Origin of the sequence: Campylobacter novaezeelandiae, assembly GCF_004323845.1 — a bacterium.
Classification (GTDB): Bacteria; Campylobacterota; Campylobacteria; order Campylobacterales; family Campylobacteraceae; genus Campylobacter_D; species Campylobacter_D novaezeelandiae.
This window is the reverse complement of the sequence record NZ_QPGR01000008.1, coordinates 1-57671: the sequence shown is the minus strand read 5'-3', so window position 1 is coordinate 57671 and position 57671 is coordinate 1. Positions and strand designations below refer to the sequence as shown.

The following is a 57671-nucleotide window of genomic DNA, read 5'->3' as shown; positions in this document are numbered from 1 at the left end:
AAAAATTATGAATATGGAAAATATTTTAGCCGAAGTTAAAAGAGGGTGTGCTGAGATTATTGATGAAGAAAAATTAGAAATTTTAATTAAAAACTATTATGAAAAGGGTGAAAATTTTTTCATTAAAGCAGGTTTTGATCCAACTGCTCCAGATTTGCATTTAGGTCATAGCGTAGTTTTAAATAAAATGGCCTTTTTACAAAAACACGGGGCTATAGTTCAATTTTTAATTGGTGATTTTACTGGACAAATTGGAGATCCAAGCGGTAAAAATGCAACAAGAAAAAAACTAGATAAAGAGCAAGTTTTAAAAAATGCTAAAACTTATGAAGAGCAAGTTTTTAAGATTTTAGATAAGGATAAAACTCAGATTAAATTTAATTCTACTTGGTTAAATGAATTAGGAGCAAGCGGATTGGTTGAACTTACTTCAACTTTCAGTGTAGCTAGAATGCTAGAAAGAGATGATTTTACCAAACGTTTTAAGGAACAAAGTCCTATTAGTATTTGTGAATTTTTATATCCTTTGCTTCAAGGCTATGATAGTGTTGTACTTAAAAATGATATAGAAATGGGTGGAACAGATCAAAAATTTAATCTTTTAATGGGAAGAACTCTACAAAGAATTTACAATACAAATAAAGAACAAGTTGTTATAATGATGCCTCTTTTAGAAGGTCTAGATGGCATTAATAAAATGAGCAAAAGTTTAAATAACTATATAGGAGTTACAGAAAAAGCTAATGATATGTATGCTAAAATTTTAAGCATTAGCGATGAACTTATGTTTAGATATTATGAGCTTTTAAGTCAGAAAAGTTTAATTGAGCTTGAATCAATAAAAGAAGATATTAAAAATAATAAACTTCATCCTAAAATAGCTAAAGAAAATTTAGCTTTAGAAATAGTAGAACGTTTTCACTCTAAAGAACAAGCAAATAATGCAAAAATAGAATTTGATAAAATTCATAGCTTTAATGCTTTGCCAAGTGAAATTGAAGAGTTTGAATTTAAAGGAGAAAGTATTTGGCTTGCTAAGGCTTTGGTATTTTGTGGTTTAGAGAATTCAACCTCTTCAGCAAGAAGGAGCATATTGGCTAATTCAGTAAGTATTAATGGAAATAAAACCAAAGAAGAGCAAATGCAACTTTACAAAGGCGAGTACGTTATACAAATTGGTAAGAGAAAATTTGCAAAATTAAAGGTAGTTCAATGAGTTTTAAACCTTTGAAAATAGGAAAACATACTATAAAATATCCCATTTTTCAAGGTGGAATGGGACTTGGTATAAGTTGGGATAAATTGGCTTCAGCTGTATCTTTAAATGGGGGACTTGGAATTATTTCATCTGTTGGAACGGGATATTATGGAAATTTACAATATGTAAGCAAAGAATTTAATTCAAGACCTTATGGAAGTGAAAATTTTTATTCACGTAAAGGATTGCAGGCTTTAATTGATAATGCTAGAAAAATTTGTAAAGATGCACCTTTAGGGTGCAATATACTTTGTGCTAGTAATGATTATTCTAGGATTGTGCGTGATGCTTGTGAAGTTGGGTTTAATGTTATTGTTTCAGGAGCAGGTCTTCCTACAAATTTGCCAGAATTTACTATAGATTTTCCAGATGTAGCACTTGTTCCTATTGTTTCATCTGCTAAAGCTCTAAAAATTATCTGCAAAAGATGGCTTGGGCGTTATAATCGTTTGCCTGATGCTGTTATCTTAGAGGGACCAAAAAGTGGAGGACATCAAGGTTTTACTTATGAACAATGTTTAAATCCTGCATATAAGCTTGAAAATCTAATTGCTCCTGTATTAGAGGAAGTAAAAAATTGGGGTTCTTTTCCTGTCATAGTTGCTGGTGGAATTTGGGATAAAAATGATATTGAGAAAATGCTTTCTCTTGGTGCAAGTGGAGTTCAAATGGGAACAAGATTTATTGGAACTTTTGAATGTGATGCAAGTGATGAATTTAAAAATGTTTTGCTTGAGTGTAAAGAAGATGATATTAAACTTATAAAATCACCTGTAGGTTATCCAGCAAGGGGTATACAAACTAATTTGCTTAATTTGGTTGAAAAAAGAATGGGTCCAAAAATTAATTGTGTTAGCAATTGTGTTTCTCCTTGCGAAAGAGGAAAAGAAGCTACAAAGGTAGGATATTGTATAGCTGATAGACTTTTTGATGCTTATTATGGAAGAAAAGAAACAGGATTGTTTTTTACTGGTGCTAATGGTTATCGTTTAGAAAAATTAATAAGCGTTAAAGAGCTTATAGATAAACTTGTTAATGGAGAATAATGACTAAAATTTTAGTATTATTTTTTATTTTTGTTAATTTTTGTTTTGGTGCTTTTGAAAATGAATTATCAAATTTTGATAAAAATTTTATTAATTCTAATAATCAAGAACAAATTAAATTTCATCATCAACTCAAAAGTCTTTATATACAAAGCGTAATAAAAGATGATGAAAAATCTAAAATAGAAGTTTTAAAACGTTTGATTATTAGCTCAAATGCTTTAAGCTTAGATGATAAATCCTATGCTAGCGAATTAGAAGAAAGTGGAGTTAAACAAAGTGTTATTAATGCTTTAAGAGAAATTGTTATAAAACTTAAAGATGAAAAATCTAAAGCATCATCAAAAACAAATTTAAACAATGATGCTCAAATTACTCAAACATCAAATTCTCTAAATAAAGAAAATCAAATTAAACAAGTTCAGGTAAAAGAACAAAATAAAAAGCAAGATAAAACAATAGACAAGAATATAACAAAAAATACTAGCAAAAACACTCAAGAAATTAATTCTAAAAGCAATATCAAAACAGATAAAATTTATATTTTATCTTCAAAAAAAAATGAACAGGATGTAGAATTAATTCTTAATTCAAATTTAAAAAAGGAAGATATTAAGAACTTTGTTTTAGATGAAAAGAATAATTTTCGTTACATTATTGATTTTGAGGCTATTTTAGAAGGTGGAAGAAAAAAGTATGATTTTAATAACTATAATGTCGTAATTTCTCAGTATAATCCTAAAACGACGCGTATTGTTGTTTATGCTAAAGAAAAACTTCCTATTAGTTTTAAATTAGACGGAAGTAAATTAAGCATTTTAATTTCGCAAAAAGAAAAAGAAATCAAAAAAAATTCAGTTCAAGAAAAAATTAAACAAGAAGTTTCTATAGAAAAAAAAATAAATAAGCAAGAAATAAAATCTCAGGCCTTAGAAAAAAAACAAAATCAAAAACCAATTGATAAAAAAAATCAAAAAGAAGAAACACTTTATGTTTTAGATGTAGATAAAGTTTTAAATGGGGTAGTTTTAAATTTAAGTGGAGATATTGATGAAAAAGAGATAAATTCTTTTGTCTCAAAGGAACAAAATGTTTTTAGACAAATTATAAGTTTTAAAGGAGTTTTAGAAGGATCACGTAAAAGTTTTAGTTTTAAGCAAAATACTATCACAGTAGCACAGTATAATCCTAAAACTATCCGTATAGTTTTGAGTGGACCAAAAGAATTTCAATTTACTCAAGATTTAAGTGATAAAACTTTGATGATAGCTTTTCAAACTGCAAAAAATACTACAAAAACTAATTCAAATAAGAGTGCTTTGAATTCAAATTTTAGATCTAAAAAACTGATAGTGATTGATGCAGGACATGGAGGAAAAGATAGTGGTGCTTTAAGTGATAAAAAGGGCACTTTAAAAGAGAAGAATATAGTATTAAGCACAGCTTTGAAACTTGGTAATGAACTTAAGAAAAAAGGCTATAAAGTTCTTTATACTAGAAGTACAGATAAATTTATCAATTTAAGAGATAGGACTAAATTTGCCAATGATAAAAAAGCTGATTTATTTATATCAATTCACGCAAATGCAGCCCCTAATGCAAAAAAAGCTAAAAGTGCAGAAGGGGTTGAAACTTTCTTTTTGAGTCCAGCAAGAAGCGAAAGAAGCAAAAAAGCCGCTGAAAAAGAAAATCAGGGAGATTTTGAAGAAATTAATTATTTCTCAAAACAAAGTATTTTAAATTTTTTAAATCGTGAAAAAATTATTGCTTCAAATAAATTTGCTATAGATGTTCAAAAAAATATTCTTTCTCAAGTAAGAAAAAAATACAAAGTTGTTGATGGAGGGGTAAGAGAAGCTCCTTTTTGGGTTTTAGTTGGAGCACAAATGCCAGCGATTTTGATTGAGATAGGCTATATTACCCATCCAAGCGAAGGTAAAAGAATAGCAAATAAGAGTTTTCAGGATACTTTAGCCAAGGGTATAGTGGATGGAGTGGAGAGTTATTTTTATAACAATCGCTAAAGAAAATGAAAAAAGCTAAAATTATTTTTAAAGATAATACTCCTTTTTCTTTAGATTTTGATGATTTTTATTTTAATTCTAAAGATGGCTTAAATGAGAGTAAATATATTTACAGTGAATCTTTTGAATTTACACAAAATGATAGTTTTGTGATTGCTGAATTAGGTTTTGGTATAGGTTTAAATTTTTTTCTTACTTTGAAAAGATTCTTAAAGGCCACAAAAAGACCTAAAAAACTTTTTTATATAAGCATAGAAGGTTTTTATATAGAAAAAGATTTTTTAAGGGAAATTTATAAAAAATTAGGATTTTATGATGAATTTAAAGAATATTTGGAAGAATTTTTAAAGTTTTATCCAAAATGTAAAGAGGGATATTATCGTTTTTATTTTAAGGATTGTTTTTTAGATCTTGTTTTTGGCAATGCTAATATTTTAAGCGATCTTGAATTTAAGGCAGATGTTTGGTACTTAGATGGTTTTTCACCTAGTAAAAATAAAGAAATGTTTGATGAAAAACTTGTCTTTAATATGTCAAGATTATCCAATTTTAAAGCCCAAGTTTGCACTTTTTCTGCTTCGAGTTTTTTAAGAAAAAATCTTGAAAATTTTGGTTTTGAAACAAAGAAAATTTCAGGCTTTAGAAAAAGAGAAATGCTTAGAGCTTTTTTTAAAGGTTATTTAATCAAAGATAAAGAAGCTTATTTCTTAAAAGTTGATCAAAAAGTAAAAAATAAAAAAGTTGCAATTGTAGGTGCAGGTATTTGTGCTGCATTGCTTGCATATGAACTTAGTTTAAGAGGGTTTGATATAAGTATTTTTGAGAAAAAATCTTCTTTAGGATTGGGTGCAAGTGGCAATGAAAGCGGGATTTTAAGTTCTTTAATTTTAAAGCCTAATGTTTCTTTGGGAGAATTCTCTCAAGAATCTTTTATTGAAGCAAGTCGTTTTTATAGGCAAATTCTTAATCTGTCTTTTAATGGAGTAGTTGAATTTGCTCATAATGATTTGATGAAACAAAGATTTATAAGTCAAAAAGATAATCCTTTATTTGCTATAAAAGATAATCAAGCTTTTTTAGAAGATGGTGGCGTTATAGATCCTAAAAAAATTGTAAAAGAACTTTTTATAAAAAGCAATGCTAAGATTTATTTTAATCATGAATTTTTAAATTATGAATTTGATAATGAACTTTTTTCACTTAGTTTTAAAGATGCTGAAAAAAAAGATGGCTTTGGGATTTTAATCTATGCATTAGGATCAGATACCAAAGATTTTATAAATTATGATGGGATGAATTTAAGCAAGGTTAGAGGTCAAGTTACTCATCTAAAACCTATTTTAGATATCAAATATCCTTTGTCTTCAAAGGGTTATATTTGCCCTATAAAAAATGATATACAAGTAATTGGAGCAAGTTATGATCGTTTAGATGAAAGTTTATCTTCTAAAAATGTAGATGATAAAGAAAATATAGAAAAAGTGAGCGAATTTCTAAAAGATGCTAAAAAGGCTGTAGTTGTAGGTTCAAAAGTTGGTTTTAGATCTTATTCAAGTGATAGATTTTGCATAGTAGGTCCAGCTTATGATGAGCAGTTTTATAAAGCAAATTATAAAAATTTATTATGGACTAAAAATAAAGAACAAAAAACTGGAAAAAATATTCCCAATCTTTATTTGAATTTCGCACACGGTTCAAGAGCTTTTAGTACGAGTATTTTAGCTGCTAGATATATTTGTTTTCTGATAAATGAAGAGCCTTTAGGATTTTTTAAAAGATTTATTTCTGACATACATCCTGCGAGATTTTTGATTAGAAAATTAAAAAAGGGTTTATAAATAAAATTAGTATTTTAATTTAAAAAATATTATAAATAATAAATCAAAATTTAATTTAAATTTAAATTTCTTTATTTTATTATATATTTATAATTAAATAAATTTACTATGCAAGGAATAAGGATGATTGATTATAAAGAAATTGATTTCCGTTTAAAAATGCTTGAAAAACTTCCTTCTTTAAAATCCAATAATTCTATTGTAAAAGCTTTGGAAAACTCAGGTTTTACTAGAAGAGATTTTATGAAATGGGCAGCAGCTATGACAGCTTTTTTGGCTCTTCCAGCAAGTTTTACTCCTATGGTAGCTCGTGCTGCTGAGTTAGCTGATAGACTTCCTGTTATATGGCTTCATATGGCAGAATGCACAGGTTGTTCAGAGAGTTTATTGAGAACAGATACACCAACTATTGATAGTTTAATTTTTGATTATATTTCTTTAGAATATCATGAAACCGTTATGGCAGCAGCAGGTTGGCAAGCTGAAGAGAATTTAGAAAATGCTATCATTAAGCATAAAAATAAATATATTTTAATGGTAGAAGGAGGGATTCCTTCCGGAGATACAGAATATTTTTTAACTATAGGTCCAAAAGGTAAAAGTGGATTTGAAATAGCAAAAGAGGCAAGTGAAAATGCTCTTGCTATTTTTGCTATAGGAACATGTTCATCTTTTGGGGGAATTCAGGCAGCAAGACCAAATCCAAGTAATGCTAAAGCCTTATCTAAAGTAACAAATAAAACTGTTATTAATATTCCAGGTTGTCCTCCTAGCGAGAAAAATATTGTAGGTAATGTTTTACATTATTTACTTTTTGGCGAACTCCCATCTTTAGATGTCTATAATAGACCAAAATGGGCTTATGGTTTAAGAATTCATGATCTTTGTGAAAGAAGGGGACATTTTGATGCAGGAGAATTTGTCCATTCTTTTGGAGATGAAGGTGCAAAAAATGGATATTGCCTTTATAGAGTAGGTTGTAAAGGTCCTTATACTTTTAATAATTGTTCAAGAGAAAGATTTAATCAGCACACTTCTTGGCCTATTCAAGCAGGGCATGGTTGTATAGGTTGCTCAGAGCCTGATTTTTGGGATACTATGGGTCCTTTTGAAGAGCCTATGGCAAGTCGAAAATTTGATACAGTTTTTGGTTTAGGTGCTGATAGTATTTCTGATAAAATTGGCATAGGAGTTCTTACTCTTACTGGTGTTGCGATTGCAGCACATGCTATAATATCTTCTACACAAAAAGACAAGGAATAATAATGAATCAAAAAATTATCGTAGATCCGATTACAAGAATTGAAGGCCATTTAAGGGTTGAAGTCGTTGTTGATGAAAATAATATAGTTAAAGAAGCTTATGCAGGTTCTACTTTATGGCGTGGTATAGAAGTTATTGTTAAGGGGCGTGATCCAAGAGATGCTGGCTTTATGACTCAAAGAATTTGTGGAGTTTGTACTTTTTCTCATTATAAAGCAGGTATTGTTGCTGTTGAAAATGCTTTGGGAATTACTCCCCCACTTAATGCTTTACTTACTAGAACTTTAATGAATGCTGCTTTATTTTTACATGATCATATAGTGCATTTTTATCAACTTCATGGGCTTGATTGGGCAGATGTTGTAAGTGCTTTAAGTGCCGATGTAAAAAAGGCTAGTGATATTGCATTTAATTATACATCTAATCCTTATGCAACAGGTGCAGATAAACTTTTAGAGGTGCAACAAAGACTTAAAACTTTTGTAGATAAAGGAAATTTAGGACCTTTTGCTAATGCTTATTATGGTCATCCAACCTATCGTTTAAGCCCTGAGGAAAATCTTATAGTTCTTTCTCATTATCTTGAATGCTTAAGAATTCAAAGGATAATTGCTCAGTGTATGGCAATTTTTGGTGCAAAAAATCCACATCCTCAAAGTTTAACTGTAGGAGGGGTAACTTGTGTTATGGATTTATTATCTCCTTCTAGAATGGGTGAATATATGAGCAAATTCCAAGAGGTTGCGGATTTTGTTAATCGTGCTTATTATCCTGATCTTGTTATGGCAGCTAAAGCTTATGCAAACGAAGCAAGCGTTTTAAATGATATAGGTGTTTCCAATCTTTATACTTTTAAGGAATTTCAACTTGGAAGAGATGAATGGCTTTTTGAAAGCGGTATTATTAAAAATGGTGATTTGAGTAAAGTTTACGAAGTTGATGAAGATAAAATTACAGAAGAGGCAACGCATTCTTGGTATGCAGATAATGAAGCTTTACATCCTTATGATGGTAAAACAAATCCAAATTATACAGGACTTATAGATGGAGAAAGTATAGATCATCATGGAAATAAAGTAACCTCTAAAGTATTTGATACTAAAGGTAAATATAGTTGGATTAAAGCGCCAAGATATGATGGGGAGCCAATGCAAGTAGGACCTTTAGCAAACATTGTGGTTAATTATGCTAAGGGTAATAAAAATGTTGTCCCTGTTGTAGATGAGTTTTTAAAAGAAACAGGACTTCCTTTAAATGCTATATTTAGTACGCTTGGAAGAACAGCGGCACGCTGTATAGAAGCAAAAATTGTGGCAAACAATACTTTAAGAGCTTTTGATAATTTGGTAGAAAATTTAAAGGTAGATCAAAGTACTTGTGCTCCATATGTAATTGATAATTCTAAAGAGTATAAAGGCCGTTATATGGGTCATGTGCCTCGTGGAACATTAAGTCATTGGTGTCGTATTAAAAATGGTGTAATTGAAAATTGGCAAGCAGTAGTACCATCAACTTGGAATGCAAGTCCAAAAGATGCTAAAGGAGTAGGTGGAAGCTATGAGCAATGTTTAATAGGTTTAAAAATTGCTGATGTAAAACAACCTCTTGAAATTATTAGAAAAATTCACTCTTACGATCCTTGTATTGCTTGCGCTGTTCATGTTATGGATACAAAAGGTAATAATTTAAGTGAATATAAAGTGAATGTCAATTTATAAGGAGGCTTTCATGCAAAACAAGGAAGAAAGATTGCAAAGAAAAGCTGAATACGAATTTAGCATAGGTTTGCGTTTAACGCACTGGGTAAGAGCTATTGCGATAGTAATACTTATTGGCACGGGATATTATCTTTCTTATGTATTTCAAACTCCAATTAGCAATGGTGAGCCTGTTAATTTTATGCAGGCAAAATACCGTTTAGTTCATCAAGCAGTGGGTTTTGTTTTGATTGCTTGTATTATTTTTAAGATATATTTATTTTTTTGTGACAAGGTAAGCGCAAAAGAACGTAGAAGTGTGTGGGATATTTTTAATGTCAAATTATGGATAGAACAAATAAAATTTTATATTTTTTTAGGAAAACACCCTCATTTAAAAGGAGTTTATAATCCTTTACAGTTTGTGACCTATTTTTTCTTTTATCTTGTGATGTTAGGTATTATTTTAACTGGACTTATTCTTTATACCCATACTTATCATGAGGGTTTAGGGGGATTGCTATATAATATTTTAAGACCTCTTGAAGCTGCAATGGGTGGTTTAGCTGATGTAAGAACTTATCATAGAATTTTGATGTGGGTGATTATAATATTTGTACCAGTTCATATTTACATGGCGATTTTTAATGCAATTAAAGGCAAAGATGGTGCTATAGATGCTATCATTAGTGGATATAAGTTTGTAAAAGAAGAGAAACATTGAAATTCTTAATTCTTGGGATAGGCAATATTATGTTTGCAGATGAAGGTTTAGGCGTTCATCTTTGTAAATTGCTTGAAAAAAATTATAAATTTTCTCATCCAAATGGATATATTTTAGATTTTGTTGATGGAGGAACTTTGGCTTTGCAATTAAGTTATATTATCGCCAAATATGATAAGGTAATTATACTTGATTGCATTTCAGCTGATGATTCAAATATCGGAGAAGTATTTTTTTTCCCTTATTGTGCTATGCCCAATAAAATTAAGTGGAGTGGAAGTGCTCATGAAGTTGAAATGCTTCAAACTCTACAGTATATGGAAATTTTAGGAGATCTTCCAGAAACTAGAATTTTGGCTTGTATTCCAAAAAGAATTGAGCAGATGAGTTTTGCAATTTCTGATGAAATTATTAAGAGCACTCAAATTATGGAAAAAATTTTATTAAATTTTTTAAAAGAAGAGGGATTTTCTTATATTAAAATAGCAGATTATTCTTTACAAGAATTAGCCAATATATCTTATAAAAATTAATCTTGATTTTTAATCAAGATAATGAGCTATTTGTTCTTTTTTAAGTATACGGATAAGATTACTTGATCCTTCTACTCCAGTTGGAAAACCTGCGGTTAGTATGTAGCATTTATTTTTATCTATAAAACCTTTTTGAACGCTTGAGCGTATAGAATCTTTAAGCAAAGCATTAAGATTTTCACTTTTGTTAACCAAAATAGCAGGGTTAACCCCCCAAACAATACTTAAAAAATTTAAAGTTTTTTCAGAATGAGCTATGGCAATAATTGGCATATTTGGTCTATATCTTGCTATCTTAATAGCTGATTTTCCGCTACTTGTTAATGCAAATATAGCATCTACTTTTAAATCTTTTGCTAAATGAGTGCTTGATTGCATAATTTTATCTGTGTCATCAATATAATCAAAAGTATTAAATTTATTATAAGGGTAAGTTTTTTCTATTTCTATAATAGTTTTACTCATTATATCAACAGCATTTACAGGATCTATTCCAATAGCGCTTTCTTCGCTTAACATTACTGCATCAGTTCCATCTAAAACTGCATTAGCAACATCTGAAATTTCAGCTCTTGTAGCTGTTTTGCTTTTAGCAAGAGAAAAAAGCATTTGCGTTGCAGTGATAACTGGTTTACTAGCATTGTTAGCTTTTTGAATAATTCTTTTTTGTATATTTGGAACTTTATAATAAGGAACTTCTATTCCAAGATCGCCTCTAGCTACCATAATACCATCGCTTGAATCTATAATTTCATCTATATTTTCTACAGCATCAAATTTTTCTATTTTTGCAAAAATAGCTATTTTTGAATTATTATCTTTTAATATTTTTTTTACCTCTTTGATGTCATGAGCATTTTGAACGAAGGATATAGCTAAGAAATCCACTTCGTTTTTTATACCCCAAAATAAATCTTCCTTATCTTTGCGAGTGATAACATCAATATTAATTTTTGTATTTGGAAAATTAATCCCTTTATTAGAATTTAAAAAACCATCATTTTCAACTATTGTTTGTATGTAGTCTTTTTCAATGCGAGATACTTTAACACGAATGCTACCATCATAAAGATAAATATAATCATCGATTTTTAGCATATCAAGAATTTCTGGATGATTTATGCTAATTTTATAATGCTTATCACTGATTTTTTCTCCAAGAATTTCTTCTTTATAAAAATCAAGTCTATCATCTTTTTTGAGTTCAAAAGCTTCTTTTAATTCTTTGGTTCTAATTTTAGGTCCGCTAATATCTTGAAGAATTCCTACTCTTATATTAAGCTCTTGGCTAACTTTTCTAATTGTCATTAAATTTTTTTTATGATATTCATGACTTCCATGAGAAAAATTAAGTCTAAAAACATTAACACCATTGATTATCATTTGACGTAATATATTTTCATCTTCGCTTGCTGGACCTATTGTTGCAACGATTTTTGTTTTTTTTGTCATAGATTTTCCTTTTAATTTAATAATTCTGAATTTAATTGATCTTCATTAATACTTGTTCCTAAATACTCGCATATTATTTTTGTATCTTTTTGAGCATTATATAAGCAACTTGTTGCACCTGGGCTTGGGGTCATATTAAAAATTATACCTGGTATATCATTGATACTTGATTCTCCTAGCATAAGTTCTTCTTTGGTTTTATCAACAACTTGTGGTCGAATTCCTCCAAAACCTTTAGCATAGTAAATATCATCTACTCTAAGAGAAGGAATAATCTTTCTTATATCTTTAACAAATATTTTTTTATTAATAAAAGGAATCTCAAAAAGATAGTTATAAAATATATAATTGCGAATTGTTGGATCCTTTAGCATTTTTATACATACTTTTAAAACAGTTTTATCAAATTTTAATGCTTCAAAAAATTCAGGTACAGATTTTAAGCCTTTATAACGTTCTAATTTTGGTATAACAAGAGCAGTTGGACCAAAACGTGTATTCATATCCGCCATCAAATCAGGATCTCCATGAAGTGCTGCAAAAGGAAGTTTGGGGTTTTGAACAGTATAGACTTTTCCATTTAAAAGTCTTTTTTTTGTAAGATAAAAACTTCCAGCAACTGGCCAACAAGACTTGTCAAGACCTAAATTCATTTTATGTGCTAGATACAAAGAATGTGCTCCAGCGTTTACAACTACAAATTTAGCTCTATATTCTTTAAAGTCAGAACTTTTTACAACAAAAATATCATCTTTTTTTTCTATATGAACAATTTCTTGATTGTAAATTACAGAAGTATTTTTGTTTTGTTTTTGAGCTTGCTCAATAAGGCTATAGCTCATTTTTTCGAAATCAACTGTAGTAAAAATTTCATTTTTTTCAACTCCAATGGCTAAAATATTTTCTTTTCTTGTATTTATTCCATCTGAGTCTAGGGCGACTTTTGGTTCAATATTTTTTATTTTATCTTTATCAAATAACTTGATATAAGGGTAAAGTTCTTTAAATTCTTCATAGCGATTTTTTATAAAATCACACTCAATATCTCCTACACCTAAAACCATTTTTTGATGAGAAAACATAAATTTATTTTGAGCGTTTTGTAAAAGCCCATATTTTATAATCATATCAGCACTAACTTTTACTTTTTTTGCTTTTTCAAGAGTATAATTTGTTTCGATATCGCCACAATGTATAGTTTGAGAGTTGCTTGTGCTTTTGCTATTTAAGCTAGCTGGCGCATTATATTTTTCTATTAAAGCAATATTTTTAATGTTTGTATATTTTGAAAGTTGATGAAATAATGCTGCACCAGAGATTCCAGCTCCAATAATTAATACGTCAAATTCCTGCTTCACTTTTTTCCTTATTGTTTGGATAAGTTTTAATAAAAGTTTAGTTTAATTTATTTTATAAATAAATTAAATAAAATAATAACATTGCTATAAGAGTATTTTTGTAACATTAATTAGTAATAAGTTGAGGATTTTCTTGAAGAACTTTTTTCATTCCTCTAAAAATTAAAAGTTTATCATAAATCGAAAGTTCAAAAAAATTAGCAAGAAATTTTCCATCTCCACCGGTAAAATAGATTTTTTTATTTTTGGCAACATCTTTAATAAGAAGATAAATTCCTTTAAAAACGCCATAACTTAAAGCATCCATAGTTTTTTGCGGAAAAGCATCAAAGCTTACTTGGGTATTTAACTCGCATTTTAATCTTGGAGAAATAAATGAAAAAATTTTACGAAAATTACTAATCCCTGGTAGTATAAAACCACCTAGATGGATGGAATTTGAAACGATATCAACACTTATTGCACTTCCTGCATCAACTACTACCCCATCGCTTATTGTATAACAAGCAGAGATTCTATCAATTCCTAAACCTTGATATATAGTATCAAAAGAAAAATAGGGCTCAAGATCTATAAAATAAGGCAATGATTTGAGATGATCTTTTATTTGCTCGTTAACATTAATATAAAAAACTTTATGTTCTGTTTTAAAATCTAAAAATTGCTTAATATTAAGAGAAAAGTATTTATTATTATCTAAAAAATTTGCATTAGAGTTGCCAATATCACATAAAATCATAAGTTCTATATTCCTTTATAAAATCTAGTTGCAAATTCTAGAAATTTTTAAGTTAAAAAACTATTTAAATTTTAAAATTTTATCATTATAATAAAATGCCCTATTGTCTATAAATGACATTTTATCAACAGCATTATTTAATTCATAAATTTCCATTTTATCTAAGTTTAAGTCACTTTTTATTAAATATCCAGTTTTTTCGAATATATATAAATAATCATTGTAAATATTTGCTTTTGTAAATATTGCAAATTCAAGTTTTTTTTCTGTTATTTTTTTTAGATTTAAATCTGTCTTAATAATATTTCCGTCTTTATCAAATATAAAAATATTATTATGATTTACAGCTATATCTTTAATATCTGCATATAAATAAAAAGTTTGATTTTGGGTTACAACTATAACTTTTTTTGCACTTGCGGCAATGAGTTTATCATCTGCAACATTTAAATAAATGATATTATTAAAAAAATCTTCAGCAGAAATGACTACATCTTTTAAAATTCTATAATCATTTTTTGAAATAACAATAATTCTTCCATCTAAAGTCGGATATACTATGATATTGTCTAAAAAAATAGGAGCAGCAATTCTATTATCTTGGGCTATAGATGGACTCAGTGTTTGAGAGAATTTAATTCCTAGCGTTCTATTTAAAAGAACAATGGTATTATTAGCTAATACTAAAGCCATATCGTCCCCATTTGATGCTATGCTTACAACACTTGCATCAAATTTGTAAGAATAAACTTCTTGGTTTTGGAGATTGTAAATTTTTAAATTTCCATCATTATCAGCAACGAAGAACTCGTTATCTTCCATATTGAGCAACATATAATTTTTTTCAAGTTTAAAATTTTTAATAACACCCTGATTTTTAAAGATCGCTTGATTATTTTTAAGCTTGGCTGCAAAGATATTCCAATCAATAATGGTTGAGTTTAAGCTTTCGCTTTTATCAAGATCTTTATTGATATGATCTGGCTTAAAATATTGTCTTTTTGTACTACAAGCGCTAAATAAAAAAATACATAAAAATATTAAGATTAAATGTTTCATTTTTAGTTGTTACCTTGATAATGTTTTAAGTTGTCTGCAATTTGTTTAAATTCAGAGTTATTTTTAATTTGATTTAATAAAACTTTAGCTTCTTCAATTTTATTTTGTTCTAAAAAGCTATAAGCTTCTAAAATCTTAGAATAGTCTTTTAAAAATAAAGATTTTTGATGAAGTTCAAGATCTATAATATTTTTTATTAAAAAATTTATTTTGGAAGTTTGGCTTATTTGTTTTAATTGATCAATGATTTTTGAGTCTGTGTTATTTTTATTTAATTGACTGATTAAAAATAAAGCATAAAGATTTATATTTTTTTCTTTTAAATTAGAGGCGATTTTATCATCATTTGGATTTTGTATTAAAGTTAAATATATCTGATTATTCTCTTTAATATTTTTCTCTTCGATTTTTTTATTGATAATAGAAACAATGAACCAAGCTAATAAACATATAATAACTATTAAAATATAAAATTTATATTTTTTAAAAAATCTTTCACTATGAATAAATGTTTTAAAAAAATTTTCCTGAATACTAGAATTTTCTGTTTTGAGATTGTTTTGAAATTTCAACTGTTTATCCTTAATTAATTTATTAAAACAATTTTTTAGCATTCTATCATTAGTTAGATTAAATATTCTTAAACTATTTAAGAATATTTGTGATATAATTCAAAAATTTAACTGCTTTTTTTAAAGGATTAAATTATGCAAATTGATGAAAATTTATTGGAAAAGCTTGAAAGATTGAGTGCATTGAAAATTGCAGATGAAAAAAGAAAAGAACTTCTTTCTGAGCTAAGTGAAATTGTTAATTTTGTTGAAAAATTAAATGAGATAGACCTAGATTCTTTAGAAACCTCTGTTAGTCCTATTAAAAACAATATTATTTTTAGAAATGATGAGGTTAAAAATAGCAATATAATTAATGAAGTTTTTAAGCATTCTCCAAGTTGTCAAGATCATTTTTTTATTGTGCCAAAAATTATTGATTAAATATTTATTTTTTTATTATAGAATTTTTATTAAAAAATAATTTTTTAGATTTTTTAGAATAGGATTTTTATGAATTTTTATTGGTTTGATATATTTATTTTAGGATTTACTTTACTTTTAGGTCTTAAGGGTATATTAAATGGCTTGTTTAAAGAAGTCTTTGGACTTGTTGGAATAGTTGGAGGTATTTTTATAGCTTCTAAATATTCTGCTGAAGCCACTAAGCTAATTCAAAATACTTTTTATAAAATAGAAAATGAATCTTTAGCTTCATTTGCCGGTTTTATGGTTATTCTTGTTTTATTTTGGGTTTTTTGTTTAATTTTGGGAAGTTTTCTTTCAAAACTTATTAAATGGAGTGGTTTGGGTTTTGTTGATCGTATAGGGGGATTCTTATTTGGCGCAGCAAAGATATTTTTAATTTTTTCTATTTTTGTCTTTTGTATTTCTAAAATAAGTTTTTTAAATGATAAATTAAATAATTTTGCTCAAAATAGCTATACTTTAGATTTATTAAAAAATGTAGGTTCTTATATTATGAATCAACCTTTAACGGAAGCATCTATTGATAAAATGAATAAAAATTTAGAGGAATTTGATTCAAATAATGCTTTAAAGGAAAAATTTAATGCTAGTTGAAAATATAGAATATGATGTTTTATTAGAGAGTTTTAAAAAAATTTTACGCCAAGGTGGTTTAAAATACACAAAACAAAGAGAAATTCTTTTAAAAACTTTATATAATAGTGATACACATTATACTCCAGAAAGCCTATATATGGAAATTAAACAAATTGAGCCAAATTTAAATATAGGAATAGCTACTGTATATAGAACTTTAAATTTGCTTGAAGATGCTCAAATGGTAACTTCTATATCATTTGGATCTGCTGGAAAGAAATATGAATTAGCGAATAAGCCACACCATGATCATATGATATGTAAAAATTGTGGAAAAATTATAGAGTTTGAAAATTCTATAATAGAAGAGCAGCAATCTATAATTGCACAACAATACAATTTTAAACTTACTGGCCACTTAATGCAACTTTATGGAATTTGTAGCGAATGTAATTTAAAGCCAAAAACAAGGATATAAATGTTTGATAATATTTTAGAACAACAAAGAATTGAAAAAGCAAATGAATTTAGAAAGATAAATATTAATCCTTATCCTCATTTTTTAAAAAAAGAAATGAGTATTAAAGAATTTAAAAATCATTTTTTTTATGTAGTAGATAGTGAAAGTAAAAGAGATGAAAATTCTTTTTCTACTATAGCTGGGCGTTTAAAGCTTTTGAGAATTGCTGGAAAGTCAGTTTTTGCAAATATTGAAGATGATGAATCTAATTTGCAAATTTATTTTAGTAAAGATAGTATTGGTGAAGATTATTTTAATTTTTTAAAAAAGAATCTTGAAGTAGGGGATATTGTTTTAGTAAAAGGTTTTCCTTTTGTGACTAAAACGGGTGAATTTAGTATACATGTTCAAGAGTTAACATTAGCTTCAAAAGCTATAGTTCCTTTACCAGAAAAGTATCACGGTTTAACAGATATTGAGCAAAGATACCGTAAACGTTACGTTGATATGATAATGAATCATGAAGTAAGAAGAGATTTTTATTTAAGATCTAAAATTGTAAGTTTAATTCGTGTTTTCTTTGAAAAAAAAGGTTTTTTGGAAGTAGAGACTCCTATGATGCATCCTATTGCCGGAGGAGCTAATGCTAAACCGTTTAAAACTTTTCATAATGCTTTAGGTGTTGAGAGATTTTTAAGAATAGCTCCAGAATTATATCTTAAAAGATTGATAGTAGGAGGATTTGAAGCTGTTTTTGAAATTAATCGTTGTTTTAGAAATGAAGGAATGGATTTAACACATAATCCAGAATTTACTACTATAGAATTTTATTGGGCTTATCATAATTATAAAGATTTAATGGATTTAACAGAAGAGTTATTTGCTATGCTTTTAAAAGAGTTAAATTTAGAGCTTAAAATAGAATTTGATGGTCATATGATCGATTTTTCAAAGCCTTTTGAAAGAATTTCTTATAAAGAAGCTTTAAAAAAATATGGTAATTTACAAGAAGACCTTATAGAAAATAAAGAAAAAATTTTATCAAAATTAAAACAAGACGGTTTTGAAGCAAATGAAAAATTAGATTTGGGTCATTTGCAAGCAGAACTTTTTGATCATTATGTGGAAGATAAGCTAATTAATCCTACTTTTGTTACAGAATTTCCAATTTCTATAAGTCCTTTATCAAGAAGAAGTGATAGTAATAAAGACATAGCTGAGAGATTTGAACTTTTTATTTGCGGTAGAGAACTAGCTAATGGTTTTAATGAGCTTAATGATCCAATTGATCAATATGAAAGGTTTTTAAAACAAGTTGAAGCAAAAAATAACGGCAATGAAGAAGCTTGTGAGATGGATGAAGATTTTATAAATGCTTTAGGATATGGTATGCCTCCAACTGCAGGAGAGGGCATAGGAATCGATAGATTGGTAATGCTTTTAACCAATAAAAAATCAATTCGCGACGTTATTTTGTTTCCAGCAATGCGTCCAATTAATCCCAATACAAAGGATAAGACATGAGTTTAGAATGTTTTGATAAAGAAATTTATGAGTTGACTAATAAAGAATTAGCAAGACAATGCGAAGGGCTTGAAATGATAGCCAGTGAAAATTTTACCTTGCCAGAAGTTATGGAAGTTATGGGCAGTATTTTGACCAATAAATATGCCGAAGGCTATCCTCAAAAAAGATACTATAGTGGTTGTGAAATTGTTGATCAGATTGAAACTCTAGCAATAGAACGTTGTAAAAAACTTTTTAATTGTAATTTTGCAAATGTTCAACCTCATTCTGGTTCTCAAGCTAATCAAGGTGTATACGCAGCTCTTTTAAATCCAGGAGATAAGATTTTAGGTATGGATTTAAGTCATGGAGGTCATTTAACACATGGAGCAAAAGTAAGTTCATCAGGTCAATTTTATGAAAGTTTTTTTTATGGGGTTGAGCTTGATGGAAGAATAGATTATGAAAAAGTAAGACATATTGCAAACATTGTTAAACCAAAGCTTATTGTTTGCGGTGCTAGTGCATATCCAAGAATAATTGACTTTAAAAAATTTAGAGAAATTGCAGATGAAGTAGGTGCATATTTGTTTGCTGATATAGCACATATTGCAGGTTTGGTTGTAGCTAATGAACATCCAAATCCTTTTCCTTATGCTCATGTAGTAAGTTCAACAACACATAAAACCTTAAGAGGACCAAGGGGCGGCATTATTATGTGCAATGATGAAGAAATTGCTAAAAAAATAAATTCGGCAATTTTTCCTGGAATTCAAGGAGGTCCTTTAATGAATATTATAGCCGCAAAAGCTGTGGGATTTAAATTTAATTTAAGCGATGAATGGAAAATTTATGCCAAAAATATTATAAAAAATACTCAAGTTTTAGCTAAAGTTTTAATAGAAAGAGGATATAAGCTTGTTAGCGATGGAACAGATAATCATCTAGTATTAATTAGTTTTTTAGATCGTGAATTTAGTGGTAAAGATGCAGATTTGGCCTTGGCAAATGCTGGAATTACAGCAAATAAAAATACGGTTCCAGGAGAAAAACGTAGTCCATTTATTACAAGCGGTCTAAGACTAGGCACTCCAGCTTTAACAGCAAGAGGTTTTAAAGAAGAAGATATCCAAATAGTTGCTAATTGTATAGCTGATATTTTAGATGATATAAATAATATAGATTTACAATTAAACATAAAAGCAAAACTTAAAGAACTTGCAAGCAAATTTACAATTTATACAAAGGCTATGTTTTGATTTCAATGATGGATTTATCGCTTATTAAAATTATAAGTAGTCATTATTATATTAAAAGAGATAAGATTGTTAATAAATATGAACATCGTGGCAGATATTTTTTTGATAAATTTGAAAAAGTTAATGCCCCTTTAACTAGTAATCTTATTAGAGAGCATTGTGAGAAAAAAATTACTATTGCACATGATCTTATATCAAAAACTAATAAAGTTGAAAATATAGTATTTGATTATAATGGATTTAATGCTGAGAGATTTTGGCATAGAGCGCAGCTTATTTTACGTGAACAAGGTTTTATTAATTTTACAGCATATAAAACTAAAACCCCAGGACATTTGCACTTATATATCCATAAAGGACATACTGATTTGATAGAGGGGTATTCTTTAGCATCTAGGCTTTCTGCACTATTTGCAACTAAAATGCCAATTGAGTGGAGAGTTTTTCCAACTATTGATTTGCCTAGAGATTTTAATATTTTAATTATGCCTTATGAAGTCTATAAAAAAGAACGTGGGACTTCTTGGTCAAAACATATGTAAGAAAGGAAAAAAATGGAAAACAATAAAAAAAATGAATTTGATGATATTATTTTAGACAAAAGCAATAAAAGTGAGAAAATTAAGAAAATTTTATTAAGAGTTATTGCTTTAGTTATTTTATTTTTAGTAATTATGATAGCAATGAAACTTATCAACGGAAATGATAACAGCGAAAAAAATATATTGCCTTCAGAGCCGATAAGCATTAATACCGATGAAAATATGGATAATCAAAATTCTTTTGAAAACATACCTATTACTCAAGAAGATTCAGCTGAAGATCAGTTTGAAATTTTAAAAAAACAAATTCAAGGTGAAGACGCAATAAATGAAAATAATACAAGCGATCAGTTAATATCAAGCATTCCACAAGAGCCTGTGCAATCACAAACAATACAGCCACAACCACAAGAACAGGAAAAAACTGTTGTTAACTCTCAACCAAAAGATAATGACATAGAAAAAAATAAACCTAGTTCTAAAAACAATACAGCGAACAATACTGTTACTAAAGCTAAAGAAGAATCAAAACCTAAAACTCAAGATCCAAAAGAGCTTTTTCAAAAAGTTGATCCAAAAGTAGAATCTTCAAGTGATTTAACTCCTGGAATATATGTTCAGATTTTTTCAGTTTCTAATGTTGATAAAAAATCAAAAGAGCTTATGGCGGTAAAACAAAAAGGTTATAATTATAAACTTTATAAAACTACAATTAACGGTAAAGAAATTACAAAAGTTCTTATTGGTCCTTTTAGTAAAGATACTATTGCTAATGAACTTGCAAAAATTCGTAAAGATATAGGAAAAGATGCTTTCTCTTTCACTTTAAAATGAAACTTTTTGGCGTTATAGGTAATCCTATTATGCATTCTAAATCCCCTAGAATGCATAATAATGCAATTAAAAATTTTGGATTTGATGCGCTTTATACGCGCTATAATTTAGAAGATAAAAATAAACTTAAAGAAGTATTGATTGATTTAAAATTTAGTGGCACAAATATTACTTTGCCTTTTAAAGAAGAAGCCTTTGCTATAGCAGATGTTAAGGATAATAGTATTTTAGATATCAAGGTTGCTAATACTTTAATTATAAAAAAATCTAAAATTTATGCTTATAATACAGATATTTTAGGATTTTTAAAGGCTATTGAAGATTTTAAAAATTTAAATAAAGTATTAATTTTAGGGGCAGGTGGAACTGCAAAAGCTATTGCTTATGCTTTAAGATATAACAATATAAAAGAAATTCATATTGCAAATCGAAATTTAACAAGATTTGATTCATTTAAAGATTTTACCACTATGCTTTATGAGGATATCAGTGATTTTAACTATGATATGGTGATTAATACTACCTCTGCTGGTCTTTGTGATGATAGTTTAGCTTGCGATAAAAAAATATTGGAAAAAGTTTTTGGTCATTGTAAGTATGCTTTTGAAGTAATTTACAATAAAGAAACTTCTTTTATAAAGCTTAGCAAAAAATATAATTTAATATATAAAAACGGTTTAGAAATGCTTTTATGGCAAGGAGTTTTTGCTTTTGAGCTTTTTTTTGAAATCAAAAATCAACAAAATAGTATTAAAAATTTTATGCTAGAAGCTTTAAATTTAGAGTAATAATTTATTCAAAAATTATTACTCCATCATCATTTTTCTGAGGATATTTTTCTTCATCATTATCGGTATTTGGATCGATTTTATCAGCATTTTGCTCTTCAAAATCTTGTGTATTAAATTCATTAAATTCTTGTGTATCTTTTATAGAAGGTTTTCCAAGATCTAGTGCCTTTGGAAGATTAGAGTATAAGGTATTTAGAAAATGTTTATAAAAAGCTAAAAAGCTTTTATCAATTTCAAAAGCTGGACGTTCTAAACCTTTATTAAGTTGTGTTGGAACACTACTAATTGATGTTTTAAACATGCCTATTCCATCATCACTTTTAATAGGATAGGTTAGGTTGATTAAAGAGTCAAGTTTAGTGTTGCTTGACATATCTGTTTTATTTTTAGGATCATAAACATTAATAAATTCAGAATTAGCTTTAAATGCTATTCCTAGTTTAGAATCAATAAAATCTCCCCCAAGAAGTTCATTAGCTTGTTGTATTTCTTTTTCTTCGATATAGATATTTACAGTTGTTTTAAGTTTATAATCTGGTTGCTTATCATCTATTTCATAGCCGGCTAAAAGCGCTATAGTTTTTATTTGTTCTTCTAAATTTTCTTTTAAAAGATCAATTTCTTTTTCGATTCTAAGTTTTAGAACAGAATTTTCAAAATAGTCAGAATAGTTATTATTTTGTTCAATATTAATTGGTTCTAGGCTAATTTTAACATTTGACTGTATAGGTTCAATTTTTGTAGGCACTTGAGGCTTGAAATTTGGCAAAGAAACATTAACAAAATTAGAACTCGTGCTAGAACAGGCACTTAAAAGTATAGCAAAAATAGTTATAAGTATATATTTTTTCATAGCAACTCACCTTTAATCTTATTTAGCTGAAATTATAGCAAGATTAAATTTTTTTTGGTATATTCTTTTAAAATTATAATTTTTATTTGGATTTATAAATTATGGAAAAATGGCAAAATATTTATTCAAATTTTGATGTGGTGGCTTTTGAATTATTTGGCTTAAAAGTTCATTGGTATGGAATAATGTATATTTTATCTTTATTGATAGCTTTGTTTTTGGCAAAACTTTTTGTTAAAAAATTTAAAATTGATATAAGCTCAAAAATGTTAGATAATTATTTTATATGGGTTGAAATAGGAGTTATCTTAGGAGCTCGTTTAGGATATATTTTAATTTATGATTCTAATACTTTATGGTATTTAACTCATCCTTGGCAGATTTTTAATCCTTATTATAACGGAGAATTCGTAGGAATTCGAGGTATGAGCTATCATGGTGCAATCATTGGCTTTTTAGTGGCTACATTTTTATTTTGTAAAAAATATAAACAAAATATGTGGATTTATTTAGATCTTGTTGCTTTAAGTGTTCCGCTAGCTTATATATTTGGTAGAATTGGAAATTTTTTAAATCAAGAGCTTTTTGGACGCGTAACAGATGTTCCTTGGGGAATTTATGTTAATGGAGTATTACGTCATCCTTCCCAACTTTATGAAGCATTTTTTGAAGGTTTTGTTGTTTTTTTAATTGTTTATTATATGAATTTAAGAAAAATTTTTAATGGAGAATTGATTATTGTTTATGCTAGTGCTTATTCTTTGGCAAGATTTTTTTGTGAATTTTATAGAGAACCGGATTTTGGCTTGGGTTATATTGTTTTTGGTTTAAGTATGGGTCAAATTTTAAGCTTATTAATGTGTATGTTATCTTTGTTATTTTATATTTATCTTAGAAAATGTAAAATAAATATTTAATTTTTATTAAAGATTTGTTACAATATAATTTGATATTTTTTTAATTCTTTAAAACTACCAAGGAGTAAAAATGGGTTGGCTTATCGAAGGATATCTAGGTAGAAGTATTGAGGGTAAAAAAAGTAAAATTCCTGCAAAATTGGATTTTATCCAAAGTGCTTCTGGGCTTTTTTTAGGATTATTTATGTGGATGCATATGCTTTTTGTATCTACGATTTTAGTGAGTGAAGATTTTTTTAACTCTGTTGTTCATTTTTTGGAATTAAAATTTGTTTATGATAATCCAATAATGAGTTATATCACTTCTTTTCTTGCGGCTTGTGTTTTAATTGTTTTTATTATTCATGCTGGTTTGGCAATGAGAAAATTTCCAATCAATTTTCGTCAATATCAGCTTTTAAAAACTCATATTAAAACCATAAAACATCAAGATACAACTTTATGGTGGACTCAAGCATTTACTGGTTTTGTAATGTTTTTTTTGGGTTCTGCACATCTTATTTTTGTAATCACAAATGCAGATAAAATTAGTGGAGAATTATCAGGAGATAGGGTTATTAGTCATTTTATGTGGCTTTTTTATATAGTGTTGTTAATTTGTGTTGAACTTCATGGTAGCATAGGTCTTTACAGACTTTGTGTTAAATGGGGATGGTTTGAAGGAAAAAATGCTAAAGAAAGTCGTAAAAAGCTTAAAACTGCTAAATGGGTTATAAGTATTTTCTTTTTAGTTTTAGGATTTTTAAGTCTTGCAGCTTTCGCAAAAATCGGTTATAAAAATTATCAAGAACAACAAATACAAAGTGTAATGATAAAAAATTATGATGGAGTAAAATATGAATATACAATATAGTGATGCTTTAATCGTTGGTGGAGGTTTAGCTGGACTTAGAGCAGCAATTGAAGTAGCTAAAAGTGGACAAAGTGTTACGCTTTTAAGTATCTGTCCTGTAAAAAGATCGCACTCTGCAGCAGTTCAAGGTGGAATGCAAGCAAGTTTAGCAAATGGTGCTAAGGGTGAAGGAGATAATGAAGATTTGCATTTTGCAGATACTGTTAAAGGGAGCGATTGGGGTTGCGATCAAGAAGTAGCAAGAATGTTTGCTCAAACTGCTCCAAAAGCAGTTAGAGAACTTGCTGCGTGGGGTGTTCCTTGGACCAGAATTAAAAAAGGACCAAGATCTGTAGTTATTAATGCACAAAAAACAACTATAGAAGAAAAAAGTGAAGCTCACGGACTTATTAATGCAAGAGATTTTGGTGGAACAAAAAAGTGGAGAACTTGTTATATTGCTGATGCTACTGGCCATTGTATGCTTTATGGTGTAGCAAATGAGGCTATTAAATATCAAGTAAAAATTATAGATAGAATGGAAGCTGTGCGTATTATACATGATGGTAAAAAATGTTTAGGCGTTATAGCAAGAGATCTTACAAATGGTCAACTTATTGCTTATGTAGCAAGAGGAACTATGATAGCAACAGGTGGTTATGGAAGAATTTATAAACAAACTACTAATGCTGTTATTTGCGAAGGAACTGGAGCTGCTATTGCTCTTGAAACAGGACTTTGCAGACTTTCAAATATGGAAGCAGTGCAATTTCACCCAACTCCTATTGTTCCAAGTGGAATTTTGCTTACTGAGGGTTGTCGTGGAGATGGTGGCATTTTACGCGATGTTGATGGATATCGTTTTATGCCAGATTATGAACCAGAGAAAAAAGAACTTGCAAGTCGTGATGTTGTAAGCCGTCGTATGATGGAGCATATACGCAAAGGAAAAGGGGTTAAAAGCCCATATGGAGATCATTTATGGCTTGATATTTCTATCCTTGGTCGTGCTCATATTGAAAAGAATTTAAGAGATGTTCAAGATATTTGTAAAACTTTCAATGGTATAGATCCAGCTGATGAGGGACCAAAAGGATGGGCTCCTGTATTGCCTATGCAACATTACTCAATGGGTGGAATTAGAACCAAGCCAACAGGTGAAAGTCAGTGGCTTGAAGGACTTTTTGCTTGTGGAGAAGCAGCTTGCTGGGATATGCACGGTTTTAATCGTTTAGGTGGAAATTCATGTGCTGAAACTGTTGTTGCAGGTATGATAGTGGGTGATTATTTTGCTGATTATTGTAAAAATAATGGTGAAGTTATTGATACAAATATCGTTAAAGATTTTCTAAGCAAAGAATATCAATATTTAAAATCCTTGGTTGACAAAGAGGGTAAATTTGATGTTTTTGAAATTAAGAATAAAATGAAAGATATTATGTGGGAAAAAGTTGCTATTTTTAGAACAGGAGAAGGTTTAAAAGAAGCTGTAGATGAACTTGAAAAATTATATCAAGAATCTTTAGATCTTAAACTACATAATAAAGAATTAGACTGTGCAAATCCAGAATTAGAAGAAGCTTATAGAGTTCCTAGAATGCTTAAAATCGCTTTATGTGTTGCTTATGGAGCACTTTTAAGAACAGAAAGTAGAGGGGCACATTTTAGAGAAGATTATCCAAAAAGAGATGATTTAAATTGGATGAAAAGAACAAATACTTATTGGGTTGAAGGTGAAACTTTGCCACGCGTAGAGTATGAAGATCTTGACATTATGAAAATGGAAATACCTCCAGCATTTAGAGGTTACGGGGCAAAAGGAAATATTATAGAAAATCCTTTAAGTCAAAAACGTCAAGAAGAGGTTGATGCAATCCGTTCTAAAATGGAAGCTGAAGGCAAAGGACGCTATGAAATTCAAGAAGCTTTAATGCCTTATGAATTACAAGAAAAATATAAAAAACCAAACCAAAGAATAGGAGTTGATTATGAGTAGAAAATTAACAATTAAAGCTTTTAAGTATAATCCTTTGAGTAAGATTTCAAAACCTCATTTTGTTACTTATGAACTCGAAGAGACTCCTTTTATGACGGTTTTTGTTTGTCTTACTTTAATCCGTGAAAAAATGGATGCGGATTTAAGTTTTGATTTTGTTTGTCGTGCTGGAATTTGTGGATCTTGTGCGATGATGATCAATGGAGTTCCAAAGCTTGCGTGTAGAACTCTTACTAAAGATTATCCTGATGGAGTTATAGAGCTTATGCCACTTCCAGCTTTTAGGCATATTAAAGATTTAAGTGTTAATACTGGCGAATGGTTTGAAGATATGTGTAAAAAAGTTGAGAGTTGGGTACATCATGATAAAGAAGTTGACATTTCAAAACTTGAAGAAAGAATAGAACCTGAAGTAGCTGATGAAACTTTTGAATTAGATCGTTGTATAGAGTGTGGAATTTGTGTTGCTTCTTGTGCAACGAAATTAATGAGACCAGATTTTATAGCAGCAACTGGGCTTTTAAGAACAGCAAGATATTTACAAGATCCTCATGATGATAGAACTATAGAGGACTTTTATGAACTTGTAGGCGATGATGATGGAGTCTTTGGTTGTATGTCATTGCTTGCTTGTGAGGATAATTGTCCAAAAGAATTACCTCTTCAGAGTAAAATTGCTTATATGAGAAGACAATTAGTTGCTCAAAAAAATAAATAATCCCAAAAAAGGGATTATTTATAATATTGTTTGTTAAATTGTGTTATAAATTAGATTTTATAATGCTTTTTAAGGAAAATAATGAAAAAGATCTTTTTAATTTTAATTTTCTTCAATATTCTTTTCTCTAATGATCTTGATAATGCTTTGAAATTTTATGACAATAAGAACTATAAAAAAGCTTATGAAATTTTCAATGAGCTTTGTGAAAAATCAAATTCAAGAGCTTGTTTTTCTTTGGCTTACATGTATGAGAATGCCCAAGGAGTTTTAAAAGATTTGCAAAAAGCTTATAAATTTTATGATAAGTCTTGTTCATTAGGTTTAAAACAGGCTTGTTCTAATTTAGCTCTTTTGATGCAAGATCAAGGTTTTTTTAATGAAGCTATTTTAGTCTTTAACAAGGCATGTAAATTAAATGATACTCAAAGTTGTAATACTGTAGGTCTTTTTTATGAAAAAGAAAAAGATGGAAAATTAGCTTTAAGTTTTTATAAAAAATCTTGTGCTTTAAAAGATCCTAGAGCATGTTATAAAATAGGTTTTTTATATGAAAAAGGTGAGCTTATCAAGCAAAATTTAAATCAAGCTTTGTATTTTTATAAACAGTCTTGTTCCTTTGGCTTTGGAGAGGCTTGCTATCTTTTGGGACGTTATAATCAATTTGAAAAAAATGATATAAAAACAGCAAAAAGGTATTTTGGAATAGCTTGTGATCAAAAACATTTACAAGCTTGTGAAGCCTATAAAGATTTAAACAATAAAGATATAAAGATTTATTAAATTTAATAATTTAAATATTAAGATTTTGTAAATTAAAATATATTTTTAATTTTCTTATATTAATAAGTCTTTTCGTTATAAAAAATTCATAAATATTTTATGGTTAAATATAAACTAAATTAAAAATATTATATTGCGATTTGTTATTTTAAGTGCAGTTTTATAATATTTTAATTTTTTATTTTCACAAAAAATATAAATTATATTTTAATATAAAGTGTTAAAATAGAAACTTTAAAATCATAATCAAGATAAAAACAAATTCATTTGGTAAAAGAAGTTGATAATTGCAAAAGTCAATACACCTATCCATCGTAGATAAAAATACATATAAATAAATTAATAATCAAAAAGATTTGATAATATTAAAATAATTTTAGATTTGTAAGTATAAAATAGCCTATCAAAGATAGGCTAAAAGTTTTTAGAATTTGTAAAGAGCTTGAAGTCTTACAGTATTGTGATCTGCGCTACCAGCATTTTTTCTATCAACGTTTAGGTATGAGTAGAATGCTGAGAAGTCAAGTTTTGGAGAGTATTTGTAGTTTACTCTTGCAACTGCTTCCATTTTATCTCCACCAAATCCAACAAGATCAGTTTTAGTTCCACCATAGATGAAGTCTCCACCTACACGCACAGTTTCGTTAAAAGTATAACCTGCTGTTACATAACCAAAAGTGTTTTGACCATAGTCTCCACTTAGTCTAGAGCCATCAGTATAGAAAATTTCTTCACCAGCAAGTAAAGAGCCTAAATTTCCTTGATCTTCAAGAACAGTTATAGTAACACCATCTTTTTTACCGTAGTATAAACCACCAAGTGTAGCGTCCCAACCGCCAAATTCAACAGTTCCTCTTAAGGCAAAGAAATTATTATTTTTTCCATCCCAACTTACTGGTTTGCTGTTAACAGGGTTATTATTTGTTCCTTTTACGCTATTATCTACAGAATTTCCGAGATAAGCACCTTCTAGAGTCCATTTTACTCCATCAAATACAGTTGTGCTATAAGCTACATCAAGAGCATATAAGAATGCAGTATCAGACATATAAGCTAACCATAATTGAGAGTTGATATCTCCACCAAAAACATTATAGCTTGCAAGTGCAGCACCACCATAAATATTTTTTTCCCAATTTAAAAGTTGTAGAGTATCAGTTTCTTGTTCTGTTCTTGCGTTTGTACTATCTACAGCAAAAGCAGCTAAAGTGATACCATCGATGCTGTTATTTACTACTTTGATACCTGTTCCAACTAAACCATCGATACCATTGTCAGTCCAGATAGTATTTAGTTGTTGTTTACCTGCGATCACGCTTGTAGCAAAGTCATCATTTGTGTAAGTTAAGTATAATTGACGAACGCTAAGTCCTTTACTTGTATTACTTACATTAGGGTTGTATTGAGGTGAGTTTGGATCTGGTTGATAAGCACCATAACCACCATCGTTAGCACTATAGTCAAGTTGCATAAAAGCTTTGAAATTATCAGCTATAGCACCGCTAAAGTTGATTTGCGCTCTGTATTTATGTTGTTGTTTACTACCGTTAAGTTGATCATTTTTGATTGGTTCAAATTTTTTATCAAATGTTCCAGTGTCATATCTGTATCTTAAAACTCCAGATACATCGATATCTTTAAGTACTTCTTCTAAAGGAGCAGCATTTGCTACTGAAAAAGCGCCTGCAGCCATAGCTGCTACTAAACTAAGTTTAACTAGTTTCATAAAATTTCTCCTTATTTAAATATCTACGCCGGCAATTGTATCATAAAAAAGTATTATATTTTCTTAATGTATACTTAAATAGTAATTAAATTTATGATAAATGCTTGATAACAAATTAAAACGCTCAAAAATTTTGAGCGTTTTTCAAAGGAGTTAAGATTATGAAGTTTTTATGTTAGTTTAATGCTAAGAAGTATAAAATTCAAAAGTTAATGATGTGTAATAATTAACTATTTTTTAAAATGTCGATATTGGATTAATCATATTAAAAGGAGTTAATATGCAAATAAACGCGTATTCTAATGTAGCTATGCAGATTAATAACAACAAACTTAGTTCTCAAACAAGAGAGACAAACACTCAAAGTGCAAATTCTAGTAAAAATATAGATAAAAAAGTTCTTGATCAACTTAGTGCTATAGGTGGCAAGGGAATGAGCGCTATATATTTGGCTGAATTTGAACAAAAGGCTTTTAATGCTGTAAGTGGCAGCATGAGTGCTCAAAATGGAGTTTTTAATCTTTTTTATCAAGATGATCTTAGTAAAGCACAAGGAATTCTTTCAGGGATAGATTTTGCATCTATAGGATATTTTGGAAAAAATCCAATGAATATGAACTCAAACGAGTTAGAAGATTTACTTGGTGAAAATGGTTTTTTTGGTGTGCAAAATACTGCAGATCGTATAGCTGATTTTGTTATACAAGGCGCAGGAAATGATGCAGAAAAGCTAAAAAAAGGTATAGAAGGAATGAAAAGAGGCTTTGAAGAAGCTTCAAAAATGTGGGGTGGGAAATTGCCTCAAATTAGCCAAGATACTATGGATAAGGCCTTAGAAAAAGTTAATCAACGTTTAGATGAGCTTGGTGGAAAAACTTTAGATATCCAAATTTAATTCTTATTTTAACAACCTTAGCCAATGTTGAGGTTGTTGAATCCAAACTCCTTATAAACTAAATTCTTTATTTCAAATATTTATTTGTCTAAAATCTTTTTTGTATCTTCTTAGTGAAAATTTTAAAATTTATATAATGTTTTGATTTATTGATATTTTTTAAATTTTCGTATTAGAGTTTATACTTTTTATTTGAAAATAAAATACAAAATTATTTATAATAATTTAAGGTATAAATTGATTTAAGCTTTATTTGCTTTGCAATGTATAATAGTATTATATTTTGCAATAAAGGAGTGATTTATGGAATTTAAAATTTTAGATAATGGACGCATACAAAGCAAAGGTTATGCAATGTTAGATAAAAATGCTAAATTTAGTCCTTTTGAGTTTAGTCGTCATGCTATAGGAGAATATGATATTTTAGTAAAAATTCTTTATGCTGGAATTTGTCATAGTGATATTCATACTGCAAGGAGCGAGTGGGGTGAAGCTATATATCCTTGCGTTCCAGGTCATGAGATAGCAGGAGAAGTCGTAGCTGTTGGTTCAAAAGTGAGTAAATTTAAAGTTGGTGATTATGCTGGAATTGGATGTATGGTAAATTCTTGCGGAGAGTGTGAGTCTTGTAAAAATTCACAAGAGCAATTTTGTGAGCAAGGAAAAACAGTTTTTACTTACAATAGTAAAGATTGCTTTCATGATAATGAAAATACTTATGGCGGGTATTCTAATAATATAGTTGTAAGTGAAAAATTTGCCGTATGTGTTCCAAAAGATGCTCCACTTGAAAAAGTTGCTCCTTTACTTTGTGCAGGAATTACTACTTACTCTCCTTTAAAATTTTCTAATATCAAAGAGGGTTCAAAAGTGGCTATAGCAGGTTTTGGTGGTCTTGGTATGATGGGGGTTAAATACGCTGTTAAAATGGGTGCTAAAGTAAGTGTTTTTGCTAGAAATGAGAACAAAAAGCAAGATGCTTTAAATATGGGTGTAAGTAGTTTTTATACAAGCACTGATAAAAATATCGTAAAAGAAAGATTTGATTTTATTATTTCAACTATACCAACTGCTTATGATCCTGTTGCATATTTAGAATTGCTTAAATTCGGTGGTGAAATGGCTATTGTTGGACTTCCACCTTTAGAAAATGAAATAAATATTAATATAAAAGAACTTATATTTAAAGCTGGAAAAAAAGTTTATGGTTCTTTAATAGGCGGAATTGCTGAGACTCAAGAAATGCTTGATTTTTCACTAAAGCATCAAATTTATCCAGAGATTGAACTTATAAAGCCAAATGAAATCGATAAGGCTTATGAAAATCTTACTTCAGGTAAAGCAAAATTTCGTTATGTGATTGATATGAGATAGTTTTACTCCGGTTTTATGATTTTTTTTGGTATTATTAGAGTTTTATTTAAGGAGTTAAAATGAATACTATACTTTTACTTAATGGTGCAAAAAAATTTGGTAGTTCTAATGGTGAACTTAATCTTACTTTACATAATCTTGCCATTGAAACCCTTAAAGAATTAGATTATAATATCAATGAAACTCATATTGATCGTGGTTATGATGCAGAGAATGAAGTTCAAAAAATTTTAAATTCTGATGTGATAATTTATCAAATGCCAGGTTGGTGGATGGGTGAGCCTTGGATAGTTAAAAAATATATAGATGAGGTTTTTACCGCCGGATATACGCGTTTGTTTGCAAATGATGGACGTAGTCATACAGATCCAACTAAAAATTATGGTAAAGGCGGACTTTTACAAGGAAAAAAATATATGTTTTCTCTTACTTGGAATGCTCCAGCTGAAGCTTTTAATGAGAAAGATGAATTTTTTGAAGGTGTTGGAGTTGATGGAGTTTATTTGCATTTGCATAAAGCAAATCAGTTTTTGGGAATGAGTGCTTTACCGACTTTTATTTGCTATGATGTAGTTAAAAATCCTCAGATTGAAAAATATTTAAGCGAATACAAAAATCATTTAAAAAATATTTTTGCAATTTAAGTTTATTTTAAATTGCAAGATAAATTATTCTTAAAGCAAGGATTTAATAAGCTAAAATAAATTAAATTTTTCTAAGTTTAAAAAATTTTATCCATGATTTTAAATCAAATTTATCTTTTATAAATACCTAAAAAACTTCTTTGATGATTTTTGTATACAATAGATTATTTTAAATATTTAGATTTTGATGATTTTTATCTAAATTTTTGATTGCATCTTGATAAATACTTAAAGAAAAAGTTATATAATCTTTTAAAATTTAAGGATTGATGATGAAGAAGTTAATATTATTTTTTATTTTTTTAAGTTTTTGTTTTAGTCAAGATATTAGATTGTTTGGCTATACAAAGGGTGCAAAAGTTATAGAGGTAAAATTAAAGGATATAAGAATTAATTCAATAGAAAATATTGTTTATTCTCAGGTATCAACAAATGGTAGCATTAGAGGTTTGCATATGTCTTTGTTAATTCCTCAAACTGATGTTTTAAAACCTGCTATTCTTTATTTTCCTGGGGGTGGTTTTATGTCTGCTAATTATTTTAAATATTCTCAGATGAGAATGGCTCTAGCAAAAGCGGGATTTGTTGTAGCTTCTGTGGAATACCGCGTAATTCCTGATAAATTTCCAGCCCTTGTAGTTGATGCAAAATCAGCCATAAGATATTTAAGAGCTCATGCTAAAGAATATGGTATTGATCCGATGAAAATTGGTGTTTTAGGAGATTCAGCAGGAGGGTATTTGGCTCAGATGGCGGGAGTGACAGATGATAAAATCTTTGAGCAAGGAGAATATTTAGATAAAGATTCTAAAGTTCAAGCTGTGGCTACAATTTATGGAATTTCTAATCTTTTAAATATCGGTGAGGGATTTTCAAAAGAAGTGCAAGAAGTTCATCACTCTTTAGCCGTAACAGAGGCTTTATTGGTAAATGGGGTAGCTTTTAGAGATTTTGCAGGATTAAGTATCCAAGCAGATCCTAAAAAAGCACTTTTTGCTAGTCCTTTAGGTCATATTAAAGGTAAAAAGCCACCTTTTTTAATAATGCACGGTAGTGCAGATACATTGGTATCTCCAATACAAAGCAAGCAACTTTACGAGGCTTTAAAGAAAGAAGGTAATGAAGCAGAATATATCCTTATAAAGGGAGCAAATCACGGGGATATTTATTGGTATCAAGATGAAGTTATTAATCTAGTAGTTAAGTGGTTTAAGAAAAATCTAGCCTCAAAAGATAAAAAAGGAATGCAAAATTTACAAAATCTAAATAACAATCTTTAAGAAAAGGGTTAAAATATAGATTTTTTAAAATAATTTAAATCTTTTATGTAAATGTTTTAATTAGAATACATAAAAGATTTTACTAAATAAGAAGAGTTTTAACTAGGAATTAGAATTTATTGTATTTAGATAAAAAATTCTTTGATTTGATCTTTATCTTTCAAAGGCTTGCATTCATAAATTTTATCTTTAAAGCCTAGTTTGTATTTTTTTCCCTCTTCACATTTTGTATAAGTTAGGGCGATTTTTAAAGCTAAATTTAAATCTTCTTCATTAATATTAGTATCCACTAAAGAGTAAGCCCCAATGAGATCAAAAAGTTTAATTTCTTCATATTTAGAAGTTTTTAAATTTCTTAAAAGTTCATTTTCTAATTCATTGCGACCAATGATCATTTTAGAATTATTAGGTAGTCTTAAATGTCTTCCGTATTTTAGAAGTTGGGCGTCATTTACTTCCATATTTTTATCAAATGATATAAAATCTTTAATTTTTTTAGAAAAGCTTTCAATAGTTAGCAAACAACCTCCACCTGGGCTTTCAAAATCTTCAAGATTAAATTTTTTTGCAAGTTCAAGTTGTCTTTTGCGACTTCTGCCACTAATGCCTTCTAATTTTTCTCTATCAACCCAACCTTCTCTTTCTGGTTTTGTTGGGGTTAAATTTTTAGCACACATAGGACGTAAAATAAGATCTTCTTCATCTTGGGCTAAGGTTTTTACTTTTGTCATAGCGTCTAATCTCTGACTCATAGGACGTTGTCCTAAAACTTCACCTGTAATGATAAAATTTGCATTTTCATCTTTTAACATAGAAAGGGCTGTTTTAAACATAAAAGCGTGACAATCAATACAAGGGTTAAAATGTTTTCCATAGCCATATTTTGGACTAAAAAGAACTTTTTGAAGATATTCATTTCTTACATCTATCATCTCAAATGAAGCTCCCACCATAGCCGCACGTTTTGCCATAATTTCGCTTTTATCACTTGTACTTCCAAAGCCTATATTAATATTTAAAGCTTTAACTTCTATTCCTTGAGAGGTGATAAGCTTCATAGCAAGCATGCTATCAAGACCTCCGCTAAAAAGTGCTAATGCTTTCATCATTTCCTTTCTAAAATTTAATAAAAGCGTAATTTTATCTTAAAAAATTATACAATGGCTTAAAAAGGATGTTCATTTTCTTTTAAATTTAATTCTATAAAAGTAAAGTAGTTTTTTGAAAATATTTTATAAAGATGTTTAAAAAGTGATTCTAAATTTTCTTCATTTTTTTCTTGTTTTAAGGTCGTTAAACAATCTTTTAAAAAAATAAAAAGTTCATTTTGATTAAGATTTTTTTTGAGTTTTTCGCTATTTTTTTCAAGTAAAGAAAAAATTTGTTTTTTTAATGCGAGATTTGTTTTTTTAATGCTGATTTGATTTAAAAAAGCAAGATTGATTTTGCAAATTCCTAGTAAAAATTCATTTTCATTTTCTAATTTTCTAAAATTTCTTAAATAGAGTTCTCTTATATCAGAATCTTCTAAATTTATATTTTGGAAGATTTTTTCTAAAATATTTCGATGTTTAAAGCATGCTTTATCACTGATTAAATGAAAAAGTTCTCTAGCCTTTTTCTCTCTTAATAAATAATCTAAAATTTCAAATTCACTTAGATAAATTTTTTGCGAGATATTATAGGTATTAACTAAGTTTTTATTTTGAGAGGATTTTTTGCTAAGATGAATAAAATTTTCTTCAACTCCTAAAAGTTTTGAGACTAAAGTTTTATATGAATTAGCTATCAATGGTTCAAGTAAAAAGGTATATTTTTGTATATTTTCTAAAGCCTTTTGTTTATCAAGTATAGTTTTTAAAGGAAGATTATCAAGCATAGTTTTAATATAAAATTCTCCAAGTTCTATTCCTTGTTCTAGTAAGTTAAATAAAACTTTATTTTGATTGTTTGCTACAAGTTCAGCAGGATCTTTTCCCCCTTCAAGTAAAATTACTTTACCATCTATTTTGTTGGTGCTTAGTAAAAATGCTGATTTAAAAGCAGCTTGCAAACCTGCATTATCATTATCAAAGCATAAAACCGCTTTAGCATCATAACGTTTAATCAAAGGAAGATGATTTTTGGTTAGAGCTGTTCCTAAAACAGCTACAGCGTTATTTAATCCTGCTTTATGAAAAGCAATAGCATCCATATAACCTTCACAAATAATTATTTCTTTTTTTTGAGCTATATAATCTTTTGCAAGGTTAAAAGCATAAAAAATTCTGGATTTATCAAAAAGTTTATTTTGGGGTGAATTAACGTATTTGGCCAAATTTGAAGAATTTAGTGTGCGTCCTCCAAAACCTACTAATATATTTTTGTGATCATATATAGGAAAAGTTATTCTTTGAATAAAGCTAGCGTAAAATTCTTTATCTTGATTTTTGATAGCTCCAACTTCTAATGCATCTTGAAAATTAATATTTTCATTTGTTAAAAGTCTTAAGGTTTCTTCTGATTTGGGTGCAAAACCTAGTTCGAATTTTTTAATATCTTGATCATCTAATTTCCTTGAATAAAGATAAGTCAAAATTTCTTTATGTTTTGGTAAGTTTTCTTTATAAAAAGCATTAAGCAAAGGTAAGATATATTTTAGATCTTTTTGATTTTCTTTTTTTTCTTTGGTGTAAGTTAAAGTAAAATTACTTAAATTGGCTATTTTTTCAACGGCCTCTTTAAAACTTATTTTTTCATAATCCATAACAAATTTAAAAACATCTCCACCTGCTTTACAAGAAAAGCAATGATAAAAACCTTTTTGAGAGTTGATGTGCATAGAGGGATTTTTATCATTATGAAAAGGGCAAACACAAATATAGCTTGAGCCTTGTTTTTTTACTTCAATAAAATGAGAAATAATATCAACAATGTCTATTCTTTGACTTAAATTTTCTATACTTGCTTTATCAATCATTTTTTAAACCTTGATAAAATTATACAAAGATTTGGCTATAATAGATATAAAAATTAAAGTTTTAATATGGATTTATTTTTTTTAGATTATAGGGATCCTTTAGTAGGATTAATTTTCATTACTATCTTGATCTTTGTAGTGGCACTGATTAATTATTTTTGGAGATTTTTTATCTATAAAGATGAAGAGGAAAAATTAGAAAAATTTATTAAAAAATTTGAACTTAATAATATACATAAAGATTTATTAAGGGATCCAAATTTAAGTTTGGATAATCTTATTTTTTTAGCATCAATTTTTACAAGAAGTGGAGAATTTGAAAAAGCTATACAAATTTATTTAATTGCCTTAGAAAAAGTAAAAGATAAAAAAGAACAAGAAGGTATTTTTATATCTTTGGCTGAGGCATATTTTAAAGCGGGATTTTTAGAAAGATCAAAAGAGGTGTTGCTTAATGCCTTAAAAATAAGACCAAGAAATGAAAGAGCTTTAAAACTTTTAAAAATTGTTTATTTAAGGTTAAGATCTTATAAAGAAGTTTTAAATACTTTAGAATGTCTTTTGGAGCTTGATGAAGAGGTAAAAGAAGAAAAAGAATTTATAAAAGCTCTTATCATAAAAGATCAAGATATGGAACAAAAAAATAAATTAGAACTTATTTTAAATCTTGACATTAAAGATAACGCAATGCTTCAAAGATTTATTTTTGAAAATTATCAAATCATAAAAGAGCAAAATCTTTTTGATATTATAGATTTGCTTTATAAAGATCAAAAATTAATAAAGATTGATAAACAAGAGTATAAAGAATTTTTCTATGCTTTGAATTTATTACCAAAAGAAGAAAAAATTTTTATAAAAAATCAAAATTTTAGAATGTTTAAAATTTTAAAAAACAATGAATTTAAAGTAAAAATGGTATTTTCTTATATGTGTTTAGATTGTAAAAACATTATGCCATTATTTTTTTATCATTGTCCAATTTGTTATAGTTTTAATAAATGTAAAATTCTTTATGAGGTTAAACTTGATGAAACAAATTAAGATCTATACAGATGGGTCTTGTCTTAATAATCCGGGTTTTGGAGGCTGGGCTTATATTTTACGCTATAAAGAACATGAAAAAATAGGTTTTGGCGCGAAAGAAAATACAACCAATAATCAAATGGAGCTTTTAGCCATCATTGAAGCTTTAAAAATTTTGAAAGAACCTTGCGAAATAGAGCTTTATACGGATTCTAATTTAATGGTAAGGAGTATTAATGAATGGCTTGAAACCTGGGTTAAAAAGGATTTTAAAAATAAAAAAAATGTAGATTTATGGAAAGAATATTTAAAATTTTCAAAGGATCATAAAATTAGGGCTTTTTGGGTTAAAGCGCATAATGGACATATAGAAAATGAAAAGTGTGATAAATTAGCAAGAGAGGCTGCTTTGAATTTACAAAAGGAAAAAAATGGAAAAGATTAAGGTGCTTGAACAAAGATTAAAATATACATTTAAAAATCAAAAATTACTTATTGAAGCTTTAACTCATAAAAGTTTTAAAAAACCTTTTAGTAATGAGAGATTAGAATTTTTAGGAGACGCTGTTCTTGATTTGGTTGTTGGTGAGTTTTTGTTTCATAAATTTAAAAATGATGCAGAAGGGGATTTATCTAAATTAAGAGCGGCTTTAGTAAATGAAAAATCTTTTGCAAAAATTGCTAAAAGTCTTGATCTTGGTAATTTTATTTTTATGTCAATTGCTGAAGAAAATAATAACGGTAGAGCTAAGCCATCTATACTTTCAGATGCTTTAGAAGCAATCATTGGAGCAATACATCTAGAATCAGGATTTTTAGAAGCAAAAAAAGTGGCTTTAGCTTTGATTGAAGAAAATTATCCTCATATAGATGCAAAGAATCTTATTAGAGATTATAAGACAAAATTACAAGAAGTTACTCAGGCAAAATTAGGTCAAACGCCAGATTATGAAACCTTAAGAGCTTTTGGGCCTGATCATCAAAAACAATTTGAAATTGTTTTAAAACTGGAGGGAATTGAGTATGCAAGATCTATTGCAAGTAGCAAAAAAGAAGCTCAGCAACTTGCAGCTAAAATTGCTCTTGAGAAATTAGGAATTTTATGAATACTTTTGGTACAAGATTAAAATTTACAAGCTTTGGGGAATCACATGGTAAAGCTTTGGGTTGTGTTATAGATGGAATACCTGCGGGAATAAAATTTGATGAGAATTTTTTACAAAATGAACTCGAGCTTAGAAAACCCGGTAAGAATAAATTTCTAAGTCCTAGAAAAGAAAATGATGAGGTGGAAATTTTAAGCGGGGTTTTTCAAGGCTATACAACGGGAACTCCTATATCTGCAGTTGTTTTTAATAAAGATGCAAGATCAAAAGACTATGAAGAGTTAAAAGACGTTTTTAGATTATCTCATGCTGATTTTACTTATTTTTATAAATATGGTATCCATGATTATAGAGGTGGTGGAAGATCAAGTGCTAGAGAGAGTATAAATAAAGTTATAGCAGGAGCAATTGCTGCGATGCTCTTAAAAGAGTTTGATATAGAAGTTTTTAGTGGAATTTGTAGCATAGGCACTAAAAATATAGATTTTAAAAATATAGACTTTGAATTTTGTAAAACGAGTGAGATTTTTTGTTTAGATCCAAATTATGAAGAAGAATTTAAAAAAGAACTTTTAAATGTAAAAAAAGCTAAAGACAGCATAGGTGCTAGTGTTTATACTTGCGTTAAAAATGTGCCTATTGGGTTAGGAGAGGTTTTATATGATAAGCTTGATTCTAAGCTAGCTCATGCTTTAATGGGTATTAATGGGGTTAAGGCTGTAGAAATAGGCTCTGGAGTAAAAGCAAGCCATATGCGTGGTTCAAGCTATAATGATATTTTAAAAGATAAAAAGTTTTTAAGTAATAATTCAGGTGGAATTTTAGGCGGTATCTCTAATGGATCTTTAATTGAAATTAAAACTCATTTTAAGCCTACTCCTTCAATTTTTATCCCTCAAGAAAGTATGGATAAAAAGGGTAATAATGTGAGATATATTTTAAAAGGAAGGCATGATCCTTGTATAGCAATTCGTGGAAGTGTTGTTGTAAATGCTATGGTGAGATTTATTCTTGCAGATTTACTTCTTTTAAATGCAAGTTCAAGACTTGATTATCTTAAAAAAATTTATACTTTTTAATTTGTTATAATTTTAAAAATAAATAAGGAATATAAATGATTTTTATTGATGCTTGTTTTAAAAAAAATGTGCCTTATACTCCTGTTTGGATGATGAGACAGGCTGGAAGGTACTTAAAAGAGTATATGAAAGTAAGAGAAGAAGCAGGGGATTTTCTTTCTTTATGTAAGGATTATAAAAGAGCAAGCGAAGTAAGCTTACAACCTGTTGATATTCTTGATGTAGATGCGGCGATTATTTTTTCAGATATTTTAGTTGTCCCTTTAGAAATGGGTATGGATTTAAAATTTGAAAAAGGAGATGGTCCAGTATTTAGCGAGCCTTTAAAATCTTTAGAGGATATAGATAAATTAGATCCTAATGCTTATAAAAAATTATCTTATGTATATGATGCCATTTCACTTACGAGAGAAAAATTATCTCCTAATAAAGCTTTGATAGGATTTTGTGGTAGTCCTTGGACTTTAGCAACTTATATGATAGAAGCAAAAGGAAGTAAAACTTATGCAAAATGTAAAAAATTAATTTATACTAATCCTTCATTAATGCACACTTTACTTAAAAAATTAAGTGAAATTTTAAAATTGTATTTAGAAGAGCAAATTAAAGCTGGAGCAAATGCGGTGCAAATTTTTGATAGTTGGGCAAGCGCATTAGAAAAAGATATATTTTTTGAATTTTCTTTTAAGTATATGATAGAAATTTCTAATTACATTAAAGAAAAGTATCCTCACATACCTGTAATTTTATTTCCAAAAGGAATTAGCGGATATTTAGATGGAATTTATGGAAATTTTGATGTTTTTGGAGTAGATTGGAGCACTCCTTTAAAAACGGCAAAAGAATTCTTAAGTCCTACTTATACTTTGCAAGGTAATATGGAGCCTTGTAGGCTTTATGATAAACAAGCCATAAAAGAAAGTGTTTGTGATATTTTAGAAATTATGAAAAATAAGGCACATATTTTTAATTTAGGACATGGGATTTTACCTGATATTCCTGTTGAAAATGCTAAATATTTTATAAATCTTGTAAAAGAATTATCAAGTAAATGAGTATAGTTTTTGGCCCTATTAATTCAAGGCGTTTTGGTTTTTCTTTAGGCATTGATTTAAGTCCTATTGTAAAGCAATGTAATTTTGATTGTGTTTATTGTGAACTTAAACAAGCCAAACCTATTGCTAAAATGGATTCTATAGCTTATGTTGAAGAGATTGTTAAAGAATTAAATTCTTTTTTAGCTAAAAAAATATCTTTTGATGTGCTCACTTTAACGGCCAATGGAGAGCCTAGCTTGTATCCAAATTTAAAAGAATTAATCATTGCTTTAAGAAAATTGCAATTAGATAAAAAAATTCTTATTTTGAGTAATGGTACTGCTGTTTTAAATGAAAAACAATTTAATGCTTTACTTGATTTGGATATAGTTAAATTTAGTCTTGATAGTGTAATTGAGAAAAGTTTTTTTCGTATTAACAAGCCTTTAAAAGAAATCAGTCTTTGTTTAATGATAGAGAAAATGATAGCTTTTTCAAAGCTTTTTAAAGGCGAGCTTATCATTGAAATTTTAGTTGTTAAAGGTATCAATGACAATGAAAAAGAATTTCAGGCTTTAAATGAAATTTTACAAAAAATAAATCCTATAAGAGTAGATATAAGCACTATAGATAGACCCCCTTCGTATCCTGTTAAAGGTGTGAGCGAAGAGAAGCTTTTTGATTTGAGTTCTTTTATAAAAAATATTCCTGTATTTATTGCAAGAAGAAATGATAAAAAACAAAATATGGAATTTAGTGAAGATGAGCTTTTGAAAATGTTGCAATTAAGAGCACAAAGTGAATTTGATGTTAAGGCTCTTTTAAGTTTAAATAGTCAAGCGATATTGGATAATTTAATAAAAAAAGATTTGGTTAAAATTTATAATTTAGGCGGAGTTAAATTTTATAAGGTATAGATTTGTAAAAAATTCGAATTTTTTACTTTAAATGGTAGTTAATATCGATAATTTTTATAAAAACTTTTATTAAAGCTATTTACAATTTTATTGTAAGTTGTATAAATAAATTTCTGATTTATTGCTATATTTGTTTTTACAAAGCTAAAACTACTTTTTTATCTTTTAAAGGTTTTGTTTGTGTTGTTGCTGATTGTTTATTGCAAAAAAAACTGAAAATAATATAAATAATTTTTTAAATTTTGCAAGAAAATTGTATTTGCTTATAAATAATATTTATACCCTAGTTTGCTCCAAAAGATTATTGAGTCTATCCATTATAGAATTTACAAAAGAGTCTATACTTTCACTACTTGCCTTCCAGCCATTATGTTTAGCATTATTAAATTCTCTATCAAACCAAGCTCCACCACTGCCTATGTATATATTCTGCCATTTAACTCCTTTTTCCATTGCATATATACTTGCATCAAGCCATCCATCTTGAGCATAACCTTTTAATAAACTTGCAAAATCAACTTTACCTGTCATGATGTCATCTAAGGAAATACTAAAAGAAGGATTTGCTTTCATTTCTTGATCAAGTTTTGCTTCACGAACTTTTGCTTCAGGGCTCAAAACAACTTGATTTGGAGATGGAACAGGCGAATAAGACTTTAAAAAGCTCATAAATAAAGCTTCTTTAGTATAAGTTCCGTCTTCATTTTGTGGATAAACTGACATATTAGGATTAAAGCCATCTTCTAGTGAAGGACCTTGCTCCATGCTTTGTGGAGAAAAGTCAAGTTTTACCCAATTAATTCCTAGACCTGCAATACAATCAAGCTCTTGTGCTTCTTTCAGTTGTTTTGCATTAAATATATTTGTTACAATTTTTTCTTTATTTTCATTACAATTATAATTTAATCCTTTTGGTAATTGTTCCAAATCTGCTTTGCTAAAACTTGTTTTATCATTTGGAAATGCACTTATTACTTGATTAAAGCTATTATAATAGGATTTAACAATAGAAGCCATATCAAAACTATTATAATAGTTTCCATTAGTTTCATCAGCCATACGATGTTGATTAAACCTCTCTATCTCATCTAAAGTAGATTTATGTATCTTAAAATCTTTTGGTAATCCTGCAGCTTTATTAAAGTCTTCTCCCATATAACCATCTTTATCTACACTATAACCATAAGCTAAAGATGCAATATTACTTGTATTAACTAAAGGATCAGCTTGTTTATATTTTAGAGTATAAATAGAGTTTTTAAATTCACTAGCTATATCATAATTAAAAGAATTTGTTTTAGTATTTACACTAACATTAGTGTTATTACTATTTGATATATTAGCAGAATTTAACTCATCATCTAATACTTCACTTCTTATTAAAGTTTGTGAATTTTTATTTTGAATTTCATTTAATTTAGTGACATTTTGTTTTAAAAAAGTATTTGCAAAACTTATTTTAGAATTTTCTTTACTTTCTTTATTAGCTTTACTTTGTGAAAGTATAGAAGTATAACCTGAATTATCATTGATGCTAAAGATATTCATATTAACTCCTTGATTTAGATTCTGCCTTCAATCTAAATATAAATTAATATAAGCAAAATTTATTCCATTTTAGAATAAAATGGAATAAATTTAGAAATTACATTGTTACAAGTATAAATTTAATGGATATAAAGTTCTAAATTTTAAAATTTTGGTTTAATTTGCTTGACTTTATTTATTTTTTTTAATATAATTACATTTTTATTAACTCATTCCGGATTAGCTCAGCGGTAGAGTAGGCGGCTGTTAACCGCTTGGTCGTAGGTTCGAATCCTGCATCCGGAGCCACTTCTTTATAAAATCATCTTTTAATTTCAAAAGTAAAAAACTCGCTTTTAAAATTATCCGGTAAGTCTTTGTATTGTAATAAAGCAGGCTCGTAATTTTGTACTTGTTGATATAAAAGCCCTAAAGCAGCTTTACTTTCTTTATTATTATTGTCTTTAAGTTTTGCAAGTTGCAAAAGAGCAATGGCGGAATTTGGATTATTAGAACCTATAGCAGCAACAGAAGCTAAAAAAAGCGTATGAGAATCATTAACTTTATAATTATCAATTAGTGTATTATATAAAGCATACGCTTCTTCAAAATGGAGTGAAAATATATCAATATAAGCTAGAGCTTGAATTAATCCTTCATCTCTTGTGTTGGAAATATTAAGCAAATCTTTAAATTTTTGACGTTCTAAATTTAAAAGTCCAGCAATTTGCATTAAAGAAGTATATTTTTCTCTTGCTATGATTGCTCCTCCAAATATACTTTTATAGTCTAATTTTGCATTTTGAAAATATATTTGAGCATTTTGTGCATAATCTTTAATATTCTGCTTGGTATTTAAAGAATTAAAATATAAAATATTACTCAAGACATCATTGGGAAGTTCGGATTTAAGCTGTGCTATTTTTATATCCGCTTGATTATCAAGATTATTATTTTTAAAAGCAATAGCTTCAAAGATAAGATTTAAAGGATGATTATCTTCTTTAACTTCATCTAGATAGGGTAAGATCGAAGTATAATCTTCATTAGCTAAAAAAAACATATTTTGATACAAGGATGAGGGGGTCAAATTTTTATCATTGGAAATATTATCTTGAATTTCATTATAAAATTTTGTTGTATCTATGCCACTAATTTTGGCACAAAACATTGCAAATACACCGGCTAAATAATTTTTTGGATTTAGATGATAAGAACTTGAAAAATGTTTATAGGCTAAGTTGTAATTTTTAAGTTGAGCATAAGTTAATGCAAGATTATAGTGCAAAATACTATGTTCTGGATATTCTTTAATTAAATCTTGAAAACCTTTATTTGCTTGTTTTAATTTTTGATTTAAAGCAAGATTTACTATGTTTGCTATTCTAACATTTGTTGAGGAAAGGGCTTTGCCTGTTTTAAGATAAAAACTAGCATCAACACTATCATCAACAAAATAAGCAATGTTTGCTTTTTTAATATAAAGAGAAGATTGTTTGCTATCAAAAACCTGATAAGGCGCATAATAAAAAAGTAAATCAAATTGTTCTTTTGGTTGTTTGAAGAAATTTCTAGAAAAATTTTCTTGTGCAATTTGAATATTAAAAAGATCTTTATTTAAATTCACTTTAATTTTATAAGTATCTAAAATACGATATTTATCTTCTTTATTTTTATAGGCATTATTAAGACGTGTTAACATTTCTTGATACTGTCCTATTTTTAAATCTATTAAAGTAATAGCAGCCAAACTTTGATTAAAATCTCTTTCTATTTTTAGAGCAGTATTTAAAGCATTTTTAGCTTTTTGATATTCTCCAATGCGAGCATATAAAAGCCCTAAAGATAAGCTTGATTCAAGGCTATTTTGCTCCTTAAGATAAGTTATGGCTTTTGAATTTAAATCCATTTTGCTGTAGATTTTAGCTGAAAGATATTTTGCTGAATCAGAGTAAGGCTCAGTAGATGTTTTTTGAAACATTTGCAAAGCTTCTGGATAATATCCTTTATAAAAATTAATAAGAGCTAAATAATAATCATAAAGTTTTGAATTTCCTTCTTTTGGTAAATAAACTTGAGCTAAATCAATATAGTATTTAAACCTCTCCTTATCATTTAGTTTTAAGGCGCAAACAGCAGCATTGATAGCTGATACTGTTTGATTTTCGCCATTATTTATAGCTTTTTTAAAATTTTGCAAAGCTTCTTCAAATTTGTTTTCATTCATTTGAGAAACTCCCAAATTGTAGCTAGAAAGCGACTCATTATAAATTGCAATTTGCTCATAAGCTTTTAAAGCTTGTTCAATTTCACCCTTTAGATATAAAGCATTAGCTTTTTTTATCATAGTATCAATTTTTGCGATATTATATTGATATGATTCATCTGGAGCTTCGTTTTTGACTGTTTCTTGTTGTTTCGTTGCGATAATATCAGCTTTAATATTATCGCCGTTAAAAGTTAAATAAAATAGTGTAAAAATTAAAGAACAAACTATAATTATTGAGCCTGCCACTAAGGATAAAAATTTCTTATCTTGATACCAAGCTATTTCTTTAGCTTCGTTTTTCTCTAATGGTTTTTCTTCTTCTTTAGGGGCTGATTCTCTTTTGAAAGAAAAACTTTCTTCTTTATTTGAAAGTTCTTCTGGTAGGGTGGTTAACTCTTCATCTTGCGGAGCTTCACCTTCTTGTCCTTTAAATTCTTCTAAGCCTTCATCAAGTCTTTCTTTAGAACTATTTTCTTGATCAAAATTTTCTTCTGCCATTTATCACTCTTAAAAATATTTTCTAAGAACATCAGGAATATGAATGTTGCCTTTGTCATCTTGGTAATTCTCCATAATAGCAACAAGTGTTCTACCAACAGCCAAAGAAGAACCATTTAAAGTATGAACAAATTCATTTTTTCCTTTATCATTTTTGTAGCGAATTTTAGCCCTTCTTGCCTGAAAATCTTGGCAATTTGAAACAGAGCTTATTTCTCTATACTTATTTTGTCCTGGAAGCCATACTTCTAAATCTACTGTTTTAGCCGCACTAAAACCAAGATCTCCTGTGCAAAGCATTAAGTGACGATGAGCAAGTCCAAGCGAGCTTAACAAATCACTTGCACAATTTAGCATCTCTTCAAATACACTATTACTTTGCTCAGGTTTTGTGATACTTACAAGCTCGACTTTTTCAAATTGATGTTGACGAATAATCCCTCTTGTATCTCGTCCGGCACTTCCTGCTTCTTTTCTAAAACAAGCACTATAACAAGTCATTTTAATGGGTAAATTTTCGCTACTTAAAATCTCATCAGAATAAAAATTGGTTACAGGGATTTCTGAAGTAGATATAAGATATAAATCTTCATCTTCTACTTTATACATATCATCTTTAAATTTTGGAAGTTGTCCTGTGCCAAACATTGTTTTTGAATTAACCAAAAAAGGAACATTGATAAGATTAAAACCACGTTTCATATTAAAATCTATCATATAATTAATTAAGGCACGATTTAGTAATGCACCTTCATTTTTAAGGATACAAAAACGACTTTGAGAAATTTTTACTCCTCTTACAAAATCAAGCCAATTAAGTTTTTCTCCGAGTTCAAAATGTTCTTTAGGAGTAAAATCAAAAGAAGGTGGAGTTAGAACTTTTTTGAGTTCGACATTATCATTTTCATCTTCGCCGACTGGGACACATTTATCAGGAATATTTGGGATAGAATGCGCTATTTCTTCTAAATTTGCAAGTATTTCATCAACTTTTTTATTTTGGATTGAAATTTTTTCTTTATTTTCGCTAAGTTGTTTTTTAAGATTTTCTTTATCTTGAGCGGTGCTTAATTCTTTGCTAAATTTATTTTGAAAAGCTTGCAATTCTTCTAAATTTGCTTTTTCTTTTTTTAAATTTAAAAAAAGATCACTTAGTTTTTTTAACAAAGATTCATCAACTTTTTTATTTTTTAAACTTTTTGCTACTTCTTCAAAATTATTTTGTAAATATTTTAAATCCAACATAATGTATCCTTAAATTCCTATTTTTTCATAAATTCTTTGCATTTTTTGCAAAGCTATATTTTTGGCTTTTTTTGCACCTATTTGAAGACATTCTTTAATTTCTTCTGGATGAGATAAGAAATCATGATATCTTTGTCTTGCTTCTTTAAAATAATTAAGAATCAAATCATAAAGATACATTTTAAAATGCCCATAACCTTCTCCACCTTGCTCGTATTTTATTTTTAAATCTTCTTGCCCTTTTTTATCTAAAAATAATTTTGCAATATTAAATACATTACATTTTCTCCAGTCCTTAGGATCTTTTAAATCCGTGCTATCTGTAATGATAGATGAAATTTGCTTTTTTAAAACTTTTTCATCACCAAAAATGTCTATAGTGTTTTGATAGGATTTGCTCATTTTTGATCCATCTGTTCCAATTATAACAGAAATTTCATCATCAATTTTTGCTTTAGGCAAAGTAAAAATTTCTCCCCATTCGTTATTAATCTTTAAAGCAATATCTCTAGCAATTTCAATATGCTGAATTTGATCCTTTCCAACGGGAATAATTTGTGCATCAAAAAGTAAAATATCAGCTGCCATTAAAACAGGATAAGAAAAAAGCCCATGTGATGCGTTGATCCCTTTAGCAATTTTATCTTTATAGCTATGAGCTCTTTCTAAAAGCCCCATAGGAGTAAATTGAGATAAAATCCAATAAAGCTCTAATACTTCTTTAACATCACTTTGAAGCCAAAAAATGCTTTTGTTAGGATCTATGCCAAGACTTAAAAATGCAGCCGCAGCCTTTAGTATATTTTGCTCTAAAATCTCACCTTTTTGATTTGAGGTCATTGCATGATAATTTGCTATAAATATAAGCATCTCATTGTCATTTTGCGCCTCAATCATTTGTTTGATAGCTCCAAAATAATTACCGATATGTAAATCTCCACTTGGCTGAATTCCGCTTAAAATTCTCATTAAATCCTCTTTATTATTTCTTCTAATAATTCTTTAATATTTTTATTTTCTATATCTATAATCAAATCCGCTTTTTTTTCATAGTCTTTAATGCGTTTATTATATAATTTTTTTGCTTTAATTTCATCACAAAATAAGGGTCTTTTATTTTTTTCTTCTAAGCTTAAATGTTTGCTTAAAAAATCAAATTCAGCTCTTAAATAAATACAAAATCCTAAGCTTTTAAAATTTGGCACATGGATAAATCCACCACCTGTGGCTATTACAGTATTATCAATCATACTAAATAAATAAGCTAATTTTTGTTCTTCTTTTCTAAAAAATTCTTCGCCAAAAATTTTAAAAATTTCACTAATACTCTTTTGAAATTTCATTTCGATCAAAGAATCACTATCAAGATAAACTTTATCCATTTTTTGCGATAAAGCTCTAGCAAGAGAGCTTTTTCCACTTCCCATAAAACCTATAAAAACAATGTTTTCATTCTTCATTGTTTTCTTTAGTTCCTTTTTTACGGGAGGCAATGATTAAAGGCACTCCTTCAAAATCAAATTCTTGCCTAATTTTATTTTGCAAATATCGTTTGTAGCTAAAATGCAAAGCTTTTGGTCGATTCATGATTAAAGCGATTTTAGGGGGTGCTAAATCGTATTGCACTGCATAATAAATTTTAACAAGCTTACCATAATCATGAGGTAAAGGATGAGCTTTTGTGGCATTTTCTATTAAAGCATTAAGCTTTGAAGTTGGAATTTTTTGTATAAAATGTTCAAATACTTCTAAAATTTTATCTAACAACACATGAACTCTTTTTCCGCTTAAAGCTGAAACACTAACAATAGGAGCGTGCGCTAAAAATTTAAAACGATCAAGGCGTAGTTCTTTGACTGTTTTATCAAATTCAAGTTCACTTTTATCCCATTTGTTTAATACAATAATCACGCCCAAATAATGCTTTGAAATAAGCCCTGCGATTCTTTCATCAAGTTCATTAAAACCCTCGCTAGCATCTAAAACTAAAAGAGCAATTTGTGAGTTTTGTAAAATTTTTTCCGTGCGATTTAAAGCAAAGCGTTCAAGTCCTTGAATTTTTCCACGCTTTCTAATGCCTGCTGTATCGACAAATTCTATAGTTTTATCTTTATGAAATATACTTTCATTTACAGGGTCGATAGTTGTTCCTGCTATAGTGCTTACTACGCTACGTTCTTGTTTGACTAAAGCATTTAAAAGACTTGATTTTCCGACATTTACACGCCCTACAATACCTACTTTTATATGATTTGTATCAATTTCTTTAAATTCAGGCTCTTTACTTGTATCATAGTGTTCTAAAAAATCTTCTAAATTTTCTTCTTGATCTTCTATTAAAAAATTTTTATTTTCTAAATGTTTCTCAAGCCAATCATAAAGTTCATCTAAGCCTATATTATGTGTTACTGAGAGATTAAAAATTTCTTTTATTCCAAAATTAATAAATTCCCAAGATCTTTCTTCATCTTTTTTATTATCGATTTTATTGATAATTAAAGCTATAGGTTTGTTTAATTTTTTTAAAGAGTAAAAAAAATGTCTATCCTCATCATCTGGAGTTAATTTTCCATCTACCATATAAAGGATAATATCGCTTTCTTTGGCAGTTTTTAAGGTATTTTTTTGGACATTTTTAAAAAGCTCATTACTCTCATCAAGTCCTCCACTATCAATAAGCAATGCCTTTTTAGAATTGATTTGAACTTCTGTTTTATTTGTATCTCTTGTTGTGCCAGATATTTCACTTGTGATGGCTATTCTTTGCCTTGCCATTCTATTAAAAAGACTTGATTTTCCAACATTTGGCTTACCTACAAGTATAATACTTTGCATTTTTTTCCTATATTTTTTGTTTTATTTTTAAAATTATAAAATTATATAAACTTTGCCTTAAAATTTAAGCAAAAAAAGATTAAAATACATATTCATTCAAAAATTAAGGAATCTTTGTGTTAAAAATTGTCAAGCATAATCTAGGTATTTATTTTATGATGTTAGCTTGTCTTGATTTTGCTTTGATGGGCGCATGTGCCAAAATTTTAAGCAACGAACTTTCTTCTATAGAAATTATGTTTTTTAGAAATATTATAGGGACTTTTTTTATTATTTATATGCTTAAAAAAACAAAAATTCACAAAGAAGGTGGAAAATTAGGACTTTTAATTTTTAGGGGAGTTATAGGAACTTTAGCCCTTTATATGTTTTTTTATAATGTTTCACATATTACCTTAGGTGGTGCATTTGCTTTTCAAAAAACAGCCCCTATTTTTGTAACTTTAATCGCTTTTTTTCTTTTTAAGGAAAATATAGGTGTAAAAGGTTGGTTTGGTATTTTGATTGCTTTTTTAGGCGTTCTTTGTATTATGCAGCCTTGGGCAGATTTTTCAAATCATTCAGGTTTTGACTTAAAAAATTGTATTATAGGAATTTTAAGTGGATTGTTAGCAGCCATAGCTTTAACAAGTGTGCGAGAATTAAGAAAATATTATTTAACCGAGCAAATTGCTGCTTCATTTATATTTCTTGGTTCTTTATTGCCTTTAATTTCTATGAGTATTGGTTCTTTTTATTTTACAAAAGAGCTTGATTTTCTTATAGCGCCTTTTATAATGCCTAGTCTTAAAGCTTGGGTTATTATACTTATTATGGGGAGCTTAGGAACTTTATATCAAATTCATATTACAAAAGCTTATGGAGTGGCAAAAAAAGCAGGTATAGTTGCTGGAGTAAGCTATATGGATGTAGTTTTTACTTTAATTTTGGGTGTTATGTTAGGAGATGATTTTCCTAGTGTTATGGTATTTATCGGAATACTAGGTATCATTTTAGGTGGTATTATTTTAGTTCGAGGAAAAGGAAAAAATGAAAAATAAAACAGATTTAATTTATGAACTTGAAGATAAACCTCCTTTTTTAAAAGCTTGTTTTGCTGCTTTGGTGCATTTAATGGCTATGTTTGTGGCTGTGATTACACCGGCTTTGCTTATTTGTAAGGGTTTGGGTATAGATGAGGAAAATACAGCAAGAATTATATGTATGTCTTTATTTGCTTCTGGCATTGCGTCTTTGCTTCAGATTAAAACTTGGGGGCCTATTGGAAGTGGGCTTTTATCAATACAAGGAACAAGTTTTAATTTCGTTTCGCCTATCATTTTAGGAGGACTTACTCTAAAAAATAACGGACTATCACAAGAAGCAATGCTTGGAGCTATTTTTGGAACCTTGATGCTTTGTTCTACAACAGAGATGATTATTTCTAGATTTTTACCTTTTATAAGAAAAATTATTTCACCTTTGGTTTCTGGAATTGTTGTGATGATTATAGGGCTTAGTTTAATCAATGTTGGGCTTGTAAGCGCAGGAGGAGGCTTTAGTGCTAAAGCAAATGGAGAATTTGGATCTTTTGAAAATTTATTATTAGCTGGAGTTGTGATTTTAAGTATTATTATATTAAATCGTTTAAATAATTCATTTATTAGGATTTCGTCCTTATTTATTGCTATTATTATAGGGCTTTTGATTGCTATGGGTTTTGAAAATTTTCATTTTAATTTTAACGATAATTTGCCCATTTTATTTTTTCCAAATCCTATGCATTATGGCTTAAGTATTGATTCTAATTTAATTTTACCTTTGATCTTAGTTTTTATAGTAACCTCACTTGAAACTATAGGAGATATTAGTGCTACAAGTGAAGTTTCAAATCAGCCTATAAAAGGTGAGCTTTATACCAAAAGATTAAAAGGCGGAGTGTTAGCTAATGGATTTAACTCTTTTGTTTCGGCATTTTTTAATACTTTTCCAAATTCTTGCTTTGGACAAAATAATGGAGTGATTGTTTTAACTGGAGTTGCTAGTCGTTATGTGGGATTTATAGTCGCTTTTATGTTAATTATTTTAGGGCTTTTTCCTATAGTGGCAAATATTACCTTACAAATTCCAGAACCTATTTTAGGCGGTGCCACTTTAATCATGTTTGGAACAATTGCAGCCACTGGAGTAAGAATTATTTCAAAAGAAAATTTAAACAGAAGATCCATTATGATTATAGCTATTTCTTTAGGAATAGGGCTTGGTGTAGCTAACAATCCTGATATTTTGCAATTTACCCCTACTTGGTTTAAAACTTTGTTTTCTTCAGGTATAGCAGCAGGAGGAATTAGTGCCATTGTTTTAAATATTATTTTTCCATTTGAAGAAAAACAAAGAAAAATAAAGTAAAATTACAAAAATTTATAAGGTTAAAATAATGAAAAAAATGATTTTAATTGCAGGTCCTTGCGTAATAGAAAGTAAAGATTTGGTTTTTAAAGTAGCAAAGCAATTACAAGAATTTTCAAATGATGATAGATTTGAGTTTTATTTCAAATCAAGCTTTGATAAAGCAAATCGCACAAGTATCAATTCTTTTCGTGGCCCAGGACTTGATGAGGGACTTAAAATTTTACAAAGTGTTAAAAATGAATTTGGTATGAAAATATTAACTGATATCCATGAAAGTTATCAGGCAAAAATTGTTAGCGAAGTAGCTGATGTTTTGCAAATTCCAGCTTTTTTATGCCGTCAAACCGATCTACTCGTAGAAGCAGCTAAAACAAAAGCTAAAATAAACATTAAAAAGGGGCAATTTTTAAATCCAAGTGATATTAAATATAGTGTGAAAAAAATTCTTCAAACACGTGGCATAGAAGAAGAGGGCTATGATATAGCAGGTAAAAACGGCGTTTTTGTAGCCGAAAGAGGTTCTAGTTTTGGCTATGGCAATTTAGTTGTTGATATGAGATCTTTAGTGATTATGCGTGAATTTGCCCCTGTCATTTTTGATGCAACCCATAGCGTGCAAATGCCAGGAGCTGCAGGAGGAAGTAGTGGTGGCAAAAGTGAATTTGTAGAACCTTTAGCAAGGGCTGCGGCTGCTGTTGGAGTAGATGGCTTTTTCTTTGAAACGCATATTAATCCTTGCGAAGCACTTTGTGATGGACCTAATATGCTTAATATAAATCGTTTTAAAGAATGTATTAAAACACTTATAAAAATTCAAAATATTATTGAGTAAAGGAAAAAAATGAAGATTATTGAAGGAAAATTACAATTAACAGGTGATGAAAAAATTGCTATTATCAATGCAAGATTTAATCATATCATAACAGATCGTTTAGTAGAGGGCGCAAAAGATGCTTTTTTAAGACACGGAGGAAAAGAAGAAAATTTAGATCTTATTTTAGTCCCAGGTGCTTTTGAACTTCCTTTTATTTTGAAAAAAGCTATACAAAGCAATAAATTTGACGCTATTTGTTGTTTAGGTGCAGTTATTCGCGGTTCTACTCCGCATTTTGATTATGTTTCGGCTGAAACTACAAAAGGGATTGCAAACGTAAGTTTAAATCATAATATCCCTGTAAGCTTTGGGGTTTTAACTACAGATACTATAGAACAAGCTATCGAAAGAGCAGGAAGCAAGGTTGGTAATAAAGGCTTTGAAGCTATGCTTACTTTAATCGAAATGTTAAATTTAAGCAAACAATTTTAAGGCTTAAAATGGCAACAAGACATCAAGTAAGACAAAGCGTTATTTCTTTGCTTTATGCTTTAGAGTTAAATGACAAAAATGAAAATTTTATTGATGAATTTTTAAATGAAAAAAAAATCCGCAATGAGCAAAAGAATTTTACTCTAAGCCTTTATAATGGAATTTGTGAAAATTTAACCAAACTAGATGAAGCGCTTAATGTTCATTTAAAAGAAAATGCAATCAATAAACTCGGCCATATAGAAAGAGCCATTTTAAGACTTGGAGCTTATGAGTTGCTTTTTACAGAAACAACAGATGCTATAATTATCAACGAAGCCATAGAATTAGCCAAAGAATTAGCCAATGATAATTCCCCTAAATTTATCAATGGGGTTTTAGACTCTTTAATCAAGGCTAAAAAATGAAATTATGTGTTGCACTTGATTTGGCCACAAAAGAAGATTGCCTTAAACTTGCCAAAGAATTAAAAGGTTTAGATCTTTGGTTAAAAGTAGGATTAAGAGCATATTTAAGAGATGGTTTTAAATTTATAGAAGATCTTAAAAAAATTGATAATTTTAAAATTTTTTTAGATCTTAAAATTTATGATATACCAAATACCATGGCAGATGCGTGCGAAGAAATTTCAAAATTGGGTGTAAATATGATAAATTTACACGCAAGTGCCGGTAAAATAGCAATGCTTGAAGTTAGAAAACGTTTAGAAAAATTAAAAAATCGCCCTTTGATTTTAGCTGTTTCTGCTCTTACTAGTTTTGATGAGGAAAATTTTTTTAGTATTTATAAGCAAAAAATCAATGAAGCCGTAATTAATTTTTCAAAGCTTTCTTATGAAGCAGGGCTTGATGGTATGGTTTGTTCTGTTTTTGAAAGTAAAATCATCAAAGAAAATACTTCATCAAGTTTTTTAACTTTGACACCAGGTATACGCCCTTTTAATGAATCAAACAACGATCAAAAAAGAGTAGCAGATCTTAAAATGGCTAAAGAGTATAAAAGTGATTTTGTAGTAATAGGACGCCCTATATATGAGTCATCTAATCCAAGATCAATATGCGAAAAAATACTTTTAGAAATTATAAAATAAATAAAACAAGAGTTGCTAAAATTATGATTTTATAAACTATTATTTAAATATATGTATATATTTAAATAAGATTTATTTTCTCTTGTTATTATTGTAAAAATTATCAACAAGGAAAATTTATGTTTATAACACCAGAAGAACTTTATAAAAAAAGAAGACAATTCTTAAAGCTTGGCGTTGGAGCTATGTTAAGTTCAAGTTTGATTAATTCTAAACTTTTAGCCCTTGAATTTAGTAGTGATAAAAATCCACAGAAATTAACCCTTACAGATGAAGAACTTGCGACTAATTATGTAAATTTTTATGAATTTTCTACCAATAAAAAAAAGGCAGTAGAATATGCTAAGAATTTTGATGTAAAAAATTGGGAGATTTCTTTAAGTGGAGAATTAGAAAAACCTATAAAATTAACAATGGAGGATATTTTAAAATTCCCACTAGAAGAAAGAATTTATCGTTTTCGTTGCGTAGAAACTTGGTCTATGGTTGTTCCTTGGATAGGCTTTGAGTTGCGTCATTTAATCGAAAAAGCAAAGCCTACAAGCAAAGCAAAATATGTAAAATTTACAACTCTTTTTGACAAAGAAAAATTCCCTGATCAAAATGCTTTATTTCCTACTATCAAATACCCTTATACAGAAGCTTTAAGGATGGATGAAGCTATGCATCCACTTACTATTTTAGCAGTAGGGATGTATAAAAAACCATTACTAGGACAAAATGGAGCCCCTTTGCGTCTTGTAGTTCCTTGGAAATATGGTTTTAAAAGCATTAAATCCATAGTAAAAATTGAATTTGTCGAAAACGAACCAAAAACAACGTGGCAAGAGTATGCCCCTAATGAATACGGTTTTTACGCTAATGTCAATCCAAATGTTTCTCATCCAAGATGGTCACAAGCCAATGAAAGAGCTTTGGGAGAATTTTTTACCAAGCCAACTTTAATGTTTAATGGTTATGAAAAAGAAGTGGCAAGCCTTTATGCCAATATGGATTTAAAAAAGAATTTTTAATGCTAGTTTATAATTTTGTAGTTTATATACTTTTTTCTATAAGTATAATTTATGGCTTTTATAATATTTTAAATTCTTTTGATTTTGTCAAAGAGGCTTATTTTTATACAGGTATTTTTTCTTTAATCTTTTTAAATTTAAGCCTTTTATTTTCTTTGGTTAAATTAAAAAATACCAAAGATTATCCCAAATTATTTGGATTTTTTTCCGTTTTTTGGGCAATTTTACATTTTTTAAATTATTTTATTTTCGATAGAAATATGCAGATTTCAAGACTTTTTGGTGATATTTCAAAACGTTTATTAGAATCAAGCGGTTTTATAGCTTTTATCTTGCTTATTTTGATGCTATTAAGTTCTTTTAGGTTTTTTAAAAAGATAGAAAAAATAAGAAAATTAAGTTATTTATGCTTTCTCTTAGCAAGCTATCATTACTTTTTAAGTCCTAAAGTTCCTATGTTTTGGGAATGGAGTGCTTTGATTGTTGCTTTGATTTATTTTATTTTAGCTTATAAAAGATTGATTATAAAAAATAAATAAATATAAATTAATAAATCATTGTTCAAAAAGCACTAAAAGTATTAAATGCTTGAAGTATTTTTTAAATTTATAAATTGAGCTAAACCCACAAAATAAACTGTTTTTTTAAATTTTTGGCATTAAATTACACAAAATAAAAAAATTAAATTTATATTAATACAAAATATCTTATCATTAAGCCTATGATTTTTATTGCTTTTTTATTTACCTTTTAAAATAAAATCAAAACAAATACAAGGAGTGATAATGACTCAGCAAAAATTCAGTTTAGGTAAAAGATACTTAGCAAACCAAAGGATTGAAAAAAATCATTCTTATACACCTTTGAAAAAGCTAGTTCTTTTCTTAGTTGCAATTTCTTTTTTAAGCCCTTATTCTTATGCCGTAGAAAAATATAATTACACAACATTTGATGAAGTGATTTTTGTTGCAGGTGGTGGCGTAGATGAGGATAAATTAGATATTACAGATAATAAAAACAATGAAAACGCTGATCAAATTACCACAAAACTCCCTACAGATTTTGATTTTAAAAAATCTATTTCCCAAACAATGCTTGAAAGTTTGATTTCTATGGCTATAAGAAGATCAACTTTCATTGATAGCGTTATGGATAGCTCTATGCAAAATTTTTTAAATACTTCAATTAGGGATTTTAATCAAACCAATAAAGAACACTCCTTATTTATCCTTCCTTATGCTTCTTCACAGAATGTTGAACTTTCTTTAAATGAAGAAAGTAAAGGACACACTAAAGGAACTATCATAGGTTATTCTACCTTAAAAGATAGTGGTATATATGGTGTGTATGCAGGTT

General features: G+C 28.4%; 53 protein-coding genes, 1 tRNA gene and 2 pseudogenes. 41 read left to right on the top strand and 15 right to left on the bottom strand.

Features of this window, described 5'->3' with window-relative positions:
• The first annotated feature begins 7 nt into the window (after positions 1–7).
• The 8 genes from tyrS (at position 8) to DU473_RS05195 (ending at position 10383) form a co-directional block, all read left to right on the top strand.
• Positions 8–1216 carry a tyrosine--tRNA ligase gene (gene tyrS, locus DU473_RS05230; protein WP_131163758.1) on the top strand — a complete coding sequence of 403 codons (1209 nt, stop codon included), beginning with the start codon at positions 8–10 and terminating at the stop codon, positions 1214–1216.
• Positions 1213–2304 (top strand): nitronate monooxygenase, encoded by a 1092-nt coding sequence (locus DU473_RS05225; protein WP_131186654.1) that lies wholly within the window; start codon positions 1213–1215, stop codon positions 2302–2304. The genes tyrS and DU473_RS05225 overlap by 4 nt, the downstream gene beginning before the upstream one ends.
• On the top strand, positions 2304–4328 hold the full coding sequence (locus tag DU473_RS05220; protein ID WP_131186653.1) for an N-acetylmuramoyl-L-alanine amidase: 2025 nt from the start codon (positions 2304–2306) through the stop codon (positions 4326–4328). The genes DU473_RS05225 and DU473_RS05220 overlap by 1 nt, the downstream gene beginning before the upstream one ends.
• 5 nt (positions 4329–4333) lie before the next feature.
• Positions 4334–6166 (top strand): bifunctional tRNA (5-methylaminomethyl-2-thiouridine)(34)-methyltransferase MnmC2/FAD-dependent 5-carboxymethylaminomethyl-2-thiouridine(34) oxidoreductase MnmC1, encoded by a 1833-nt coding sequence (gene mnmC, locus DU473_RS05215; protein ID WP_131163755.1) that lies wholly within the window; start codon positions 4334–4336, stop codon positions 6164–6166.
• Positions 6167–6289: 123 nt separating this feature from the next.
• Positions 6290–7429, top strand: coding sequence for a hydrogenase small subunit (locus tag DU473_RS05210; RefSeq protein WP_131163754.1), 1140 nt, complete (start codon positions 6290–6292; stop codon positions 7427–7429).
• Positions 7430–7431: 2 nt separating this feature from the next.
• On the top strand, positions 7432–9147 hold the full coding sequence (locus tag DU473_RS05205; RefSeq protein ID WP_131163753.1) for a nickel-dependent hydrogenase large subunit: 1716 nt from the start codon (positions 7432–7434) through the stop codon (positions 9145–9147).
• 10 nt (positions 9148–9157) lie between these two features.
• Complete coding sequence (cybH, locus tag DU473_RS05200; RefSeq protein ID WP_131163752.1) at positions 9158–9850, top strand: Ni/Fe-hydrogenase, b-type cytochrome subunit; 693 nt, start codon at positions 9158–9160, stop codon at positions 9848–9850.
• Complete coding sequence (locus tag DU473_RS05195) at positions 9847–10383, top strand: HyaD/HybD family hydrogenase maturation endopeptidase (protein WP_131163751.1); 537 nt, start codon at positions 9847–9849, stop codon at positions 10381–10383. The genes cybH and DU473_RS05195 overlap by 4 nt, the downstream gene beginning before the upstream one ends.
• Before the next feature lie 9 nt (positions 10384–10392).
• On the opposite strand, the gene pyk is transcribed toward DU473_RS05195, so the two are convergent.
• The 5 genes from pyk to DU473_RS05170 form a co-directional block, all read right to left on the bottom strand.
• Complete coding sequence (gene pyk / locus DU473_RS05190; RefSeq protein ID WP_131163750.1) at positions 10393–11835, bottom strand: pyruvate kinase; 1443 nt, start codon at positions 11833–11835, stop codon at positions 10393–10395.
• An 11-nt stretch (positions 11836–11846) separates the two neighbouring features.
• Complete coding sequence (locus tag DU473_RS05185; protein WP_131163749.1) at positions 11847–13193, bottom strand: FAD-dependent oxidoreductase; 1347 nt, start codon at positions 13191–13193, stop codon at positions 11847–11849.
• A 106-nt stretch (positions 13194–13299) separates the two neighbouring features.
• A complete protein-coding gene (locus DU473_RS05180; protein WP_131163748.1) occupies positions 13300–13932 on the bottom strand; it encodes a type III pantothenate kinase in 633 nt (210 codons plus the stop codon).
• Positions 13933–13992: 60 nt separating this feature from the next.
• Positions 13993–14991 (bottom strand): PQQ-binding-like beta-propeller repeat protein, encoded by a 999-nt coding sequence (locus tag DU473_RS05175; RefSeq protein WP_131163747.1) that lies wholly within the window; start codon positions 14989–14991, stop codon positions 13993–13995.
• A gap of 2 nt (positions 14992–14993) precedes the next feature.
• Entirely contained in the window at positions 14994–15605 is a 612-nt protein-coding gene (locus tag DU473_RS05170; protein WP_424944989.1) for a hypothetical protein, read from the bottom strand.
• A gap of 93 nt (positions 15606–15698) precedes the next feature.
• Between DU473_RS05170 and gatC the strand changes: the two genes are divergently transcribed.
• The 8 genes from gatC (at position 15699) to DU473_RS05130 (ending at position 21996) form a co-directional block, all read left to right on the top strand.
• Positions 15699–15986 carry an Asp-tRNA(Asn)/Glu-tRNA(Gln) amidotransferase subunit GatC gene (gatC, locus tag DU473_RS05165; RefSeq protein ID WP_131163745.1) on the top strand — a complete coding sequence of 96 codons (288 nt, stop codon included), beginning with the start codon at positions 15699–15701 and terminating at the stop codon, positions 15984–15986.
• Between the two features lie 69 nt (positions 15987–16055).
• Positions 16056–16625: a CvpA family protein gene (locus DU473_RS05160; RefSeq protein ID WP_131163744.1), complete on the top strand. Its 570-nt coding sequence runs from the start codon at positions 16056–16058 to the stop codon at positions 16623–16625.
• Positions 16615–17085, top strand: a complete 471-nt coding sequence (locus tag DU473_RS05155) for a Fur family transcriptional regulator (protein ID WP_131163743.1) — start codon at positions 16615–16617, stop codon at positions 17083–17085. The genes DU473_RS05160 and DU473_RS05155 overlap by 11 nt, the downstream gene beginning before the upstream one ends.
• Entirely contained in the window at positions 17086–18591 is a 1506-nt protein-coding gene (lysS, locus tag DU473_RS05150; RefSeq protein WP_131186652.1) for a lysine--tRNA ligase, read from the top strand. It begins immediately after the preceding gene.
• Positions 18588–19832, top strand: a complete 1245-nt coding sequence (locus DU473_RS05145; RefSeq protein ID WP_131163741.1) for a serine hydroxymethyltransferase — start codon at positions 18588–18590, stop codon at positions 19830–19832. Before lysS ends, DU473_RS05145 begins: the two co-directional genes overlap by 4 nt.
• Positions 19829–20374 (top strand): DUF1882 domain-containing protein, encoded by a 546-nt coding sequence (locus DU473_RS05140; protein WP_131163740.1) that lies wholly within the window; start codon positions 19829–19831, stop codon positions 20372–20374. Before DU473_RS05145 ends, DU473_RS05140 begins: the two co-directional genes overlap by 4 nt.
• 12 nt (positions 20375–20386) lie before the next feature.
• A complete protein-coding gene (locus tag DU473_RS05135) occupies positions 20387–21208 on the top strand; it encodes an SPOR domain-containing protein (RefSeq protein WP_131163739.1) in 822 nt (273 codons plus the stop codon).
• Complete coding sequence (locus tag DU473_RS05130) at positions 21205–21996, top strand: shikimate dehydrogenase (protein WP_131163738.1); 792 nt, start codon at positions 21205–21207, stop codon at positions 21994–21996. The genes DU473_RS05135 and DU473_RS05130 overlap by 4 nt, the downstream gene beginning before the upstream one ends.
• Before the next feature lie 4 nt (positions 21997–22000).
• Here DU473_RS05130 and DU473_RS05125 read toward each other — a convergent pair whose 3' ends face one another.
• Positions 22001–22852, bottom strand: coding sequence for a YajG family lipoprotein (locus DU473_RS05125; RefSeq protein WP_131163737.1), 852 nt, complete (start codon positions 22850–22852; stop codon positions 22001–22003).
• A gap of 101 nt (positions 22853–22953) precedes the next feature.
• On the opposite strand from DU473_RS05125, the gene lgt reads away from it, so the two are divergent.
• The 5 genes from lgt (at position 22954) to DU473_RS05100 (ending at position 28098) form a co-directional block, all read left to right on the top strand.
• Positions 22954–23769 (top strand): prolipoprotein diacylglyceryl transferase, encoded by an 816-nt coding sequence (gene lgt, locus DU473_RS05120; RefSeq protein WP_131163736.1) that lies wholly within the window; start codon positions 22954–22956, stop codon positions 23767–23769.
• A 70-nt stretch (positions 23770–23839) separates the two neighbouring features.
• Entirely contained in the window at positions 23840–24622 is a 783-nt protein-coding gene (locus tag DU473_RS05115; protein ID WP_131163735.1) for a fumarate reductase cytochrome b subunit, read from the top strand.
• The gene (locus DU473_RS05110; protein ID WP_131163734.1) at positions 24606–26597 is read left to right on the top strand and encodes a fumarate reductase flavoprotein subunit; all 1992 of its coding nucleotides are present in this window, start codon (positions 24606–24608) and stop codon (positions 26595–26597) included. Before DU473_RS05115 ends, DU473_RS05110 begins: the two co-directional genes overlap by 17 nt.
• Entirely contained in the window at positions 26590–27315 is a 726-nt protein-coding gene (locus DU473_RS05105; protein ID WP_131163733.1) for a fumarate reductase iron-sulfur subunit, read from the top strand. The genes DU473_RS05110 and DU473_RS05105 overlap by 8 nt, the downstream gene beginning before the upstream one ends.
• Positions 27316–27396: 81 nt before the next feature.
• Positions 27397–28098, top strand: a complete 702-nt coding sequence (locus DU473_RS05100) for a tetratricopeptide repeat protein (RefSeq protein WP_131163732.1) — start codon at positions 27397–27399, stop codon at positions 28096–28098.
• Between the two features lie 424 nt (positions 28099–28522).
• Here the strand turns inward: DU473_RS05100 and DU473_RS05095 are convergent, their stop codons facing one another.
• A complete protein-coding gene (locus DU473_RS05095; protein WP_131163731.1) occupies positions 28523–29824 on the bottom strand; it encodes a major outer membrane protein in 1302 nt (433 codons plus the stop codon).
• Between the two features lie 280 nt (positions 29825–30104).
• On the opposite strand from DU473_RS05095, the gene DU473_RS05090 reads away from it, so the two are divergent.
• From DU473_RS05090 to DU473_RS05075, 4 genes are all read left to right on the top strand, one after another.
• Positions 30105–30719 (top strand): hypothetical protein, encoded by a 615-nt coding sequence (locus tag DU473_RS05090; RefSeq protein WP_131163730.1) that lies wholly within the window; start codon positions 30105–30107, stop codon positions 30717–30719.
• A gap of 303 nt (positions 30720–31022) precedes the next feature.
• On the top strand, positions 31023–32093 hold the full coding sequence (locus DU473_RS05085) for an NAD(P)-dependent alcohol dehydrogenase (RefSeq protein ID WP_131186651.1): 1071 nt from the start codon (positions 31023–31025) through the stop codon (positions 32091–32093).
• Positions 32094–32152: 59 nt separating this feature from the next.
• Positions 32153–32737, top strand: a complete 585-nt coding sequence (locus DU473_RS05080) for an NAD(P)H-dependent oxidoreductase (protein ID WP_131166234.1) — start codon at positions 32153–32155, stop codon at positions 32735–32737.
• Between the two features lie 272 nt (positions 32738–33009).
• Positions 33010–34017 (top strand): alpha/beta hydrolase, encoded by a 1008-nt coding sequence (locus DU473_RS05075; RefSeq protein WP_208332046.1) that lies wholly within the window; start codon positions 33010–33012, stop codon positions 34015–34017.
• Between the two features lie 125 nt (positions 34018–34142).
• On the opposite strand, the gene DU473_RS05070 is transcribed toward DU473_RS05075, so the two are convergent.
• Both DU473_RS05070 and dnaG read right to left on the bottom strand, forming a co-directional pair.
• Positions 34143–35123, bottom strand: a complete 981-nt coding sequence (locus DU473_RS05070) for an MnmA/TRMU family protein (RefSeq protein ID WP_131163726.1) — start codon at positions 35121–35123, stop codon at positions 34143–34145.
• Positions 35124–35182: 59 nt separating this feature from the next.
• Positions 35183–36976, bottom strand: coding sequence for a DNA primase (gene dnaG / locus DU473_RS05065; RefSeq protein WP_131186650.1), 1794 nt, complete (start codon positions 36974–36976; stop codon positions 35183–35185).
• A 66-nt stretch (positions 36977–37042) separates the two neighbouring features.
• On the opposite strand from dnaG, the gene DU473_RS05060 reads away from it, so the two are divergent.
• From DU473_RS05060 to DU473_RS05035, 6 genes are read left to right on the top strand one after another with little or no spacing between them, the layout of a single operon-like run.
• Positions 37043–38020 carry a tetratricopeptide repeat protein gene (locus DU473_RS05060; RefSeq protein WP_131163724.1) on the top strand — a complete coding sequence of 326 codons (978 nt, stop codon included), beginning with the start codon at positions 37043–37045 and terminating at the stop codon, positions 38018–38020.
• Entirely contained in the window at positions 38007–38447 is a 441-nt protein-coding gene (gene rnhA / locus DU473_RS05055) for a ribonuclease HI (protein ID WP_131163723.1), read from the top strand. The genes DU473_RS05060 and rnhA overlap by 14 nt, the downstream gene beginning before the upstream one ends.
• Positions 38434–39108: a ribonuclease III gene (gene rnc / locus DU473_RS05050; protein WP_131186649.1), complete on the top strand. Its 675-nt coding sequence runs from the start codon at positions 38434–38436 to the stop codon at positions 39106–39108. Before rnhA ends, rnc begins: the two co-directional genes overlap by 14 nt.
• Entirely contained in the window at positions 39105–40187 is a 1083-nt protein-coding gene (gene aroC / locus DU473_RS05045) for a chorismate synthase (RefSeq protein WP_131186648.1), read from the top strand. The genes rnc and aroC overlap by 4 nt, the downstream gene beginning before the upstream one ends.
• A 35-nt stretch (positions 40188–40222) precedes the next feature.
• The gene (hemE, locus tag DU473_RS05040) at positions 40223–41242 is read left to right on the top strand and encodes a uroporphyrinogen decarboxylase (protein ID WP_131186647.1); all 1020 of its coding nucleotides are present in this window, start codon (positions 40223–40225) and stop codon (positions 41240–41242) included.
• Positions 41239–42141, top strand: a complete 903-nt coding sequence (locus DU473_RS05035) for a radical SAM protein (RefSeq protein ID WP_131186646.1) — start codon at positions 41239–41241, stop codon at positions 42139–42141. Before hemE ends, DU473_RS05035 begins: the two co-directional genes overlap by 4 nt.
• Positions 42142–42417: 276 nt before the next feature.
• On the opposite strand, the gene DU473_RS05030 is transcribed toward DU473_RS05035, so the two are convergent.
• Entirely contained in the window at positions 42418–43689 is a 1272-nt protein-coding gene (locus DU473_RS05030) for a Cj0814 family flagellar-dependent secreted protein (protein ID WP_131186645.1), read from the bottom strand.
• Between the two features lie 213 nt (positions 43690–43902).
• On the opposite strand from DU473_RS05030, the gene DU473_RS05025 reads away from it, so the two are divergent.
• Positions 43903–43977: transfer RNA gene (locus DU473_RS05025), tRNA-Asn, on the top strand.
• 13 nt (positions 43978–43990) lie between these two features.
• Here DU473_RS05025 and DU473_RS05020 read toward each other — a convergent pair.
• From DU473_RS05020 to der, 5 genes are read right to left on the bottom strand one after another with little or no spacing between them, the layout of a single operon-like run.
• A complete protein-coding gene (locus DU473_RS05020) occupies positions 43991–46435 on the bottom strand; it encodes a tetratricopeptide repeat protein (RefSeq protein ID WP_131166226.1) in 2445 nt (814 codons plus the stop codon).
• 9 nt (positions 46436–46444) lie between these two features.
• A complete protein-coding gene (gene serS, locus DU473_RS05015) occupies positions 46445–47680 on the bottom strand; it encodes a serine--tRNA ligase (RefSeq protein ID WP_131166225.1) in 1236 nt (411 codons plus the stop codon).
• A 9-nt stretch (positions 47681–47689) separates the two neighbouring features.
• On the bottom strand, positions 47690–48649 hold the full coding sequence (trpS, locus tag DU473_RS05010; RefSeq protein WP_131186644.1) for a tryptophan--tRNA ligase: 960 nt from the start codon (positions 48647–48649) through the stop codon (positions 47690–47692).
• Complete coding sequence (locus DU473_RS05005) at positions 48649–49140, bottom strand: shikimate kinase (protein WP_131163714.1); 492 nt, start codon at positions 49138–49140, stop codon at positions 48649–48651. The genes trpS and DU473_RS05005 overlap by 1 nt, the downstream gene beginning before the upstream one ends.
• On the bottom strand, positions 49130–50515 hold the full coding sequence (gene der / locus DU473_RS05000; RefSeq protein WP_131163713.1) for a ribosome biogenesis GTPase Der: 1386 nt from the start codon (positions 50513–50515) through the stop codon (positions 49130–49132). Before der ends, DU473_RS05005 begins: the two co-directional genes overlap by 11 nt.
• A 116-nt stretch (positions 50516–50631) precedes the next feature.
• On the opposite strand from der, the gene DU473_RS04995 reads away from it, so the two are divergent.
• From DU473_RS04995 to DU473_RS04955, 9 genes and pseudogenes are all read left to right on the top strand, one after another.
• Complete coding sequence (locus DU473_RS04995; protein WP_131186643.1) at positions 50632–51555, top strand: DMT family transporter; 924 nt, start codon at positions 50632–50634, stop codon at positions 51553–51555.
• Positions 51545–52903 carry a uracil-xanthine permease family protein gene (locus tag DU473_RS04990; protein WP_131186642.1) on the top strand — a complete coding sequence of 453 codons (1359 nt, stop codon included), beginning with the start codon at positions 51545–51547 and terminating at the stop codon, positions 52901–52903. The genes DU473_RS04995 and DU473_RS04990 overlap by 11 nt, the downstream gene beginning before the upstream one ends.
• Before the next feature lie 25 nt (positions 52904–52928).
• Positions 52929–53738: a 3-deoxy-8-phosphooctulonate synthase gene (gene kdsA / locus DU473_RS04985; protein WP_262868043.1), complete on the top strand. Its 810-nt coding sequence runs from the start codon at positions 52929–52931 to the stop codon at positions 53736–53738.
• A 9-nt stretch (positions 53739–53747) separates the two neighbouring features.
• Positions 53748–54212 (top strand): 6,7-dimethyl-8-ribityllumazine synthase, encoded by a 465-nt coding sequence (gene ribH, locus DU473_RS04980; protein ID WP_131186640.1) that lies wholly within the window; start codon positions 53748–53750, stop codon positions 54210–54212.
• 8 nt (positions 54213–54220) lie between these two features.
• A complete protein-coding gene (nusB, locus tag DU473_RS04975) occupies positions 54221–54619 on the top strand; it encodes a transcription antitermination factor NusB (protein ID WP_131163708.1) in 399 nt (132 codons plus the stop codon).
• A pseudogene (gene pyrF / locus DU473_RS04970) lies at positions 54616–55293 on the top strand (orotidine-5'-phosphate decarboxylase); the annotation flags it as partial. The gene nusB and the pseudogene pyrF, both read left to right, overlap by 4 nt.
• A gap of 128 nt (positions 55294–55421) precedes the next feature.
• Positions 55422–56315: a protein-methionine-sulfoxide reductase catalytic subunit MsrP gene (gene msrP / locus DU473_RS04965; protein ID WP_131186639.1), complete on the top strand. Its 894-nt coding sequence runs from the start codon at positions 55422–55424 to the stop codon at positions 56313–56315.
• Positions 56315–56854, top strand: a complete 540-nt coding sequence (locus DU473_RS04960) for a ferric reductase-like transmembrane domain-containing protein (RefSeq protein WP_131186638.1) — start codon at positions 56315–56317, stop codon at positions 56852–56854. The genes msrP and DU473_RS04960 overlap by 1 nt, the downstream gene beginning before the upstream one ends.
• Before the next feature lie 438 nt (positions 56855–57292).
• A pseudogene (locus DU473_RS04955) lies at positions 57293–57671 on the top strand (hypothetical protein); the annotation flags it as partial.

What these genes read in the sequence shown, in the direction of transcription:
- tyrS (WP_131163758.1), top strand. Translation starts at nt 8, where the DNA reads ATGAATATGGAAAATATTTTAGCCGAAGTTAAAAGAGGGTGTGCTGAG.
- cybH (WP_131163752.1), top strand. Translation starts at nt 9,158, where the DNA reads ATGCAAAACAAGGAAGAAAGATTGCAAAGAAAAGCTGAATACGAATTT.
- dnaG (WP_131186650.1), bottom strand. Translation starts at nt 36,976, where the DNA reads ATGATTGATAAAGCAAGTATAGAAAATTTAAGTCAAAGAATAGACATT.
- aroC (WP_131186648.1), top strand. Translation starts at nt 39,105, where the DNA reads ATGAATACTTTTGGTACAAGATTAAAATTTACAAGCTTTGGGGAATCA.
- DU473_RS05095 (WP_131163731.1), bottom strand. Translation starts at nt 29,824, where the DNA reads ATGAAACTAGTTAAACTTAGTTTAGTAGCAGCTATGGCTGCAGGCGCT.
- DU473_RS05080 (WP_131166234.1), top strand. Translation starts at nt 32,153, where the DNA reads ATGAATACTATACTTTTACTTAATGGTGCAAAAAAATTTGGTAGTTCT.
- DU473_RS05100 (WP_131163732.1), top strand. Translation starts at nt 27,397, where the DNA reads ATGAAAAAGATCTTTTTAATTTTAATTTTCTTCAATATTCTTTTCTCT.
- DU473_RS05205 (WP_131163753.1), top strand. Translation starts at nt 7,432, where the DNA reads ATGAATCAAAAAATTATCGTAGATCCGATTACAAGAATTGAAGGCCAT.
- DU473_RS05075 (WP_208332046.1), top strand. Translation starts at nt 33,010, where the DNA reads ATGAAGAAGTTAATATTATTTTTTATTTTTTTAAGTTTTTGTTTTAGT.
- gatC (WP_131163745.1), top strand. Translation starts at nt 15,699, where the DNA reads ATGCAAATTGATGAAAATTTATTGGAAAAGCTTGAAAGATTGAGTGCA.
- DU473_RS05155 (WP_131163743.1), top strand. Translation starts at nt 16,615, where the DNA reads ATGCTAGTTGAAAATATAGAATATGATGTTTTATTAGAGAGTTTTAAA.
- DU473_RS05220 (WP_131186653.1), top strand. Translation starts at nt 2,304, where the DNA reads ATGACTAAAATTTTAGTATTATTTTTTATTTTTGTTAATTTTTGTTTT.
- DU473_RS05160 (WP_131163744.1), top strand. Translation starts at nt 16,056, where the DNA reads ATGAATTTTTATTGGTTTGATATATTTATTTTAGGATTTACTTTACTT.
- DU473_RS05105 (WP_131163733.1), top strand. Translation starts at nt 26,590, where the DNA reads ATGAGTAGAAAATTAACAATTAAAGCTTTTAAGTATAATCCTTTGAGT.
- DU473_RS05175 (WP_131163747.1), bottom strand. Translation starts at nt 14,991, where the DNA reads ATGAAACATTTAATCTTAATATTTTTATGTATTTTTTTATTTAGCGCT.
- hemE (WP_131186647.1), top strand. Translation starts at nt 40,223, where the DNA reads ATGATTTTTATTGATGCTTGTTTTAAAAAAAATGTGCCTTATACTCCT.
- ribH (WP_131186640.1), top strand. Translation starts at nt 53,748, where the DNA reads ATGAAGATTATTGAAGGAAAATTACAATTAACAGGTGATGAAAAAATT.
- mnmC (WP_131163755.1), top strand. Translation starts at nt 4,334, where the DNA reads ATGAAAAAAGCTAAAATTATTTTTAAAGATAATACTCCTTTTTCTTTA.
- DU473_RS05060 (WP_131163724.1), top strand. Translation starts at nt 37,043, where the DNA reads ATGGATTTATTTTTTTTAGATTATAGGGATCCTTTAGTAGGATTAATT.
- msrP (WP_131186639.1), top strand. Translation starts at nt 55,422, where the DNA reads ATGTTTATAACACCAGAAGAACTTTATAAAAAAAGAAGACAATTCTTA.
- DU473_RS05225 (WP_131186654.1), top strand. Translation starts at nt 1,213, where the DNA reads ATGAGTTTTAAACCTTTGAAAATAGGAAAACATACTATAAAATATCCC.
- der (WP_131163713.1), bottom strand. Translation starts at nt 50,515, where the DNA reads ATGCAAAGTATTATACTTGTAGGTAAGCCAAATGTTGGAAAATCAAGT.
- pyk (WP_131163750.1), bottom strand. Translation starts at nt 11,835, where the DNA reads ATGACAAAAAAAACAAAAATCGTTGCAACAATAGGTCCAGCAAGCGAA.
- rnc (WP_131186649.1), top strand. Translation starts at nt 38,434, where the DNA reads ATGGAAAAGATTAAGGTGCTTGAACAAAGATTAAAATATACATTTAAA.
- rnhA (WP_131163723.1), top strand. Translation starts at nt 38,007, where the DNA reads ATGAAACAAATTAAGATCTATACAGATGGGTCTTGTCTTAATAATCCG.
- DU473_RS05035 (WP_131186646.1), top strand. Translation starts at nt 41,239, where the DNA reads ATGAGTATAGTTTTTGGCCCTATTAATTCAAGGCGTTTTGGTTTTTCT.
- DU473_RS05180 (WP_131163748.1), bottom strand. Translation starts at nt 13,932, where the DNA reads ATGATTTTATGTGATATTGGCAACTCTAATGCAAATTTTTTAGATAAT.
- DU473_RS05085 (WP_131186651.1), top strand. Translation starts at nt 31,023, where the DNA reads ATGGAATTTAAAATTTTAGATAATGGACGCATACAAAGCAAAGGTTAT.
- DU473_RS05210 (WP_131163754.1), top strand. Translation starts at nt 6,290, where the DNA reads ATGATTGATTATAAAGAAATTGATTTCCGTTTAAAAATGCTTGAAAAA.
- trpS (WP_131186644.1), bottom strand. Translation starts at nt 48,649, where the DNA reads ATGAGAATTTTAAGCGGAATTCAGCCAAGTGGAGATTTACATATCGGT.
- DU473_RS05005 (WP_131163714.1), bottom strand. Translation starts at nt 49,140, where the DNA reads ATGAAGAATGAAAACATTGTTTTTATAGGTTTTATGGGAAGTGGAAAA.
- DU473_RS05090 (WP_131163730.1), top strand. Translation starts at nt 30,105, where the DNA reads ATGCAAATAAACGCGTATTCTAATGTAGCTATGCAGATTAATAACAAC.
- DU473_RS05115 (WP_131163735.1), top strand. Translation starts at nt 23,840, where the DNA reads ATGGGTTGGCTTATCGAAGGATATCTAGGTAGAAGTATTGAGGGTAAA.
- DU473_RS05110 (WP_131163734.1), top strand. Translation starts at nt 24,606, where the DNA reads ATGAATATACAATATAGTGATGCTTTAATCGTTGGTGGAGGTTTAGCT.
- serS (WP_131166225.1), bottom strand. Translation starts at nt 47,680, where the DNA reads ATGTTGGATTTAAAATATTTACAAAATAATTTTGAAGAAGTAGCAAAA.
- DU473_RS05170 (WP_424944989.1), bottom strand. Translation starts at nt 15,605, where the DNA reads ATGCTAAAAAATTGTTTTAATAAATTAATTAAGGATAAACAGTTGAAA.
- DU473_RS04990 (WP_131186642.1), top strand. Translation starts at nt 51,545, where the DNA reads ATGAAAAATAAAACAGATTTAATTTATGAACTTGAAGATAAACCTCCT.
- lgt (WP_131163736.1), top strand. Translation starts at nt 22,954, where the DNA reads ATGGAAAAATGGCAAAATATTTATTCAAATTTTGATGTGGTGGCTTTT.
- DU473_RS05130 (WP_131163738.1), top strand. Translation starts at nt 21,205, where the DNA reads ATGAAACTTTTTGGCGTTATAGGTAATCCTATTATGCATTCTAAATCC.
- DU473_RS05070 (WP_131163726.1), bottom strand. Translation starts at nt 35,123, where the DNA reads ATGAAAGCATTAGCACTTTTTAGCGGAGGTCTTGATAGCATGCTTGCT.
- DU473_RS04960 (WP_131186638.1), top strand. Translation starts at nt 56,315, where the DNA reads ATGCTAGTTTATAATTTTGTAGTTTATATACTTTTTTCTATAAGTATA.
- DU473_RS05135 (WP_131163739.1), top strand. Translation starts at nt 20,387, where the DNA reads ATGGAAAACAATAAAAAAAATGAATTTGATGATATTATTTTAGACAAA.
- DU473_RS05020 (WP_131166226.1), bottom strand. Translation starts at nt 46,435, where the DNA reads ATGGCAGAAGAAAATTTTGATCAAGAAAATAGTTCTAAAGAAAGACTT.
- DU473_RS05125 (WP_131163737.1), bottom strand. Translation starts at nt 22,852, where the DNA reads ATGAAAAAATATATACTTATAACTATTTTTGCTATACTTTTAAGTGCC.
- DU473_RS05145 (WP_131163741.1), top strand. Translation starts at nt 18,588, where the DNA reads ATGAGTTTAGAATGTTTTGATAAAGAAATTTATGAGTTGACTAATAAA.
- DU473_RS05030 (WP_131186645.1), bottom strand. Translation starts at nt 43,689, where the DNA reads ATGAATATCTTTAGCATCAATGATAATTCAGGTTATACTTCTATACTT.
- nusB (WP_131163708.1), top strand. Translation starts at nt 54,221, where the DNA reads ATGGCAACAAGACATCAAGTAAGACAAAGCGTTATTTCTTTGCTTTAT.
- lysS (WP_131186652.1), top strand. Translation starts at nt 17,086, where the DNA reads ATGTTTGATAATATTTTAGAACAACAAAGAATTGAAAAAGCAAATGAA.